We start from the raw sequence: 57,671 nt of genomic DNA, 5'->3' as shown, positions 1-57,671 counted from the left end.
CCGCGCAAAAAATGTTCTCCAGCCTGGACAGTTTTGCCTTGCTGGCCGTGCCGTTCTTCGTTTTGTCCGGGGTGATCATGAATAGCGGGGGAATTGCCGCCCGGCTGGTCAATTTTGCCAAACTGTTTACTGGCAAACTGCCCGGCTCGCTCTCTTACACCAACATCGTCGGCAATATGATGTTTGGTGCAATTTCCGGATCGGCAATTGCCGCCTCAACCTCCATCGGCGGCGTGATGGTGCCGATGAGCGCGCGCGAAGGTTACGATCGCGGCTTTGCGGCCGCGGTGAATATCGCCTCCGCGCCGACGGGAATGTTAATTCCGCCCACCACGGCTTTTATCCTTTATGCGCTGGCAAGCGGGGGAACATCGATTGCCGCTCTGTTCGCCGGCGGTCTGGTTGCGGGTGTGCTGTGGGGCGTTGGCTGTATGCTGGTCACGCTGGTGGTCGCTAAGCGTCGAAATTATCGGGTTTTCTTCACCGTCCAAAAAGGCATGGCGCTAAAAGTTGCCGTTGAGGCCATTCCCAGCCTGCTGCTGATCGTGATTATTGTCGGCGGCATTGTGCAGGGGATTTTCACCGCCATTGAAGCCTCCGCGATTGCCGTGGTGTATACGTTATTGCTGACGATGGTGTTTTACCGCACGCTGAAAATTAAGGATTTGCCTTCGATTTTGCTCCAGACAGTGGTAATGACCGGGGTCATCATGTTCCTGCTGGCAACCTCTTCGGCGATGTCCTTCTCGATGTCGATCACCAATATTCCTGCGGCGCTGAGCGATATGATCCTCGGTATTTCCGCCAATAAACTGGTTATCCTGTTAGTCATTACCGTCTTTTTGTTGATTATCGGCGCATTTATGGATATCGGTCCGGCCATTCTGATTTTTACCCCGATTCTGCTGCCGATCATGGCTAAACTGGGCGTCGATCCGGTGCATTTCGGCATTATCATGATCTATAACCTGGCGATTGGCACTATTACGCCGCCAGTTGGCAGTGGTTTATATGTCGGGGCGAGCGTCGGTAAGGTCAAAGTTGAGGAAGTGATTAAACCGTTGCTGCCTTTTTACGGCGCGATTATCGGCGTTCTGTTATTAATTACCTACATTCCGGAAATCACACTGTTCTTACCCCGTCTACTGGGCATCATGTAAGCGCATAGTTTCCTGCACATCTCGTTGCCGGATGGCGATTCGCGTCTTATCCGGCCAACGCACGATAATAATTATCCGCAGGTCATCACCAGGTAAAAAAAACCGGCTACCTATAAAGTAGCCGGAAAAGGGAATAAATAATAAACAGGGATAATGATTAGAATGTGTAGCCTATACCCACGCGGAAACGGGTTTGTCTTTCATCGCTGTTGCTATTGACGGAAACATTACCTACCTCAACGAATGGCGACCATTGGTCAATAATATAGGCAGTTCTGAAGTTATATTCATAATTATCTTTGCCGCCATCGTAAAGATCATATTTATCGGCTTTCTTATAAATTCCTTCGATTGTCCAGTCAAAATTGTTCCATTTATAACCCGCCCAGACATCCATACGATTGATGGTATCATCATCACGGATATCAGAAGAACGGCGTACATATTCAAAACGATAGCGCGCGCCAACCCACCAGCTTTCATTTAATGTCCACGTCGCGCGGAAGTAAGGCTTATAGGTAGAGTAACCGTTGCCTGTTTCCAGCACAAAACCCGGTTGCCAGGCGACATCACCGGTTTTAAATTGGTAGCTTATCGTATATTCGTTGCCCTGTGTTTCCAGGTCATTAAACGCTTTATTGGTGTCATCCCCGCCTGATTTTGAGATAGCTTCTATCGCAAAACCAACACCATTCGCAAACCGATGAGAAATATACGCACGGTCATAGTTAGCTTTACTATCATCAAGATATTCATGACGAACATCGACATATACTGCATGCGCATTTGTTACAACAAGAGGTAATAGTAAGAAAAGAGATTTTCTCATAACAGAATCCATTTAATTTAAAATTAAAACGTTGTTTTATGTCAGGCCGTTACAACCATAATACGCAATGTGAATGGCGACAATATAGGCAAAGATCTTTAATTTAAAATTGGGATAATGTTCAAAAAGCAAAATAAAATAAATGAAATTTATATTCGCCATATAACATAAAAATCAAAACACCATCAACAAAGCCAATATAGGGATTTCCCTATATTTATATTTCATTGATTCCTAACGTTAATTTCAATATATTTAAATTGTAAATACAAATAAAACAACTAAATAATTACTGTATAACTACCCTTTTATCAAACGGTAAGTCAGACTATTCCCATTATGTGATCTCACGCAGTGTTTTCTTTGCATTGTTGCCAGCTAAGTCGTTTCGTGTCGTTATGATGAAGGTATTTTAGAAAACCAATATTACCCACTGATTTAAATAACATCCAGACGGTCATGATGAGCTCCGACTTTTTTAAAACGTGAAGTTAATCACTTCATTAACGTGCTGATTGCCAGAATACACCCAACGGCGGCAATCGTTATAAGGTTACCAGGCTGCGTAATTTTTAAACTCATGCAAACGGAAGGGGTATCCCGTCCATAAAAAATAATGAGGAACATGTCATGAGTAACGCGATTACGATGGGTATTTTCTGGCATTTGATAGGGGCGGCCAGTGCAGCCTGCTTCTATGCTCCGTTCAAGCAAGTGAAACAGTGGTCATGGGAAACCATGTGGTCAGTGGGCGGCATCGTCTCCTGGCTTATTCTGCCGTGGACAATTAGCGCTCTGTTACTGCCTGATTTCTGGGCCTATTATGGACAGTTTAACCTCTCCACCCTTTTACCGGTTTTTCTGTTCGGCGCCATGTGGGGCATCGGCAATATTAACTACGGTCTGACCATGCGTTATCTCGGGATGTCGATGGGTATCGGCATCGCTATCGGCATTACGCTTATCGTCGGCACGCTGATGACGCCTATCATCAACGGTAACTTCGATGTGTTAATCCATACCGAAGGGGGACGCATGACGCTACTTGGCGTTTTTGTCGCGCTGATCGGCGTCGGGATTGTGACGCGCGCCGGACAGTTAAAAGAACGCAAAATGGGCATTAAAGCGGAGGAGTTCAATCTGAAGAAAGGGCTTCTGCTGGCAGTGATGTGCGGTATTTTCTCGGCGGGGATGTCTTTTGCCATGAACGCCGCGAAACCGATGCATGAAGCTGCTGCCGCGCTTGGCGTTGACCCGCTCTATGTCGCGCTGCCGAGTTACGTGGTGATTATGGGCGGCGGCGCGCTGGTGAACCTCGGTTTCTGTTTTATCCGCCTGGCAAAAGTGCAAAATCTGTCGATAAAAGCCGACTTCTCGCTGGCAAGACCGTTGATTATCAGCAATATTCTGCTGTCCGCGCTTGGCGGTCTGATGTGGTATTTACAGTTCTTTTTTTATGCCTGGGGTCACGCGCGCATTCCCGCGCAATATGACTACATGAGCTGGATGCTGCACATGAGCTTCTATGTGCTGTGCGGGGGGCTTGTCGGTCTGGTGCTAAAAGAGTGGAAAAATGCTGGCCGCCGTCCCGTTGCCGTATTAAGCCTCGGCTGCGTGGTAATTATTATCGCGGCGAATATTGTCGGTTTAGGCATGGCCAGTTAATCGCTTTGATTACTGAGATGACGCCATTGGCTCGGCGTCATCCCGGTTTCCCGCGTGAACACCACTGAAAAATAATTACTATCTTCAAAACCGCACTGCATCGAAATCTCGCTAATCATCAGCGGGCTATGCTGAAGCAGATACTGCGCGTGGCAAATACGGACCTGGCGTAAATATTGATTAATCGTCATCCCGGTTTGGGCGCGAAACTGCTGCCGCAGCACCCGTTCGCTGCATTGTTCCTGCTGGCAAAACGCATCCAGCGCAAAGGGACGCTCAAGGCTATTAGCCAAAGCGGTAATTAATTTATCCAACAGGGTTTCTCTGGAGGTTGCCGGAAGATCGTCGGTCGCGTAGCGATGCCGTTTTAACGTCATCACCAGTTGACCAAACAGCAATTCCGCCATCTCATTCGCCAGCGGATCGCGCCCATTACTCTCATGTTCAAGCTGGTTAATGACCTGCCGCGCCTGATTCATTCCCATACTGCCCAGCCGCCAGTGAGGATGCCACTGCGCTCCCTGAAAGCCGGGAATCATCGCCTGCCAGTTTACATTGAGTTTCAAACGCTCCGGGCAGTAAATGATATTTTGCAGCACCAGATCGTTAACGGAGGTATAGGAGTGTTTGTCTTCAGCACGAATGTAAAACAGATCGCCGCGGGTAATTCTGTATGGGCGCTCATTAAGAACGTGTAGGCCATTGCCCCGCCAGACCATCACCAGTTCACAAAACTCATGCGTATGTTCCGCAAAAACATCCTGTGGATAGCGATCGGCAACCGTAACGGCCTGCTGCTCATCAGTAAAAAAATCTTTTTTCAAAAGGATTAACTGATTTGCCACCGCAGCACCTCATGTTGAATGCTTGCCGGATGGCGCTACGCTTATTCTGTCTACCGCTCGCCGCCGTAGGCCAGGTAAGGCGCAGACGCCATCCGGTATTAAAGGGTATAATTATCAGCATATTGGCGACGAAAACGTTGATAGCGTTCGCGTTACTGGATTATCGCATCGCGTCCCTGACGGATATCCCGCGGCGACCAGTTAAATTCTCGGCGAAACAGAGTCGAAAAGTGGTTACTGTCGCCAAAACCGCAGCGGTACGCGATTTCTGTCACGCTATGATCGCTATGGCGTAATAAATGCCGGGCTTTGATCAAACGCAGGCGATTAAGGTAACGTTGCGGCGTCAGCCCGGTATGCTGTTTAAGCTGACGATGCAGCGTGCGTAGCGACAGCGAAAACTGTTCAGCTACCGCCTCCCAGCAGACCTCCTCCGCAAAATGGTCTTCCAGCCATGCCATCAGTTGGTTGAGTTTGGCGTCGTTATTGGTCGCGCCTTCCATCAGGCTACTGCGGCGTAACAACACCAGTAGTTGCATAAACAAAATTTCGCGATTCGCCACGGCAGGCGCATCCATGCCGTCTCCGGCGCGCTCCATCAGACCGACCAACTGGCGCACCTGCTGCAACACACTCTGATTCACCCGCCAGTGCGAAGGATAGTAACCATCCTGCTCCTGCGGCAGCAATTGATCCAGCCCCGCCAGGAATTGGAAAGCGTCCGGCGAACGCCACAGTACATTCGTCAGGCATAGGTTGTCGGTATGTTCATATAAATGCCGGTCGTGATCGCGAACAAAACACACGGTACCGCCGCTGATGGTATACGGCTGCCCGTTGAATACATGAATGCCCGTACCGTGTTCCACAATCACGATTTCATGAAAATCATGATGATGTTCAGGGAAAGCGGCTTGCGGCAGACGGGGTTCAATCGCCACGGGCGCTTTACCTGATGGAAAAAAATCCACGCTATGCAGTACGGTCATGGTTGCTTCCTCCTGAATTCAACATGTCCGAATAGTAATTAAGGGCTATCGGCCTCACCTTAAATTTTTGACGCTAAAGCGCGCAAACATGGTCTTTTTTTCAAGAAAAGGCGGGAAAAAGCGGGAAATGCGGACGACATCACACCGGCCTATTAGTAGAAACTGTGAACGCTATCACGTTCATCTTTGCCTTGTTGCCAGCGGCTCATTTTCCTGTCAGTAACGAGAAGGTAGGTCTTTGAGGGCTTTTTTAGACTGTGCGCAATGACTCTAAGAAGGACCTGATTATGACTTTTCGCCATTGTGTCGCGGTTGATCTCGGCGCATCCAGCGGGCGCGTGATGCTGGCGCGTTACGACAGCAAACACCGTACCCTGACGCTACGTGAAATTCACCGTTTTGTGAACTGCCTACAAAAAACAGACGGGTTTGACACCTGGGACATCGACAGTCTGGAAAAGGATATCCGTCTTGGTCTGAAGAAAGTCTGCAATGAAGGCATTCTTATCGACAGCATCGGCATCGACACCTGGGGCGTCGATTATGTCCTGCTGGATAAACAAGGTCAGCGTGTCGGCCTGCCGGTCTCCTACCGCGATAACCGTACCACGGGCATCATGTCGCAAGCGCTGGTCCAGATCGGCAAAAGCGAAATCTATCGCCGCAGCGGGATTCAGTTTCTGCCGTTTAACACCATCTATCAGCTACGCGCGCTGACGAAACAACAGCCTGAGTTAACGGCGCAGGTCGCTCATGCGCTGCTGATGCCCGATTATTTCAGCTACCGCCTGACCGGTGAAATGAACTGGGAATACACCAACGCCACGACCACCCAGTTGGTCAATATCAATACCGATGACTGGGACGAGACCCTGCTGGCGTGGACTGGCGCGAAAAAGAGCTGGTTCGGTCGCCCCTCGCACCCTGGCAATGTTATCGGCGACTGGATTTGCCCGCAGGGCAACCGTATTCCGGTGGTAGCCGTCGCCAGCCACGATACCGCCAGCGCCGTTATTGCCTCTCCGCTGGCAAATAAACATAGCGCTTACCTGTCTTCAGGCACCTGGTCGTTGATGGGTTTTGAAAGCAAAATGCCCTACACCACCGACAACGCGCTGGCTGCCAATATCACCAACGAAGGCGGCGCGGAAGGGCGTTATCGGGTACTGAAAAACATTATGGGTTTGTGGCTGCTCCAGCGTGTGCTGAAAGAACGGCGCATTACCGATCTGCCTGCGCTTATCGCCCAAACAGAAGCGCTGCCGGCCTGCCGTTTCCTGATTAACCCGAATGACGATCGCTTTATCAATCCTGACGATATGCGCGCTGAAATCCAGGCCGCCTGTCGCGAGACCGACCAGCCCGTTCCCGTCAGCGATGCCGAACTGGCGCGCTGCATTTTCGACAGTCTGGCGCTGTTGTATGCCGACATTCTGCACGAACTGGCAAATCTGCGCGGCGAAAAATTTACCCAACTGCATATTGTCGGCGGCGGATGCCAAAACGCGCTACTCAACCAGTTGTGCGCCGATGCATGTGGTATTCGCGTGATGGCCGGGCCGGTTGAAGCCTCCACCCTTGGCAATATTGGTATTCAGCTTATGACCCTCGACGAATTAAACAACGTCGATGACTTCCGTCAGGTCGTCAGCGCTAACTACGACCTGACAACCTATATCCCTAATCCTGATAGTGAAATTGCCCGCCACGTTGCGCAGTTTCAACCCAAACGACAGACAAAGGAGCTTTGCGCATGACCACTCAACTGGAACAAGCCTGGGAACTGGCAAAACAACGTTTCGCCGCAGTAGGTATTGATGTCGAGGAGGCGCTGCGCCAGCTCGATCGCCTGCCGGTTTCCATGCACTGCTGGCAGGGCGACGATGTTGCCGGATTCGAGAACCCGGAAGGTTCGTTGACGGGCGGAATTCAGTCAACCGGCAACTATCCGGGCAAAGCGCGTAACGCCACCGAACTGCGCGCCGATCTGGAACAGGCGCTGCGTCTGATCCCAGGACCAAAACGGCTGAACCTGCACGCCATTTATCTTGAGTCGGATACGCCGGTTGCCCGCGACCAGATCAAACCGGAGCATTTTAAAAACTGGGTGGAGTGGGCGAAAGCGAACCGGCTGGGGCTGGATTTCAACCCCACCTGTTTTTCTCATCCACTGAGCGCTGACGGTTTTACCCTCTCTCATCCAGACGCGAAAATTCGCCAGTTCTGGATCGATCACTGCAAGGCCAGCCGCCGCGTCTCGGCATACTTTGGTGAGCAGCTCGGTACGCCGTCGGTGATGAACATCTGGATCCCGGACGGCATGAAAGACATTACCGTCGACCGTTTAGCCCCGCGCCAGCGCCTGCTGGAAGCGCTGGATGAGGTCATTAGCGAGAAATTCGACCCGGCGCACCACATCGACGCCGTCGAAAGCAAACTGTTTGGCATCGGCGCGGAAAGCTACACCGTCGGCTCCAATGAGTTCTACATGGGCTACGCCACCAGCCGTCAGACCGCGCTGTGCCTGGATGCGGGCCACTTCCATCCCACTGAAGTGATTTCCGACAAAATTTCCGCCGCCATGCTCTACGTGCCACGGCTGCTGCTGCACGTCAGCCGCCCGGTACGCTGGGATAGCGACCACGTGGTGCTCCTGGACGATGAAACCCAGGCAATTGCCAGCGAGATCGTCCGTCATAACCTGTTCGACCGTGTGCATATCGGCCTGGATTTCTTCGACGCCTCTATCAACCGTGTCGCCGCGTGGGTTATCGGTACCCGCAACATGAAAAAAGCGCTGCTGCGCGCTCTGCTGGAACCCACAGATCAACTGCGTCAGCTTGAAGCCAGCGGCGATTACACCGCGCGTCTGGCGCTGCTGGAAGAGCAGAAATCTCTGCCGTGGCAGGCCGTCTGGGAAATGTATTGCCAGCGTCACGGCACGCCGGCTGGCAGCCAGTGGCTGGACAGCGTTCGCGTCTATGAAAAAGAGATCCTGAGCAAACGTAGCTGACAGCGACACCTGATCTGTAGGCCGGATAAGACGCCCGCGTCACCATCCGGCAATAAATGAAACACGATTGCCGGATGGCACTGCGCTTATCCGGCCTACGTAAGACCCGAATAACCTTCGGGCAATGAATGGGAACACGAACATGCAAAATATTACCGATTCCTGGTTTGTCCAGGGCATGATTAAAGCCACGTCTGATGCGTGGCTGAAAGGGTGGGACGAACGTAATGGCGGTAACCTGACGCTGCGTCTGGATGAAACCGATATCGCGCCTTTTGCGGCTAATTTCCACGAAAAACCGCGCTATATCGCGCTAAGTCAACCCATGCCGCTGCTGGCGAATACGCCGTTTATCGTTACCGGTTCCGGCAAATTCTTCCGCAACGTGCAGCTCGATCCGGCAGCCAATTTAGGCGTGGTCAAAATCGACAGCGACGGCGCAGGCTACCACATTCTGTGGGGCTTAACCCACGACGCGGTACCCACCTCTGAACTCCCGGCGCATTTCCTCTCCCACTGCGAACGCATCAAAGCCACCCACGGCAAAGACCGCGTCATTATGCATTGCCATGCGACTAACCTGATCGCCCTCACCTACGTACTGGAAAACAACACTGCGCTGATCACCCGCAAACTGTGGGAAGGCAGCACCGAATGTCTGGTGGTATTCCCGGACGGTGTCGGCATTCTGCCGTGGATGGTGCCAGGCACCGATGAAATCGGCCAGGCCACCGCGCAAGAAATGCAGAAACATTCGCTGGTACTGTGGCCGTTCCACGGCGTGTTCGGAAGCGGACCTACGCTGGATGAAACCTTCGGTTTGATAGATACCGCAGAGAAATCCGCTGAGGTATTAGTCAAAATCTATTCGATGGGCGGTATGAAGCAGACCATCACGCGCGAAGAACTGGTCGCACTCGGCAAACGTTTTGGTGTGACACCGCTGGCCAGCGCCGTAGATCTGTACTGATACCTCCCAACTCAACGCCGGATGCGGCTTTGCCTTATCCGGCCTACAGGACGGTGCGCATTTTACCGTAGGCCCGATAAGCGTAGCGCCATCGGGCAACAGGGAATTTTTTTAAGGAGAATAGTGATGAGCTTTATGTTGGCACTGCCAAAAATTAGCCTGCATGGCGCTGGAGCGATTGCCGATATGGTGAACCTCGTGGCGAATAAGCAATGGGGCAAAGCGCTGATCGTTACCGATGGTCAACTGGTAAAGCTGGGCCTGCTGGATAGCCTGTTTAGCGCACTGGATGAACATCAAATGTCTTACCACCTGTTTGATGAGGTGTTCCCAAATCCGACAGAAGAGCTGGTGCAGAAAGGTTTTGCGGCGTATCAGAGCGCAGAATGTGACTACATTATCGCCTTCGGCGGCGGCAGCCCGATCGATACCGCAAAAGCGGTGAAAATTCTGACCGCCAACCCAGGTCCATCTACCGCCTACTCCGGCGTCGGCAAAGTGAAAAACGCCGGCGTACCGCTGGTAGCGATTAATACTACGGCAGGTACCGCGGCCGAGATGACCAGCAACGCGGTGATTATCGACTCTGCCCGTAAGGTCAAAGAGGTGATCATCGACCCGAATATCATCCCGGATATTGCCGTGGATGACGCCAGCGTCATGCTGGAAATCCCGGCTTCTGTGACCGCCGCAACCGGCATGGATGCCCTGACCCATGCGGTGGAAGCCTATGTCTCCGTTGGCGCGCATCCGCTCACCGACGCTAACGCGCTGGAAGCGATTCGCTTAATCAATGTGTGGCTACCGAAAGCGGTTGACGATGGTCATAACCTCGAAGCCCGTGAGCAAATGGCATTCGGCCAGTACCTGGCAGGCATGGCGTTCAACAGCGCCGGTTTGGGGCTGGTTCACGCGCTGGCGCACCAGCCGGGCGCAACTCATAACCTGCCGCACGGCGTCTGCAACGCTATCCTGCTGCCAATTGTCGAGAACTTTAACCGTCCGAACGCCGTCGCGCGTTTTGCCCGCATCGCACAGGCGATGGGCGTGGAGACGCGCGGTATGTCTGACGAAGCCGCAAGTCAGGAAGCGATTAACGCTATCCGTACGCTGAGCAAACGCGTCGGCATTCCAGAAGGTTTCAGCAAGCTGGGCGTCACAAAAGAAGATATCGAAGGCTGGCTGGATAAAGCCCTCGCCGACCCGTGCGCGCCGTGTAACCCGCGCACCGCCAGCCGCGATGAAGTTCGCGAGCTGTACCTGGAGGCGTTATGATCCGCAAAGCCTTTGTGATGCAGGTAAATGCCGACGCGCACGAGGAGTATCAGCGTCGTCATAACCCAATCTGGCCGGAGCTGGAAGCCGTATTAAAATCTCACGGCGCGCATCACTACGCGATTTATCTCGATCAGGAGCGCAATCTGCTGTTCGCCACCGTTGAGATTGAATCCGAGGAGCGCTGGAATGCCGTTGCCAGCACCGACGTTTGCCAGCGTTGGTGGAAACATATGCGTGACGTTATGCCCGCGAATCCGGATAACAGCCCGGTCAGCGCAGAGCTAAAAGAGGTGTTCTATCTGCAGTAAGTCGTGTGCCCGGTGGCGCAAGCTTACCGGGCCTACGGTTTTATTTTTTGTCGGCCGGATAAGGCGGTTACGCCGCCATCCGGCAATTTCAATTCTGCTCCGCTACCAGGATAGCCTGAGTATCCGGTTCCAGCGCTTTAAAGATATGCGCCTGGTCGCCGGGATAACAAATGTAATCGCCCTCCGCCAGCTCTTCCGGCGCCTCGGTTAAGCCGACGAGGGCTTTTCCCTGCGTAACAATAATATGTTCCACCGACCCCGGCGGATGCGGGTGAGAGATCCGGTCGGCCCCCGGCTGCGTCAACAGCAGATAGATATCACGCCGCGCGCCGGGCGGACACGCCGCCAGTAATATCGCCTGATAATGCGCCTGCTCCGCCACGACTTTGGTGCCCTCTCCGCGGCGAATCACCTGCGTTTTTTGTACCTGCGGCTCCAGCAGCCTGGCAAAGGGAATGTCGAGCGCGACGCATAGCGACCATAACGTCTCCAGACTGGGGTTGCCGTTCCCTGCTTCCAGTTGTGAAAGCGTAGATTTAGCGATGCCTGCGCGCCGCGCAATCTCCGCCAGCGACAGTCCGGTTCGCTGGCGTTCGCGTACCAGACTTCTGGCAATGACGCTAATAGGTTGTGTCATAAAGCATCCAACGTTCACTATAACGAACGAAATGTTCGTCTTGTAAAGCAAATCTGTTCCGTTCATTATAATGAAAATTCGTTCGATATGACTAAAGAAGATGAAACACTATTTTTCCTGTCTCAAGGGAGACACGATAAAAGCGATATTTTTAGTGTGCCTGGCCGTGGGCGTCGTCGGCATGTCCTATGGCTCACTGGCGATGGCCTACGGTTTCCCTCTGTGGGTGCCGTTTGTCCTCTCTATTTTTGTGCTGGCGGGCGCGTCCGAATTTATGTTTATCGGCATTGTTGCCAGCGGCGGCAATCCGTTAGCGGCGGCGGCGGCAGGACTGCTGGTGAATGCGCGCCACGTGCCGTTTGGCGTAACGGTGCGCGATTTGGTTGGCACCCGCGCCGCCAGCTTTTTCGGCTGCCATATTATGAATGATGAGAGCGTGGTGTTCGGCCTGTCGCAAAAAACACCCGAACAACGTAAAGCCGCCTACTGGCTATGCGGTCTGGGCGTCGCCCTATTCTGGCCGATTGGCACACTGATTGGCGCAGGTGTCGGCAAACTGCTCCCGGCCCCAGAAACCATCGGTCTGGATGCCGTATTTCCGGCAATCTTACTGGCGCTGGTGATCCCGGCGTTTAAAAACCGCACCACATTGATTCGTGGTTGCAGCGGCGCCGCGCTGTCGCTTGCCGCCGTTCCCTTTGTGGCTGCCGGATTGCCGGTGTTGCTTTCGCTGCTTGGCCTACTGGCGAGGAAAAAATAATGGGCAATATGACGCTATTTATTATCGGTATTGCTCTTTTGTCTGCGGGAACCTATTTGATGCGCCTCGGCGGCGCGAAACTTGGCAGCCGTCTGGCGCTGTCTGAGCGTTCACAGGCGCTGCTCTCGGATGCGGCAACGGTGCTGCTATTCTCCGTCGCGCTGGCGACCACCTTTTACGAAGGCGAACATTTTGCCGGAATGGCGCGCGTTCTTGGGGTTGGCTTCGCCGTATTTTTAGCCTGGCGTAAAATGCCGCTTATTGTGGTGATTATCGCCGCTGCGGTAGTGACCGCGTTATTACGAATGGCGGGTATTAATTAACGTCTTACAGAACAGTTGAACGTGACACCCTATAAGTGATGAAGGCTGGGCCGCCCTATGCTGAAGTGGCTCAGAATTTTCGCATCAGGCGGGATAAATGCTTTCCATATAAATGCCGATCCTCAATTACACTACCAGTACCTTCCAGCGTGACGTCAACATCTTATGATAGCTTCAGATTACTGGTTTTTCTAATAGCTCTCTTTAGTTAATGTTTACGTCAGCTATTTTTACGGATATTGCCTGATGAAGAATACATAAACGAAAAAAGCGCCTGATCGGCGCTTTTTATTGGCGTTATAGCGTAATTTTATAGGCACTTGCGCCAGCCTGCACACAGATAATGTGCCGTCACTCAACGCAGGCGGTTATAATCATCCACCATCTCGTTATAACTTCTCAACGACGCCGGATAAGAATCCGCAACCATCCATCCTGTTGCAGGGTCCTGCACCCGTTTCTTTTCAAAATCAGAATACTCAACATTGTCTCTGATGCGACGAATATATTTTTTAGCTTGTAGCTGATAATCAGCCGCAGAGCTGATGAATGAAGAATTACGGCCATCAGTATTCACTTCTTTCAATTGCGCAATCATTGTTTCCAGTTCCGCGACTTTTTTCATCATCGCTTCGGCATCAAAGGTATCGGCAGAAATAACCTTGTTGATCTGCTTTGCCGAGATCATGACAGCCAGAGAATAATAGTTAAATGTTTTACCTTCCGCTTCTTCTATTCTCTTCAACTGTGTCAATTGCCGTTTGTCATTTATTTCCTGAATAGCCTCATGATATTTTTCCGAGACGGGTTTAAAATCCTCAATATTCTTCAGTAATGTCTGATGCAGCGCCTTACCTTTAGCAAAGGCATCATCTTTATAGTTTTCCTGGGTATAATATTTTTCCATTTCGTTAATGGTATTACCCAGCGCGGCGGCGCTATCAATATAGCTAACGGCAACGCCATCAATAGGCTCAAGCAATGGCGTTAAGGCGGCCACCTGTTTCATCTCTTTCTGGCAATTCGTTATGTAAGACTCCGTAATACCATAAATGCCATAAACCAGGCTCTCTTTCCCTGTCGGACCTTTTTTAAAGTCTTTCACCCAATCCGCGTAACGCGCCAGACTGTGCTGAACGGGCAATTGAAGTTTATTAAAACAATCGATATAGACATCCATTTTTTCACTATAAACTTCTTCAGCGTCAACCTCCGGCTGAGCTGGCGTTTCTGGCTTCGCCGCCGGGGGCTGAGTTGCCGTTTCTGGCTTCGCTGCTGAGGGCTGCGCTGGACTTTCGTCAGATTGCGTTTCCGGCGTCTGAGAAGGCGCTGGCGTCGCAGGCTGACTGCTGGCGGCCGGCGTCGCCTCGGTTTTAACATTATTGTCATCACATCCTGTTGCGCCCAGGGTCATTAGCGCAATGATTATCGCTGAGGATAATAAATTCCTTTTCATTTAATTGCCTTTTGTATATTTACGTTGGGGTTCTCTTATTTTAACGAAAATATGGCCTCGCCACTATACGTCATTCCGTTATTAAGAGAGGCTGTAAAATCCAGAAAATATATATTTCATACACCATCATTCTACATAAAATATATATTAAATTAATAATATATATTTTACGCAAATGTAGAGGGTACTATTTTAGTCTGCGATTAACCGCTGCGGATGGGTATAAATCGTCGCCCGACCCGGCTTACAGAACCCCACCAGCGTAAGATTACACCGTTCAGCGACGTCAACCGCGAGCGTGGTGGCAGCAGAAACCGCAAACAAAATTTCTACACCGCACATCGCCGACTTCTGCACCATTTCGTAACTCGCACGACTGGAAACCAGCGCCGCGCCTTGCCGCCATTCCTCACCCTCCGTGGCGCGGCGACCGAGCAGTTTATCCAGCGCAACGTGGCGTCCGACATCTTCATGGCCCCCCGCCAGTTCACCCGACGGCATGACCCACGCCGCAGCGTGCGTACACCCCGTCAGCTTACCCGTCGGTTGAAAATCATTCAGATGTTTTAACGCGCGATCAAGGTTACCGAGATTAAACGTTTGGCTAAACGGCAGCGGTTGCACCGGCTTACCGATGTCATTGAGCTGTTCCACGCCACATACGCCGCAACCGGTGCGTCCGGCCAGCGCGCGACGACGCGCTTTCAGCCCCATAAATCGACGGCTGGAAAGATCAATCTGCACTTCAAGTCCGTTACAGGACGGCACAACGTCCATGCCATAGATTTCACGCGGGCTGTCAATGATCCCTTCCGATAGAGAAAACCCCATTGCAAAATGCGTCAGATCTTTTGGAGAGGCCATCATAACGACATGCGAAATACCGTTATACACCAGTGCCACAGGCACTTCCTCGGCAACATCATCAAGTTGGGGGGACTGCAAATCCTCGCGTTTCCAGAGAGCCAACTGGCGTGAGGTTGTGAAATCAGTCACATTTAGGACTTCTTCAGACAGTATATTGTTCACTTTCTTTTAACCATATAAGAACACACACACCAACATTATGGTATTCTGTTACAACTCCTCCCGGATGGAGGAAAATTTATCCAATTCTGAACCTTTGCGGGCCCGTCCGCAAAGAAAAATAACAACCACTCCCTGAGCGTTTCGGATAGAGAAATGTGAAAGAGAAGTGACAATGTCGAAACAAGGAGCAAACCATGCAGGTCAGCAGAAGGCAGTTCTTTAAGATCTGCGCTGGCGGTATGGCAGGCACCACGGCGGCGGCACTGGGCTTCGCGCCCGGCGTAGCGCTAGCGGAAACACGGCAATATAAACTGCTGCGCACCCGCGAAACCCGTAACACCTGCACCTACTGTTCCGTTGGCTGCGGGCTGTTGATGTACAGCCTCGGCGACGGTGCGAAAAACGCCAAAGCATCTATTTTCCATATCGAAGGGGACCCGGATCATCCGGTAAGCCGTGGCGCGCTGTGCCCGAAAGGGGCCGGTCTGGTGGACTTTATCCACTCTGAAAGCCGCCTGAAATTCCCGCAATACCGTGCGCCGGGTTCAGATAAGTGGCAACAAATCAGTTGGGAAGAAGCGTTTGACCGCATCGCTAAACTGATGAAGGAAGATCGCGACGCCAACTATCAGGCGCAGAACGCCGAAGGCGTTACCGTTAACCGCTGGCTCACCACCGGGATGCTGTGCGCTTCCGCATCCAGTAACGAGACGGGTTATTTAACGCAAAAATTCTCCCGCGCGCTGGGTATGCTCGCGGTCGACAACCAGGCGCGTGTCTGACACGGACCAACGGTAGCAAGTCTTGCTCCAACATTTGGTCGCGGTGCGATGACCAACCACTGGGTCGACATCAAGAACGCCAACCTCGTCGTGGTGATGGGCGGTAACGCCGCAGAAGCTCACCCGGTCGGGTTCCGCTGGGCGATGGAAGCCAAAATTCACAACGGCGCGAAGCTGATTGTGATCGATCCGCGCTTCACGCGTACCGCGTCGGTGGCCGATTTCTATGCGCCAATACGCTCTGGTACTGACATTGCCTTCTTGTCAGGCGTGATGCTGTATCTGCTGACCAACGAAAAATACAACCGTGAATACACCGAGGCCTATACCAATGCCAGCCTGATCGTGCGTGAAGATTTTGGCTTCGATGATGGTCTGTTCACCGGCTACGACGCAGACAAGCGGCAGTACGATAAAACCAGTTGGCACTATGAGCTGGACGAAAACGGTTTTGCCAAACGCGATACGACACTGCAACACCCGCGCTGTGTCTGGAATCTGTTGAAACAGCATGTCTCACGCTACACGCCGGACGTGGTAGAAAATATCTGCGGTACGCCGAAAGCGGACTTCCTGAAAGTGTGCGAGTACATTGCAGAAACCAGCGCAAAAGATAAAACCGCGTCGTTCCTGTACGCGCTGGGCTGGACGCAGCATTCCATCGGCGCGCAGAACATCCGTACTATGGCGATGATCCAGCTTCTGCTCGGTAACATGGGGATGGCGGGCGGCGGCGTTAACGCCCTGCGCGGTCACTCCAATATTCAGGGACTGACCGACTTAGGACTGCTGTCGCAAAGTCTGCCGGGCTACCTGACGCTGCCGAGCGAAAAACAGACCGACCTGCAAACCTATCTGGCTGCCAATACGCCGAAGCCATTGTTGAAGGATCAGGTCAACTACTGGGGTAACTATCCGAAATTCTTCGTCTCAATGATGAAGGCCTTCTTTGGTGATAAAGCGACAGCGGAAAATAGCTGGGGCTTCGACTGGCTACCGAAGTGGGACAAAGGCTACGACGTGTTGCAGTACTTCGAGATGATGAAACAGGGCAAGGTCAACGGCTATATCTGCCAGGGCTTTAACCCGGTGGCCTCATTCCCGAACAAAAACAAAGTGGTCGCGTCGCTTTCCAAACTGAAGTACCTGGTGACTATCGATCCGCTCAACACCGAAACGTCCACCTTCTGGCAAAACCACGGTGAGTCGAACGACGTTGATCCCGCGAAAATCCAGACCGAAGTGTTCCGTCTGCCTTCCACCTGTTTTGCCGAGGAAAATGGTTCCATCGTTAACTCCGGTCGCTGGTTACAGTGGCACTGGAAGGGCGCGGACGCCCCGGGAATTGCCATGACCGACGGCGAAATCCTCGCCGGTATCTTCTTACGCCTGCGTAAGATGTACTCTGAACAGGGCGGCGCCAACCCGGAACAGGTTTTGAATATGACCTGGAACTACACCAAACCATACGAACCCGCCTCTGAAGAAGTGGCGATGGAAAGTAACGGTAAAGCGCTGGCCGATCTTATCGACCCGGCAACCGGCGCGGTGGTGGTGAAGAAAGGTCAACAGCTCAGTTCGTTCGCGCAACTGCGCGATGACGGTACGACGTCCAGCGGCTGCTGGATTTTCGCCGGTAGCTGGACGCCGGAAGGCAACATGATGGCGCGTCGTGATAACGCCGACCCGTCTGGTCTCGGCAACACGCTGGGCTGGGCATGGGCATGGCCGCTTAACCGCCGTATTCTGTATAACCGCGCCTCCGCCGATCCGCAGGGTAATCCCTGGGACCCGAAACGTCAGCTACTGAAATGGGAAGGTGGAAAATGGGCCGGATGGGATATTCCGGACTACAGCGCCGCCGCGCCCGGCAGCGACGTCGGACCGTTTATCATGCAGCCGGAAGGGATGGGTCGCCTGTTTGCTATCGATAAGATGGCGGAAGGGCCGTTCCCGGAACACTACGAGCCGTTTGAAACGCCGCTGGGCACTAACCCGCTGCACCCGAACGTTATCTCTAACCCTGCCGCCCGTATCTTTAAAGACGATGCCGACGCGCTGGGTAAAGCGGATAAGTTCCCGTATGTCGGAACCACTTACCGTCTGACCGAGCACTTCCACTACTGGACCAAGCACGCGTTGCTTAACGCTATCGCCCAGCCGGAACAGTTTGTGGAAATTGGCGAGAAGCTGGCGAATAAGCTCGGCATCGCGCATGGCGATACCGTGAAGGTCTCCTCGAACCGCGGCTATATCAAAGCCAAAGCGGTGGTGACCAAGCGTATTCGCACGCTGAAAGCGGACGGCAAGGATATCGATACCATCGGTATTCCTATTCACTGGGGCTACGAAGGCGTGGCGAAAAAAGGTTTTATAGCCAATACGTTAACGCCTTTCGTCGGCGATGCGAACACGCAAACGCCGGAGTTTAAATCCTTCCTTGTGAACGTGGAAAAGGTGTAACGGAGACGACCTATGGCTTATCAATCGCAAGACATCATTCGTCGTTCCGCCACTAACGGTTTCACCCCCGCGCCCCAGGCGCGGGACCACCAGGAAGAGGTGGCGAAACTCATCGACGTCACCACCTGTATCGGCTGTAAAGCGTGTCAGGTGGCGTGCTCCGAGTGGAACGACATCCGTGATGAAGTGGGCAATAACGTCGGGGTGTATGACAACCCGGCGGACTTAACCGCGAAATCCTGGACGGTGATGCGCTTCTCGGAAGTGGAACAGAACGACAAACTGGAGTGGCTGATCCGTAAGGATGGCTGTATGCACTGCGCCGATCCAGGCTGCCTGAAAGCCTGTCCGGCGGAAGGGGCGATCATTCAGTACGCTAACGGTATTGTCGACTTCCAGTCCGAGCAGTGTATCGGCTGCGGCTACTGTATCGCTGGCTGCCCGTTCAACGTGCCGCGCCTCAACCCGGAAGACAACCGCGTCTATAAATGTACGCTGTGCGTTGACCGTGTGGTGGTCGGCCAGGAGCCGGCCTGCGTGAAGACCTGTCCAACCGGCGCCATTCATTTTGGCTCGAAAGAGGATATGAAAACGCTGGCGGGCGAGCGGGTGGCGGAACTAAAAACCCGTGGTTATGACAATGCGGGTCTGTACGATCCGGCGGGCGTAGGCGGTACGCATGTCATGTACGTGCTGCATCATGCCGACAAGCCGAATCTGTATCACGGTCTGCCGGAAAACCCGGAAATCAGCGAAACCGTTAAGTTCTGGAAAGGCGTCTGGAAACCGCTCGCCGCGTTCGGTTTTGCCGCGACCTTTGCCGCCAGCGTCTTCCACTATGTCGGCGTCGGTCCGAACCGCGCGGAAGAGGAAGATGACAACCTGCATGAAGAGAAAGACGAGGTGCGCAAATGAAACGACGTGACACCATCGTGCGCTATACGGCGCCGGAACGCATCAACCACTGGATCGTCGCCTTCTGCTTCGTGCTGGCGGCGGTGAGTGGGCTGGGCTTTTTATTCCCATCCTTCAACTGGTTGATGCATATCCTGGGCACCCCACAACTGGCGCGAATTCTGCACCCGTTTGTGGGCGTGGTTATGTTTGCCTCGTTCATCATCATGTTTTTCCGTTATTGGCACCACAATCTAATCAATCGGGATGATATCTTTTGGGCGAAGAATATTCGTAAGATCGTCGTCAACGAGGAAGTGGGTGACACCGGGCGTTATAACTTCGGTCAGAAATGCGTATTCTGGGCGGCGATTATCTTCCTGGTGCTGCTGCTGGTGAGCGGGGTAATTATCTGGCGTCCGTACTTTGCGCCTGCTTTCTCAATCCCGGTGATCCGATTCGCGTTAATGTTGCATTCTTTTGCCGCAGTAGCGTTAATTGTGGTTATCATGGTGCATATCTACGCCGCCCTTTGGGTGAAAGGCACCATTACCGCGATGGTGGAAGGCTGGGTAACCCGGTCGTGGGCGAAGAAACATCACCCGCGCTGGTACCGAGAAGTCCGCAAGACAACGGAAAAAGAAACTGAATGAGTATTCGCATAATCCCGCAAGATGAGCTGGGGTCGAGCGAGAAACGTACGGCGGATATGATTCCGCCGTTATTGTTCCCCCGACTCAAAAACGTCTACAACCGCCGCGCCGAACGTCTGCGCGAGCTGGCTGAAAATAACCCGCTGGGCGATTACCTGCGCTTTGCCGCGCTTATCGCGCACGCGCAGGAAGTGGTACTGTACGACCATCCGCTGGAGATGGATCTGACCGCACGTATTAAAGAAGCGAACGACCAGGGCAAGCCGCCGCTGGATATCCACGTGCTGCCGCGTGATAAGCACTGGCAAAAACTGCTGCATTCGTTAATTGCCGAGCTAAAACCCGAGATGAGCGGCCCGGCGCTGGCAGTGATCGAGAACCTGGAGAAAGCCTCAGAGCAGGAGCTGGAGCAGATGGCCAGCGCGCTGTTTGCCTCGGATTTTGCCTCCGTCAGCAGCGATAAAGCCCCGTTTATCTGGGCCGCGCTCTCCCTTTACTGGGCGCAAATGGCCAGCTTGATTCCAGGCAAAGCCCGCGCGGAATACGGTGAAGCGCGCCAGTATTGCCCGGTGTGCGGTTCGATGCCGGTCTCCAGCATGGTGCAGATCGGCACCACGCAGGGGCTGCGTTATCTGCACTGTAACCTGTGCGAAACCGAATGGCATGTCGTGCGCGTAAAATGCAGTAACTGCGAACAGAGCCGCGACTTACACTACTGGTCGCTGGAAAATGAGCAGGCTGCGGTGAAAGCCGAAAGCTGCGGCGATTGCGGGACTTACCTGAAGATTCTGTATCAGGAAAAGGACCCGAAAGTAGAAGCAGTGGCCGACGACCTCGCCTCGCTGGTGCTGGACGCACGCATGGAACAGGAGGGCTTCGCCCGCAGTTCCATCAACCCGTTCCTGTTCCCGGGGGAAGGGGAATAAGTTCTCTGGTATACCGGCTAGCAATCTACGTTAGCCGGATCATTGCTCAATAACGCAATGCTTGTATAACGTTTCTCGGGTCGTTGGCAATGGCGCGAAGTAATGCTTTGGCTGGCCCTGTCGGTGAGCGTCTTCCTTGCTCCCAGTTGCGCAGCGTATCCACGTTGACCGAAATCAGTTCTGCAAACTTAGATTGCGACAACCCAGATGCCTGCCGTATTTCTTTAATCTTCATTGCATCAATATGAAAGGTACGAGAAGGCTTACGGGTCCCTTCAATGATTTCATTCATTTGAGACATACTTTGAGTTAATCGCTCAAATAACACTTTATCCATCTACCACCTCTCATTCAGCATACGAAGCACCGCTTTTTCCTGCGGCGTGAGATCATCTTTAATGCCTTTTTGATAAATCAGAAGCAAGCGAATCTCATACCGTTGACTACGGTGAAAATAGATAATTCGCACGCCACTACGCTTTCCTTTGCCTCGCGCTCCCCAGCGCATTTTTCTCAGGCCGCCCGTTTCCTGAATGACATCACCACAATCTGGATGCTGAGCCATAAAAACCTGAAGCTTATGGTATTCATCATCATCGAGCAGTTTTTTAACATCTTCAGTAAAGAGTTCCGTTTCTATAAATTGCATATTCCATACGCCATTGGCTTATAGTAGTGAAAATAATCTATACGTCAATGGCGTATAGCATCATCGTTTCACAGTACAAAAATTAAAAACCCAGCGCCAACCGCATTCCATTTTTTGCGAACCTCTATCCAGAATCATTATCCCCTCATTTCACCACTTTCCATCCCCAACAAATCAGGTTATAAACTGTACATACATACAGCTTAAGGAGCCTTATATGCCACTGGAAAAAGGAATTGCCGAACTGGTCGCCGGGTTTATCGCTGCGGGCCGCCCCTCTTCACGAGAGCAGAATATTGATGATCGGAGGGCGGGTTATATTGCCAGCACGTCGCTGGCGGGTGAGAAAGAAATTCGGGTGAGTTCGGAAGATATCGTGCTGGAAGGGATGACATTTCGCGTCGTTTCGCCGCCAAACGCATCCGGTTCTCTACCCTGTATCCTCTACTATCACGGCGGCTGTTTTGTTAGCGGCGGCTTTCTGACTCATGACCCCCAGCTACGGCAACTGGCCTGGAAAAGCGGCTGTAGAGTGATTGCCATTCAGTATCGCCTTGCGCCAGAACACACCTTCCCTGCGGCTCATGACGACGCTGAACGCGGGGCCAATATCGTCCATCAATACGCGGAGCAGTTAGGCATCGATCGTGAACGTATCACGCTTGCTGGCGACAGCGCAGGCGGGCACTTGGCATTGGTCAGCGCGCTACGCCTGAAATCCACCGCCCACTGGTCTCCGGCGAAGCTGCTGTTGATCTACCCGATGCTTGACGCTACTGCCAGTTTCCCCAGCTATGCCAGCAACGGGCAAGACTACATCATCACCCGCGATACGCTGTTATCGGGTTTCGAAATGTATCTCCAGGATACCGACCTCCGCCACCCGGAAGCCAGTCCGATATGGCGTGAAGATTTTGCCGGTTTACCGCCGGTGCATATCCTCACCGCAGAGTTCGACCCACTGCGTGATGAAGGCGAAGCGCTATATCACCGTCTGAACGACCAGGGCGTGGCGTGTACTTGCCAGCGCTATCTCGGCGTTATCCACGGTTTTTTCCAATTGGGCGGCGTGAGCAAGACGGCACGAAGCGCCATGCGAGATGTGGCCTGGCGTGTTGTAAGTCCATCAACAGGCAAAATGACCTAAAATTCAATTTTGTTTTCAACTTGAAAACTGGATAACGTTGCGCTAAATTGTTTTCAGGTTGAAAACTTTGTAATGGAACTACATTGTGCATGTTATCAGCCGAAAACCGTTCAATGAAGCGATGCTCATGTATCCAAACCATGAGCTTGCCCTCACTGAGTTGCTGAATGTTCTTGAGAAAAAAACATTCACTCAGCCTGAAGAGATGAAGCGGTATATTCCTTCACTGGATAATTTTAAGTACAGAGATAAATGGTGGGTGATTGATGTTTCTGGTAACAGCCTGAGACTCATTTCCTACATAGATTTCAGGTTACATAAGATATTTGTGAAACATATCGTTTCCCATGCCGAATATGACAAACTGACCGCATATTATCGGGGTAATAAAGAATGAGAACTCATCGTCAGATGGATGCAACCAGCGCAAAAAAGATCGTTGATACCTTCAGCGATGCGGTAAAAAGCGTCCCACTGATGGGGGAAGACCGAAATGACAATGAGTATCGCAGGGCACTAGCGCTAGTGGAGTTTCTGGTCGACCACGACGATCTTGAAAACCCACTATTTGAATTGCTCTGTGCCCGAATCAGTGAATACGAAAAACATGCGCCGGAATTCAAAGCACTCAACCAACACCTGGAGAAAACGCCCCCTGGCGTTTCAGTATTGCGAACGCTCATGGATCAATACGGTCTCAAAGCAGCAGATCTTGCCAACGAACTTGGTTCTAAATCGAACGTCAGCAACATCTTAAATGGCCGCAGAGCACTAACGGTTAATCATATTAAAGCGCTTACACAACGCTTTAAACTACCAGCGGATGCCTTCATCGAGTAGTTGGATATGTCCAGCTACTCCTCCTCGTTGCCGCCCTCTTCATACGGGCCGAACGGTTTCGCAGGTAGTACGATATAAATGCCTTCGAAAATTGCCCCAGCGGTCTCGCCGCCCAACAGTTCAACCTGCAGCTGGACACGCGCTTTTTTACCCCGCGCCAGCCTGTCCAAATCACCGCTTAGCGACCCCAAATCAGCCACGGCGTTTGGCTTTCCGCTAATGGGTTTACTGTAGCGAATATGAGCGTCAGCAAGAATAATCGTCCCGCCCAGGTGGCGTTCACGGAGCATCAGCCAGATAAGTCCCCATCCGGTCAGCGTCGCCAGGGAGAACAGGCTGCCGGCAAACACCGTGTGATGCGGATTTTGATTACCGGTTTCCGGCATCGTGGTAATAAATTTTTGCCCGGTGTACTGCTGAATGCGCACCCCCATCTTTTCACTCAATGGAATGTGCTCATACCAGGCCTGCTGAAGCTGCCCGCACCAGTCGCCGCGATGCAGGATATCATCCAGCGATGCTACCGGTTTAATCATCAGAAAATGGCGGATTGGCGTGGTTGTGGGCGTAGTAATCTCCCCCTGATTGACAAACCCGAGTTTGGCAAAGAACTCAACCGCATCTTCGCGCGCGCTGCAGGTGACGCGCTTAACGCCTTCCTGGCGGGCGACAGACTCCAGAGTCATCGCCATTAATGTCCCCAGCCCTTTATCCTGTACCGAGGGATGTACAGCCATAAAACGGATAGACGCCTCGTTATCTGCATTGATATACAGGCGGCCCACTGCAACTAAGTTTCCTTCTTCGTCCACCACCATTTGATGGTGCGCCAACGCATCCCAGCCATCCCGTTCCGACCCTTTCGGCTGGTGCAGCGGTTTACGCAGCATCTCCCAGCGAAACTGGTAGTAACGTTCTAATTCTTCTTCTGTTTGCGGAACTCGAAGGTGATACATAGCCGTACTCTCTCTTGTTATCCGCGGCCACGCCGGAAGCTGACTCATACCTGGAGCCAGAATGTCACGGGACCGTCATTAACCAGCTCAACCTGCATATCGGCAGCGAAGCGTCCGGTTTGCGTGTTTATCGCCTGCTGGCGGCAGCGTTCGACAAAATATTCATAAAGCGCCTGCGCGCGATCCGGCGCAGCCCCGCCGGAAAAGCTTGGTCGCATACCGCGCTCGGTATCTGCCGCCAGCGTAAACTGCGACACCACCAGCACGCTGCCGCCAGCCTGTTGTACATTCAGATTCATCTTGCCGTCAGCATCGCTGAAGATACGGTATCCCAGCACGCGCTCGCACAGACGATTCGCTTTTTGTTCGTCATCTTCTTTTTCGACACCCAATAACACCAAAAGTCCTGGGCCGATTTCACCCGTCACCTCATCCTCCACGGTGACGCTGGCACGGGTTACGCGTTGAATTAATGCAATCATGGTTGGTCAGCTTCTTCTTGTTCTGCGGCTTGTTTGAGTTTTCGGTATTCCCCGAGAGTGACAGTTATTTCTGCGCCAAGCAAGACTATACACCAGGTCCAGTATACCCAGACAAACAGGATAGGGATCACTGCCAGTACGCCATAAATGAGCTGATATGACGGGAACATGGTGATATAAAGCGCGAAACCTTTCTTTCCGGCCTCGAACAGCAACGCTGCGACAAACGCGCCGACAAGGGCGTCACGGTTCGGTACGCGAGTTGTTGGGACAATACTGTAAAGTAACCAGAATGAGATCCACGAGAGCAGCAGCGGAAGGATGCGCAATACATTGTCGATGACCGTATTCAGATCGCTGGCCCAGCGTAAAGAAAGCAGGTAGGAGCTGATCGCCAGGCTGGCGCCAGCGAGAAGCGGGCCGAGCGTGAGGATCATCCAGTACACCGCAAAAGAGTACACTTTTGGCCGTGTGCGTTTGCTGCGCCAGATAGTGTTTAAGGCGCTATCAATGGCGTACATCAACAGCAATGCCGTCACAATCAGTCCACAGGCGCCCACCGCCGTCATTTTGTTGGAGTTAGCGACAAACTGCTCAATATAGCGCTGAATCACGTCTCCGGTGGCTGGCATAAAGTTAGCAAAAATAAAATGGCGTAACTGAATGCTGACATCAGAAAACATCGGAAAAGCAGCGAAAAGGGCAAAAACGACGGCAATAAGCGGTACTAAGGAGAGTAATGAGACATAGGCGAGATTTCCCGCCAGAGTCGTCATATTATCCTCATCGATACGCTGCCATAATAGCTTGAGCCAGGCCCGAACAGGGCGCGTATGGCGTCCAGCTTTTTGGTGAACGGTTTTTAGCATAACAGCTTCGCGAAGTAGTCAGGGATGGTGGCTTTATCCTTCACCAGAATGCTGGTGATCCCCAACTGGTTGGCCCCTTCTATATTATCGGCATTGTCGTCGAAAAAGACCGCATCGGCAGCGGAAAAACCTTCTTTCTGCAGGACGTGCTGATAAATACGCGCTTCCGGCTTACGCATTCCCAAATCCTGCGATAAATAGATATGGTCGGCGGCAGCGCGCACCTCCGGGTATTCCTCCGGCCAGAAGTGGGTATGCAGTCGGTTAGTATTGGATAGCACCACCACGCGATGCCCCTGCTCGCGCAGTTTATGCATGATAGCAATCACTTCGGGCCGTAATCCGACAAATACCGCCTGCCAGCCGTGCGCAAATTGTTCATAACTGAGCGATAACGCCATTTCATGACAGAAAGCTTCAGCAAACGCTTCGTCCGTTATCTCACCGCGTTCATGTTGGTGAAAAGTCTCGCCCATCGTAAATTTTTGCTTCAGCGAAGCCAGCGGTACTCGACTCAGATCGCTCCACACACCTAATACGCGGTTAAAGTCGATGTCGACAATCACATTACCTAAATCAAAGATGTAGAGCATGTCATTCTCCTTGCTAACCGGGGATGAATAACTGTAGCGGGAAAGGAGAAGTTTGACTATGTATCCCTTTATAAATCAATTAACAAAAAGACAATAGAAACGCAGACGATGTTCAATATCGCCTGCATCACAGCGCCGTTTTATTGGCCGGATAAAGCGCTGACGCGACCCTCCGGCGCAAGGGCGCTTGTCACGCTGAAACGGCGTCGTCCAGCGAAGGACTCACCTGAACCACTTCGATTTGCTGGGATTGAAGTAAATTCTGTAATGCCGGACCGGGATACTCGTCCGTAAACAGAGCGGTAATCTGTGACACATTGCCGATCTCAACCGCCGCAGAAGCATGGTATTTCGTATGATCGGCGGCCAGCAAAATATGTCGCGAGTGAGCCATCATGGTTTTCACTACGCTGGCTTCGTTGACATCAAACTCCAGTAACGCGCCATCGCTCTCTATCGCGCCTACGCTGGTGACGAGATAGTCAGCCCGGAACCCCGCCACAAACGCCGCCGCGGATAGCCCGATAATGCCGCTATTATGCGGGCGCAGCGTGCCGCCAGGCACCATCACTTCAAAACGAGGGTTATTATAAAGAATGTGCGCGACGCGCAGGCTATTGGTGATAATGCGCAGATGATTATGGTTGAGCAGCGCGCGCGCCACCTGCTCAACCGTCGTTCCAATCGTGATAAATATCGTGGAGCCATCCGGAATATAGTCAGCCACGGCTTCCGCAATGGCTTTTTTCTCTTGCGTCCAGGAGACCTCTCGCTGCTCAAAGGCGGTATTGACCACACTGGACGCTCTGCCGGCGCCGCCGTGATGACGCGTAATCAGCCCCTGCTCGCTTAATTTACGAATATCGCGGCGAACCGTCTGGGTAGAGACCTCCAACAAACTGGCTAACTCATCGATATTCATATAGCCGCGCTCATCAATAAGCATTAACAGCCGATCGTGTCGCGGATTACCGGTCAGTTCGGTAAGACTCATGAGCATTCCTCTAAAAGCTTCCTACTGCTCATATTATACAAAAAGTGACAAGAAAGATCGGGTTTGCTCACAATCAGGGATACCCGCCCGGCCACCTGGGCGCGTACACTTCAGCGCGGCAACGCCGCTGGCGAATCTGACAGCCTCTTCGATGGCGTATCCGCTTGCCAGGCCAAATGCCAGTGCGCCATGAAAAACATCGCCCGCGCCGGTAGTATCCACCACCTCCACGGTAAAACCCGGTTGGTGGCGTACCGCCGCTTTTTCCAACCAGTTGCAGCCTTCACTGCCTCGCGTGACATAGACATGTCCATTTGTGAGCATTTGTGCTTTTTTTAGCGCATCAATGGCTTCGCTCATCCCCGTCAGGCGTGCCAGCCCTGGCTCGGAGAAGGCGGCGTGGTCGCTTAACGCCACCAGCTCGCTAATATCCTGCGGCGTAATATCGCCATCAAGAACAGTCATGACGCCAGCCTGACGCGCCAGCGTAAACGCCTGTTTTGCGCCGTCATGCCAGCGCACATCCGCCAACACCACATCCCACTGCGAAAAATCGATGTCGTTAAGCCAGCCGGCGTCAGGCAATAAATCCGGGCTGGGATAATTAACGATAATCCGCTCTCCTTTGGCATCCACCATAATCGCTGACTGCGACGACATGGCCTGCGTGTAGCGGCGGGTATAGCGGGTATTTACCCCCAGGGATTCCAGTTCCGCCAGCAGGCTGTTTCCGGTGTCGTCATCGCCCACACGGCCAATAAAGTCCACCTGCGCGCCCAATTTCGCCGCAGCCACGGCAGCGGTCGCCGCAGGCCCGCCGCCCACTTCCGTATAGCGCTTCGCCACATATTTACCCCCTTCTGTCGGTAATCCTTCCACGTAATAGATGCGATCCATCACGGTAATACCTACACAAGCAATACGAACCATGGTCATTCCTCAAGCATTTTCGATGTGCTCATTTTAATTTCACGAAATGTTTAAAAAGTGACGGCTGTCAATTTTTTGACTATAAATTACAAATACGATCACAAACAGACAGAAAAATGCTCATTAATGACAAAAAATGACACCACCGTGTTCAGGAGAACGATATGGCAGTTATAGCATTTATCGGGTTGGGACAGATGGGCTCTCCTATGACGAGCAATCTGCTAAAGCAGGGCCATCAACTCAGCGTCTTCGATGTTAATCCCGACGCCGTACAGCGTCTGGTAGACAAAGGCGCGCAACCTGCAAGCAGCCCGGCTCAGGCAACCATCGGCGCTGAATTTGTTATCACCATGCTCCCGAACGGCGATCTGGTTCGTTCCGTTTTGTTTGGCGAGCAAGGCGTTTGTGAAACTCTTTCCCGTGAAGCGCTGGTCATTGATATGTCCACTATTCATCCGTTGCAAACCGATAAGCTGATTGCCGACATGCAGAGCAAAGGGTTCAGCATGATGGATGTGCCGGTAGGCCGGACATCCGACAACGCGATTACCGGCACATTGTTGCTGCTGGCAGGCGGTACGGCGGAGCAAGTAGAACGCGCTACCCCTGTTCTGATGGCGATGGGTAATGAGCTGGTCAACACCGGCGGCCCGGGAATGGGTATTCGCGTAAAACTGATCAACAACTACATGAGTATTGCGCTAAATGCGCTCTCCGCCGAAGCCGCCGTGCTGTGTGAAGCGCTGAGGCTTTCCTTCGACGTGGCTTTAAAAGTGATGAGCGGCACTGCCGCAGGCAAAGGGCATTTCACCACCACCTGGCCGAATAAAGTGATGAAAGGGGATCTGTCTCCCGCCTTCATGATCGATCTGGCGCACAAAGATCTTGGCATCGCGTTGGATGTCGCCAATCAACTGCACGTACCGATGCCGCTCGGTGCCGCCTCCCGGGAAGTTTATAACCTGGCGCGGGCCGCAGGCCGCGGTCGGGAAGACTGGAGCGCCATCCTGGAACAGGTGCGCATCAGCGCCGGGCTGACCGCCAACGTAAAAAAGTAACGACTGTATAAAGGAAAATTGAATGAACAACTACACCATCAAAGACATTACGCGAGCGTCCGGCGGGTTTGCCATGCTGGCTGTCGATCAGCGCGAGGCGATGCGTTTAATGTTTGCTGCTGCTGGTGCGAAAACACCCGTTGCCGATAGCGTGCTGACGGATTTCAAAGTGAATGCGGCGAAAATTCTTTCCCCGTATGCCTCTGCCGTTCTGCTGGATCAGCAGTTCTGTTATCGCCAGGCCGTAGAACAAAACGCGGTCGCTAAAAGCTGCGCCATGATCGTCGCGGCAGATGATTTCATCCCGGGCAACGGTATTCCCGTTGATAACGTGATCATTGATAAAAAAATTAATGCGCAAGCGGTAAAACGGGATGGCGCGAAAGCCTTAAAACTGTTGGTGCTGTGGCGCAGCGACGAAGACGCGCAGCAGCGTCTGGATATGGTCAAAGAATTCAATGAATTATGCCACTCCAATGGTTTGCTGAGCATTATCGAACCGGTTGTACGTCCGCCGCGCTGCGGCGACAAGTTCGATCGCGAGCAGGCGATTATCGATGCGGCCAAAGAGCTGGGCGACAGCGGCGCCGATCTTTACAAAGTTGAAATGCCGCTCTACGGCAAAGGCGCGCGTTCCGATCTTCTTACCGCCTCACAACGCCTGAATGGGCATATCAATATGCCGTGGGTCATCCTCTCTTCCGGTGTGGACGAAAAACTGTTCCCTCGCGCGGTCAGGGTCGCCATGGAAGCTGGCGCATCCGGGTTCCTGGCGGGACGCGCGGTCTGGTCATCAGTGATTGGTTTACCGGATACCGAGCTGATGCTACGTGATGTTTCCGCGCCTAAATTGCAACGTTTAGGTGACATTGTCGATGAAATGATGGCTTGTCGCCGCTAATACGAGGATGAAAGAATGAAATGGTTTAACACATTGAGCCACAACCGCTGGCTGGAGCAGGAAACCGACCGCATCTTTAATTTCGGTAAAAACGCCGTGGTGCCGACAGGCTTCGGCTGGCTGGGAAATAAAGGGCAAATTAAAGAAGAGATGGGCACCCATCTTTGGATCACGGCGCGTATGTTGCACGTTTATTCCGTGGCGGCGTCGATGGGCCGACCAGGCGCTTATGATCTGGTCGATCACGGTATCAAAGCCATGAACGGCGCGCTGCGCGATAAAAAATACGGCGGCTGGTATGCCTGCGTTAACGATCAGGGCGTGGTGGATGCCTCTAAGCAGGGTTATCAACACTTCTTCGCCCTGCTGGGCGCGGCCAGCGCCGTCACGACCGGTCATCCTGAAGCCAGGAAATTGCTGGATTACACCATAGAAGTGATTGAGAAATACTTCTGGAGTGAAGAAGAGCAGATGTGCCTGGAGTCCTGGGACGAAGCCTTTAGCAAAACCGAAGATTACCGTGGCGGTAACGCCAATATGCACGCCGTCGAAGCGTTCCTGATTGTTTATGACGTTACCCATGACAAAAAATGGCTGGATCGCGCTATCAGAATCGCATCAGTCATTATTCATGATGTAGCCAGAAATAATCATTACCGTGTTAATGAACATTTCGATTCACAGTGGAATCCTATCCGCGACTATAACAAAGAAAATCCAGCACACCGTTTCCGTGCATTTGGCGGTACTCCAGGTCATTGGATCGAATGGGGTCGTTTAATGCTGCATATCCACGCAGCACTGGAAGCCAGATGCGAACAACCCCCTGCATGGCTGCTGGAAGACGCGAAAGGTTTGTTCCACGCTACGGTACGTGATGCCTGGGCTCCGGATGGAGCAGACGGCATTGTGTATACCGTTGATTGGGAAGGGAAACCCGTTGTACGTGAACGTGTACGCTGGCCAATTGTAGAAGCGATGGGGACAGCCTATGCCCTCTATACCGTAACAGGGGATCGTCAATACGAAACCTGGTATCAAACATGGTGGGATTACTGCATTAAATACCTGATGGACTATGAAAATGGTTCCTGGTGGCAAGAATTGGATGCTGACAACAAGGTGACCACTAAAGTCTGGGACGGTAAGCAGGATATATATCATCTTCTGCACTGTCTGGTAATTCCACGCATCCCGCTCGCTCCAGGGCTGGCACCAGCCGTAGCAGCAGGTTTGTTAGATATCAATGCGAAATAAATAAGCCTGGTAACGACGGCATATCAGCAAATGAACGTTGCATATGCCGTTGTTTAGTAAGGGTATCTAATATTAAGGTGATATGTATGCATAGTGGTGGGAATACGATATTACTCGCTGCAGGTGATTACCGGGCGCAAATAGTTTCAGTGGGTGCCGGTCTTGCCGAATTAACCTGGCAGGGCAAGCATCTGGTTATACCTCATAAACCAGAAGAGATGCCTCTTGCTCATCTGGGTAAGGTATTAATCCCTTGGCCAAATCGTATTGCCAATGGTATCTATCAGCATGATGGGCATGAGTATCAGTTGCCGATTAATGAACATGGCTCTAACGCCGCTATTCACGGCTTGCTTGCATGGAGAGACTGGCAAGTTGATGAATTAACAGCCACAAAAGCCTCGTTCTCCATATTTTTACCGCCAAGCTATGGCTACCCATTCGCATTGATTTCGCAGGTTATTTACTCACTGGACGCAACAACAGGGCTGTCCGTTGAAATAATTAGCCAAAATATCGGCGATAAACCAGCACCTTATGGCGTCGGTGTTCACCCCTACTTAACCTGTGACTTAGCACCTGTTGATGATTATACGCTGCAACTTCCTGCAAAAGAGGTTTTTGCTTTCGATACACAGTCTAACTCATCAACGTTACTACGCGTCGATGAGCTGAATCTGGACTATTCCATCCAACAAAAAATTGGTGATAAACGGATTGATCATACTTTCAAAACTTACAGCGAGCGATGGGAGGCGAAAATTATTAACCATCAACAGGAACTGGCTGTTAGTTTATGTTCCGATCAACCGTGGCTTCAGGTCTATAGTGGCGAAAAGTTGAATCGCCGGGGATTAGCTATCGAACCGATGAGTTGTCCGCCGAATGCCTTTAATTCTGGGATCGACTTACTATTACTTAAACCAAAACAACAGCATATATTGTTTTTTAATATTTGTGGTGAATGCATATAGTTCATGTATTTATTTGTGCAGGATACCTATTACCCTGACTTAAAACAGTCAAAGTAATATTTTAGAATTTGATAATGAAGGAATTATAATGGATTTCTTTAATTTATTTACACCTGATGGCGTGATGTTGGAACCTGGTGTTATATACACCGTTATCGCCTTAATGTTTCTTTATACATTCGTAGGAATATGTGCTGGCTTTGGTGGTGGATTGACTACCATGCCGCTCATAACCCTAATGCTACCTGTAAAAATGGCAACACCACTTTCTGTTATTGTCGGAACAGCGACCGCCATTTATGCCACATGGTTATCTCGTAAAGAAACGGACTGGCGATCGGCTGCCGTTCTTATCGGCTTCTCTTTTCTTGGCATTCCGGTAGGTTTATATGCACTTTCCTATCTACCTGATCACATAATGAAAATAGGATTGGGTGGTTTTCTTATTCTCTACTCATTCTACAGTATGTTTATTCCCCGTCTACCCATCTATGACAGACGTTGGATTGCTGCACCGTTAGGGGCGATAGCTGGGGCGCTAGGAGCGGCCTTTTCCACAAATGGACCGCCAGTTGTGATGTATGGAATGCTACGTAACCTTGGCCCAGCCGCTTTTCGCGGTACGCTGAATGCATTCTTTACGGCAAACAACATTGCAGTTGTCGGCGGCCTGGCAACCAGTGGAATATTAACAATTTCAACATTTAAACTGGTTATTTTCTGTATCCCTACCATGATACTCGGTTCCTTAGTCGGGCAATATGTTCATAAGCGTATTTCGGTAAAAGTATTCCGCGTTTTAGTATTTTTATTATTAATTGCTTCGGGTGCAATGTTAATAAAAGGTGCATTAGGTGTTTCAGCGGCTACTGCGCTTCTACCACCATTTGTACTGTTGGCAATATTACAAATACTTTTAGGCAAAAAAATTGCTGAGATTCGTAAAGTGGATGCCAGCAAATAATAAGTGCTTGCTTTGTTCAGGCGCTACTTCAAGAGTAGCGCATAACTATTTAAGGCTAATGAATAATAACGAATCATAAACAATCAGTATGCTCGCGTTCCTCAATTTCATGGAGAATATTTTATGAGCACGCAAAGTAAGCATTTATCCTCTGTCCTGATAGAAAAGAACATTGAGGGCTTTACGCTGACGTACCACCAGCGCCTGATTTTACGTCACAGCGCCGAAAATCCCTGTCTGTGGATTGGCGCGGGCGTTGCCGACATTGACATGTTTCGCGGCAACTTTAGCATCAAAGACAAACTTAACGAGAAGATTGCATTAACGGAGGCCACGGTCAGCGAGCTACCCGACGGCTGGCTGGTACAATTCAGCTGTGGCGCAACAATTAGCGCCACCCTTCGCATCTCCACCGATGAGGCGGGACGCCTGACGTTGGATCTGCAAAACGACGACCTGCACCATAACCGTATCTGGTTACGCCTCGCAGCTAATCCAGATGACCATATCTACGGCTGCGGCGAACAGTTCTCTTATTTCGATTTGCGCGGCAAGCCGTTCCCGCTGTGGACCAGCGAACAGGGCGTTGGCCGTAATAAAACCAGCTATGTCACCTGGCAGGCAGACTGTAAAGAGAACGCCGGCGGCGACTATTACTGGACCTTCTTCCCGCAACCGACCTTTGTCAGCACGCAGAAGTATTACTGCCACGTCGATAATAGCTGCTATATGAATTTCGACTTCAGCGCGCCGGAGTATCACGAACTGGCGCTGTGGGAAGATAAAACTACGCTGCGTTTTGAGTGTGCCGACACCTACATCGCCCTGCTGGAAAAACTGACTGCGCTGTTAGGCCGCCAGCCGGAGCTGCCGGACTGGGTTTATGACGGCGTCACGCTAGGCATTCAGGGCGGTACGGAAGTTTGCCAGCAAAAACTGGATACCATGCGCAACGCAGGCGTAAAAGTGAACGGTATTTGGGCGCAGGACTGGTCCGGTATCCGCATGACCTCTTTCGGCAAGCGCGTGATGTGGAACTGGAAGTGGAATAGCGACAACTATCCACAGCTGGATAGCCGGATCAAACAGTGGAAAGAAGAAGGCGTCCAGTTCCTCTCTTATATCAACCCATACGTCGCCAGTGATAAAGACCTCTGCGCCGAGGCAGCGAAACACGGCTATCTGGCGAAAGACGCCACGGGCGGCGACTATCTGGTCGAGTTTGGCGAATTCTATGGCGGCGTGGTCGATCTGACCAATCCTGAAGCTTACGACTGGTTCAAAGACGTCATCAAAAAGAACATGATCGCGCTCGGCTGCAGCGGCTGGATGGCGGATTTCGGCGAATATCTGCCGACCGACACGTATCTGCACAACGGCGTCAGCGCCGAGATCATGCATAACGCCTGGCCTGCGCTGTGGGCGAAATGTAACTACGAAGCGCTACAGGAGACCGGCAAACTCGGCGAGATCCTGTTCTTTATGCGTGCGGGTTACACCGGCAGTCAGAAATATTCCACCATGATGTGGGCAGGTGACCAGAACGTTGACTGGAGCCTTGATGATGGTCTGGCCTCTGTAGTGCCTGCGGCATTGTCGCTGGCGATGACCGGCCATGGTCTGCATCACAGCGATATCGGCGGCTACACCACCCTGTTTGACATGAAACGCAGCAAAGAGTTGCTGCTGCGCTGGTGCGATTTCAGCGCCTTTACGCCGATGATGCGCACCCATGAAGGCAACCGCCCCGGCGATAACTGGCAGTTCGACGGCGACGCGGAAACTATTGCCCACTTTGCCCGCATGACCACCGTCTTTACCACGCTGAAACCGTATCTCAAGCAGGCGGTGGCGCAAAACGCGGCTACCGGTCTGCCGGTCATGCGTCCGCTATTCCTGCACTACGAGAACGATGCCGCAACCTACACCCTGAAATATCAATATCTGCTCGGTCAGGATCTGCTGGTCGCGCCGGTTCACGAGCAGGGGCGTTGCGACTGGACGCTGTACCTGCCGGAAGATCACTGGGTGAATATCTGGACCGGCGAAGCTCACCACGGCGGTGAAATTACCGTGGATGCGCCCATTGGCAAACCGCCGGTCTTCTATCGCGCGAAGAGCGAGTGGGCTTCACTTTTTGCTTCTTTACGGAATATCTAATACGACTCGCCCGCAGGGAAACCTGCGGGCAGATGGAGAAAAATAATGAGTCAGACCTCTGCTGATCCGGCAACGCTACGCCTGCCGCTTAAAGAAAAAATAGCTTATGGCATAGGCGATCTGGGTTCCAATATTCTGCTGGATATTGGCACACTCTATTTGTTGAAATTCTACACAGATGTCCTCGGTCTTCCGGGAACCTATGGTGGGATTATTTTCTTAATCGCTAAATTCTTTACCGCATTTGCCGATATGGGCACTGGTATTGTGCTCGACTCGCGGCGAAAAATAGGACCGAAAGGTAAATTTCTCCCGTTCGTTCTGTATGGCTCATTCCCAGTAGCACTGCTGGCTACAGCCAACTTTATAGGAACACCGTTAGAAATTACGGGCAAAACGGTCGTCGCAACGCTGCTGTTTATGCTGTATGGATTATGCTACAGCCTAATGAACTGCTCTTATGGCGCGATGGTGCCAGCTATAACCAAAAATCCAAATGAACGTGCCTCGCTGGCAGCCTGGCGCCAGGGCGGATCCACCTTAGGCCTTCTCATTGGCACCGTTGCTTTTGTACCAGTAATGAATTTGATTGAAGGCAATCAACAATTGCAATATGGCGTAACCGCTGCTCTTTTCTCGTTATGCGGGCTGCTATTTATGTGGCTTTGCTATGCGGGTGTCAAAGAGCGTTATGTCGAGGTCAAACAGGCTGATTCCGCACAAAAAGCAGGAATTTTGCAATCCTTTCGCGCCATCGCCGGTAACCGCCCGTTGTTTATTCTGTGCGTCGCCAACCTTTGCACCCTTGCGGCATTTAATGTCAAACTGGCGATTCAGGTCTACTACACCCAGTACGTGCTGAACGATCCGATTCTGTTGTCCTATATGGGATTCTTCAGTATGGGTTGTATCTTCATCGGCGTATTTTTAATGCCTACCGCTGTACGCCGTTTTGGTAAGAAAAAAGTCTATATCGGCGGACTGCTAATTTGGGCCGTGGGTGATTTGCTTAACTACAGCTTCGGCGACAGTTCGGTGAGCTTCGTGGCCTTCTCCTGTCTGGCATTCTTTGGTTCAGCATTCGTCAACAGCCTGAACTGGGCGCTAGTCTCGGACACAGTGGAATATGGTGAATGGCGTACAGGTGTTCGTTCCGAAGGGACGGTCTATACCGGGCTCACCTTCTTTCGCAAAATGTCCCAAGCGTTGGCTGGATTTTTTCCCGGATGGATGCTTACTCAAATTGGCTACATACCCAACGTGGTGCAATCAACCAGCACTGTTGAAGGATTACGTCAGTTGATCTTCATATATCCTTGTGCCCTCGCAGTGTTGGCCATGATTACAATGGGCTGTTTTTACAACCTCAACGAGAAAATGTACATACGTATCGTTGAGGAAATAGAAGCACGTAAACGTACTGCTTAACAATAATAATGACTGATGCCCTTCGGGGCGTTGTAAGGAGTGGTTATGCCTGACCATGATCCGCTAACGCTAAAACTAAGCTTGAGAGAAAAACTCGCTTACGGTGCGGGTGATATTGGCTCTAATCTAATGCTAAGCATTGGCACATTATATTTGCTCAAGTTTTACACAGATGAGCTAGGAATGCCTGCATATTATGGCGGGGTTATTTTCCTCATAGCAAAATTCTTTACTGCATTTACAGATATGCTAACCGGATTTCTTCTCGATTCTCAAAAAAACATTGGAATCAGAGGGAAATTTAGACCTTTCATTCTGTATGCAGCAGTACCATCAGCAATTATTGCGACAGTTCAGTTTATTGCTACAACATTTAGTCTGCCGATAAAGACCGCTATTGCTACCGGTCTATTTATGTTATTCGGACTGTTTTACAGTCTAATGAACTGTTCATATGGCGCTATGATCCCAGCAATAACAAAAAATCCAAATGAACGCGCACAACTGGCAGCTTTTCGGCAGGGAGGGGCAACAATAGGATTATTAATCTGTACGGTTGCTTTTATTCCACTTCAATCTTTATTCTCTACAACTACCATTGGTTATGGTTATGCAGCCTTAACTTTCTCTATCTTTGGTTTCATTTTTATTATGCTATGTTATAAAGGAACCAAAGAACATTACATTGAGCCCCCATCGCCGGGACATAAGGCAAGCATCATCAAATCATTTTGTGCAATTTTTCACAACCCACCACTATTAGTTCTATGCATTGCAAATTTGTGTACACTAGCAGCATTTAATATCAAGCTCGCTATTCAAGTTTATTATACCCAATATGTACTAAATGACATTAACCTATTATCCTGGATGGGTTTTTTTAGTATGGGCTGTGTAATTATTGGTGTTTTGTTAGTTCCCTGGACCGTAAAATGCTTTGGCAAGAAACGCGTGTATTTAGCAGGTATGCTTTTATGGGCCGCGGGCGATGTTTTAAATTATTTTTGGGGTTATAACTCCTTTTATTTTGTCATTTTCTCTTGTATCGCCTTCTTCGGTACCGCTTTCGTCAACAGCCTGAACTGGGCACTGGTTCCGGATACGGTTGACTACGGTGAATGGAAAACGGGTATTCGCGCTGAAGGCTCGGTGTACACGGGTTATACCTTTTCCCGCAAAATTTCCGCTGCGCTTGCTGGCTTTTTGCCAGGTATTATGCTGACGCAAATCGGTTATATCCCCAACATAGCTCAAAGTGACACCACGTTGCTTGGTTTGCGTCAGCTCATTTTTTTATGGCCTTGCGGTCTTGCCATTATCGCAGCACTAACGATGGGCTTTTTTTATAAGCTCAATGAACAACGTTTCGCTTTTATTATCGAGGAAATTGCCCAACGAAAGAAAACAGGTAATAAAATTGTCGCGACTAATAATAAACAAAGTATTTCTACTGTAAATAATTAAACGACGCTTGCCGCTTTATCCATCCCGATGGATGGCGGCTTCCCTATATTTGAAAAATGGATTTATTATGAAATCTCTGAATACTCTAGTGATATTAACTTCAATAATATCCACCTCTGTTTTTGCTGGCGCTTATGTAGAAAACCGTGAGGCCTATAACCTGGCGTCTGACCAAATGGAGTTTATGCTGCGCGTCGGCTATAACTCCGATATGGGTGCCGGAATTATGTTGACCAATACCTATACGCTACAGCGTGATGATGAATTAAAGCACGGTTATAATGAGATTGAGGGCTGGTATCCGTTATTTAAACCTACAGATAAATTAACCATCCAGCCTGGTGGGTTAATAAACGACAAAAGCATTGGTTCCGGCGGCGCCGTCTATCTGGATGTTAACTATAAATTTACCCCGTGGTTTAATCTTACGGTACGTAACCGATATAATCACAATAATTATAGTTCAACCGATTTGAATGGCGAACTGGATAATAATGACAGCTATGAAATCGGTAACTATTGGAATTTTATCATTACCGATAAATTTTCTTATACCTTTGAACCACACTATTTTTATAACGTTAATGATTTTAATAGTAGTAATGGTACGAAGCATCATTGGGAAATCACTAATACCTTCCGTTATCGTATCAATGAACACTGGTTGCCCTATTTTGAATTACGCTGGTTAGATCGTAACGTGGGCCCCTACCATAGAGAGCAAAACCAGATTCGTATCGGGGCGAAGTATTTCTTCTGATATTATCGCCTCTATTTTCCGAATCTGCATCACAGCGGGTAGTTGTTCTGCCCGCTCATTCATCCTGAATCAGACTCCCGATATCCCGCCCCTAAGCGCCATGATAATATTCGTAAAGCGTTTTACCATATTCATGCTTATAGAGAAGGGAAACAAATGAATAAGCGATTTAATATTGATTGGGACAATGAATTAACCCAGGAACAGCTCATTAATTTGATGTTAACCGATGAAGATCTGCCAAAGCTTCGCTCGCTGACCATTGTCATTGGTCGGCATAATACGCCAGCGATTGCTGATTTTTTGGCAACCTTATCCCTTTATCAATGTGAATAAAAAAACCCCGCCGAGTTTTCATTTCGGCAGGGTTTTTATCCGTAAGAGCGTTAATTACTCTTCTTTCTGACCACGGTTCGCACGGCGGCGATCGTTTTCCGTCAGGTGACGTTTACGGATACGGATAGAGGTAGGGGTGACTTCTACCAGTTCGTCGTCATCAATGAACTCCAGCGCTTGCTCAAGGCTCATTTTAATTGGCGGAACCAGAATCACCGCTTCATCCGTACCGGACGCACGCATGTTGGTCAGTTTCTTACCGGTCAGGCAGTTTACCGTCAGGTCGTTGGAGCGACTGTGAATACCAATAATCTGGCCTTCGTAAACTTCCGCGCCGTGACCCAGGAACAGCTTACCGCGATCCTGCAAACCGAACAGCGCAAACGCCACCGCTTTACCCTGACCGTTGGAGATCAGTACGCCGTTCTGACGCTGGCCCACTTCACCCGGACGAATATCGTCGTAATGGCTGAAGGTGGAGTACAGCAGACCCGTACCGGAAGTCATGGTCATAAATTCTGAACGGAAACCAATCAGCCCACGGCTTGGGATCACGTAGTCGAGACGTACGCGGCCTTTACCGTCCGGATTCATGTTTTTCAGGTCGCCTTTACGCTCGCCCAGCGCCTGCATGACAGACCCCTGGTGCTGCTCTTCGACGTCCAGCGTCACGTTTTCGTACGGCTCTTGTTTACGACCGTCGATTTCACGGAAGATAACTTTCGGACGGGAAACCGCCAGTTCGAAACCTTCACGACGCATATTTTCAATCAGCACGGACAGGTGCAGTTCGCCACGACCGGATACACGGAACGCATCCGCATCTTCGGTTTCTTCAACGCGCAGCGCCACGTTATGCACCAGCTCTTTGTTCAGACGGTCAAGAATCTGACGAGAAGTCACAAACTTACCTTCTTTACCGCAGAACGGCGAGGTGTTAACGCAGAAGAACATAGACACGGTCGGCTCATCAACGGACAGCGCCGGCAGCGCTTCAACGTTCTGCGGGTCGCAGATGGTGTCGGAAATGTTCAGCTCGCCCAGACCGGTGATCGCAATGATATCGCCCGCTTCGGCGATATCGCTGTCGATACGCTCCAGACCCAGATGCGTCAGCACTTTACCTACTTTCGCGTTACGGGTTTTCCCTTCACTATCGATGATAGTGACCTGCTGGTTCGGCTTCACTTTGCCGCGTTTGATACGGCCGATGCCGATAACGCCAACGTAGTTGTTGTAGTCCAGCTGGGAGATCTGCATCTGCAACGGACCATCGAGGTCAACGTCCGGCGCCGGAACATGATCAATGATCGCCTGATACAGCGGGGTCATGTCTTCCGCCATATCTTCGTGGTCCAGACCCGCGATACCGTTCAGCGCCGAAGCGTAGATGATCGGGAAGTCCAGCTGTTCGTCGGTCGCGTCGAGGTTAACAAACAGGTCGAATACCTGGTCAACAACCCAGTCAGGGCGCGCGCCAGGACGGTCAACCTTGTTGATAACCACAATAGGTTTCAGGCCATGAGCAAAGGCTTTTTTGGTCACGAAGCGCGTTTGCGGCATCGGGCCGTCAAATGCGTCAACCACCAGCAGCACAGAGTCAACCATGGACATGACGCGCTCTACTTCACCACCGAAGTCAGCGTGCCCGGGAGTATCAACGATGTTGATACGGTAATCATTCCATTTAATAGCGGTGTTTTTAGCGAGGATAGTAATACCACGCTCTTTCTCCAAATCGTTGGAGTCCATCACTCGCTCTTGAGTTTCGGCACGCGCGTCGAACGTACCGGATTGCTGGAGCAGCTTATCAACCAGGGTAGTTTTACCATGGTCAACGTGCGCGATGATGGCGATGTTACGCAAATTTTCGATCACAACTTTGCCTCAGGCATTAGAAATAGCGCGTTATTGTACACGGATTAATCGCACTACAAAACAGGATCACAAACATCCTCCGCAAACAAGTATTGCAGAGTCTCTTTGTGATCGCTTTCACGGAGCGTTAAAAGGGTGGCTTGCGTTCTATTGCACCAATGTGGTGCTTAATGTTCACATTGAAGCACTATTTTGGTGCAACATAGTCACCGTGGTGCAGCCCTTTTGCACGATGGTGCGCATGATAACGCCTTTTGGGGGCAATGTGAAAGTTGGCACAGATTTCGCTTTATATTTTTACGGCGACACGGCCAGCAGAATTGAAGATCTCGTTACCACGACGACCGACCATGACCAATCCGGGAGAGTACAAGTATGTCCGCTGAACACGTTTTGACGATGCTGAACGAGCACGAAGTGAAGTTTGTCGATCTGCGCTTCACCGATACCAAAGGCAAAGAACAGCACGTCACGATTCCTGCTCATCAGGTAAATGCCGAATTCTTTGAAGAAGGCAAAATGTTTGACGGCTCCTCTATCGGCGGCTGGAAAGGCATTAACGAATCCGACATGGTGCTGATGCCCGATGCGTCCACTGCGGTTATCGACCCGTTCTTCGCCGACTCCACCCTGATTATCCGTTGCGACATCCTGGAGCCCGGCACTCTGCAAGGTTATGACCGTGACCCACGTTCCATCGCAAAACGTGCGGAAGACTACCTGCGCGCGACCGGTATCGCCGATACCGTCCTGTTTGGGCCGGAACCTGAATTCTTCCTGTTCGACGACATCCGCTTCGGCGCATCTATCTCCGGCTCACATGTGGCGATTGACGATATTGAAGGCGCCTGGAACTCCTCTACCAAGTACGAAGGCGGCAACAAAGGCCATCGTCCGGGCGTGAAAGGCGGTTATTTCCCGGTTCCGCCAGTTGACTCCGCGCAGGATATCCGTTCTGAAATGTGTCTGGTCATGGAGCAGATGGGCCTGGTCGTTGAAGCGCACCACCACGAAGTAGCGACCGCAGGTCAGAACGAAGTGGCGACCCGCTTTAACACCATGACCAAAAAAGCCGACGAAATTCAGATTTACAAATATGTCGTGCATAACGTGGCTCACCGCTTCGGTAAGACCGCGACCTTTATGCCAAAACCGATGTTCGGCGATAACGGTTCCGGTATGCACTGCCACATGTCGCTGGCGAAGAACGGTACCAACCTGTTCTCTGGCGACAAATATGCCGGTCTGTCTGAGCAGGCGCTGTACTACATCGGCGGCGTCATCAAACACGCCAAAGCCATCAACGCCCTGGCGAACCCGACCACCAACTCCTACAAGCGTCTGGTCCCGGGTTACGAAGCGCCGGTGATGCTGGCCTACTCCGCCCGTAACCGTTCCGCCTCCATCCGTATTCCGGTGGTGGCGTCTCCGAAAGCGCGCCGTATCGAAGTTCGCTTCCCGGACCCGGCGGCTAACCCATATCTGTGCTTTGCCGCCCTGCTGATGGCCGGTCTGGACGGGATTAAGAATAAGATTCACCCGGGCGAAGCCATGGACAAAAACCTGTATGACCTGCCGCCGGAAGAAGCGAAAGAGATCCCACAGGTAGCGGGTTCTCTGGAAGAAGCGCTGAACGCGCTGGACCTGGACCGCGAGTTCCTGAAAGCAGGCGGCGTGTTCACGGATGAAGCGATCGATGCGTATATTGCGCTGCGTCGCGAAGAAGATGACCGCGTGCGTATGACCCCGCACCCGGTAGAGTTTGAGCTGTACTACAGCGTTTAATCGTATATTAAAAATCCGACGAATTTCGCGTTGCTGCAAGGCGGCAACTGAGCACATCCCCAGGAGCATAGATAGCGATGAGACTGGGGTAAGCGAAGGCAGCCAACGCAGCAGCAGCGTGAAAGGCGTCAGGAGTTTTTGAGTTGCCGTGGAAACTTTCAGCCCATCCCAGGATGGGCTTTTTTCTCCACCAACAATCTGATCTCACGCGCTTTTTAGTGGTAAAAAGCTATAATGCACTAAAATGGTGCAACCTTTTCCAGGAGACTGCTGAATGGCAAGCGGCATACAGCCCGATGCTGGGCAGATCCTCAATTCGTTAATCAACAGCGTGCTGGTGGTCGACGACGCGCTGGCAATCCATTACGCCAACCCTGCCGCGCAGCAGTTGCTCGCGCAAAGCTCACGCAAACTGTTCGGGACGCCGTTACCTGAACTGTTGAGCTATTTTTCGTTAAACATTGACCTGATGCGCGAAAGTTTAGCGGCAGGGCAAGGCTTTACCGATAACGAAGTGACGCTGGTGATTGATAGTCGCTCGCATATTCTCTCTTTGACCGCCCAACGTCTGCCCGACGATTTTATACTGCTCGAAATGGCGCCGATGGATAACCAGCGTCGTCTGAGTCAGGAGCAGTTGCAGCACGCGCAGCAAATCGCCGCCCGCGATCTGGTGCGCGGTCTGGCGCACGAAATCAAAAATCCGCTCGGCGGCCTGCGCGGCGCGGCGCAGCTACTCAGCAAGGCGCTGCCCGACCCGGCGCTAACGGAATATACCAAAGTCATCATTGAACAGGCCGACAGGCTACGCAACCTTGTCGATCGTTTGCTGGGGCCGCAGCACCCGGGAATGCACATTACCGAGAGCATACATAAAGTCGCGGAGCGCGTGGTGGCGCTGGTGTCGATGGAACTGCCGGATAATGTCCGGCTTATCCGCGATTACGACCCCAGTCTGCCAGAACTGCCGCATGACCCGGAACAAATTGAGCAAGTACTGCTGAATATTGTCCGCAATGCCTTGCAGGCGCTGGGGCCGGAAGGCGGCGAAATTACGCTGCGTACCCGTACCGCCTTCCAGTTAACGCTGCATGGCGAACGCTATCGCCTGGCGGCGCGTATAGACGTTGAAGACAATGGGCCGGGCATTCCTCCCCATTTACAGGATACGCTGTTCTACCCGATGGTCAGCGGTCGCGAAGGCGGCACCGGGCTTGGGTTATCTATCGCCCGCAATCTTATCGATCAACACGCCGGCAAAATTGAATTTACCAGTTGGCCGGGGCATACCGAGTTTTCGGTTTACCTGCCGATTCGGAAATAGAGGTGTTTATGCAACGAGGAATAGTCTGGGTCGTCGATGATGATAGTTCCATCCGTTGGGTGCTTGAACGTGCTCTCGCCGGGGCAGGGTTGACCTGTACCACCTTTGAGAATGGTAATGAAGTACTGGCTGCGCTGGCCAGTAAAACGCCGGACGTCTTGCTGTCGGATATCCGAATGCCGGGAATGGACGGGCTGGCGCTATTAAAGCAGATTAAACAGCGTCACCCGATGCTTCCGGTCATCATTATGACCGCGCATTCCGATTTAGATGCCGCCGTGAGCGCCTATCAGCAGGGGGCGTTTGATTATCTGCCTAAACCGTTTGATATTGATGAAGCCGTCGCTCTGGTCGAGCGCGCGATTAGCCACTATCAGGAGCAGCAGCAACCGCGTAATATCGAGGTTAACGGCCCGACAACAGACATGATAGGCGAAGCGCCCGCCATGCAGGATGTGTTTCGCATTATTGGTCGGCTGTCGCGTTCTTCGATTAGCGTGTTGATTAACGGCGAATCAGGAACTGGTAAAGAACTGGTCGCCCATGCGCTTCACCGCCATAGCCCACGCGCCAAAGCGCCGTTTATCGCGCTCAATATGGCGGCCATCCCGAAAGATTTGATTGAATCCGAACTGTTTGGCCATGAGAAAGGCGCTTTTACCGGGGCGAATACCATCCGGCAGGGCCGTTTCGAGCAGGCTGACGGCGGCACGCTGTTTCTGGACGAAATTGGCGATATGCCGCTGGATGTCCAGACTCGTCTGTTACGCGTGCTGGCTGACGGACAGTTCTACCGCGTGGGCGGGTACGCGCCGGTAAAAGTGGATGTGCGCATTATCGCCGCCACCCACCAGAACCTCGAACGACGCGTTCAGGAAGGGAAATTCCGCGAAGACCTGTTCCACCGCCTGAACGTGATTCGTATCCATCTTCCGCCGTTGCGCGAGCGCCGTGAGGATATTCCGCGCCTGGCGCACCATTTTTTGCAGGTCGCCGCCCGTGAATTAGGCGTGGAAGCCAAATTATTACATCCGGAAACCGAAACGGCGTTAACGCGCCTGGCATGGCCTGGTAACGTGCGTCAGTTAGAAAATACCTGCCGCTGGCTCACCGTCATGGCCGCCGGACAGGAGGTATTGATCCAGGATTTACCTGGCGACCTGTTTGAAGCCTCGGCGCCGGATAGCCCGTCCCACCTGCCACCGGATAGCTGGGCTACATTACTGGCACAATGGGCGGACCGCGCCTTGCGATCCGGTCATCAAAACCTGCTTTCTGAAGCGCAGCCAGAACTGGAGAGAACGCTACTGACCACGGCGTTACGCCATACGCAGGGTCATAAACAGGAAGCCGCCAGGCTGCTCGGTTGGGGGCGAAACACCCTAACGCGGAAGTTGAAAGAGCTGGGAATGGAGTAAACATTACCCGCGAGTGTAAAGATTAATAATTGAGCGCAAAACGCTGCTATTTTGCGCTTTACTGTTCCGATGAGTTCAGTATGATCATGCCCGGCAAACGGGGGGATTCATTATGTTAGAATCTATTATTAATCTGGTATCGAGTGGAGCGGTCGACAGCCACACGCCACAAACTGCGCTAGCCGCCGTATTGTGTGCCGCGCTGGTGGGACTGTTCAGCTGACAATGTGCCGGATGGCGCTAATGCTTATCCGGCCTACAGGTTGTCGCAACGTGTAGGCCCGGTAAGCGCAGCGCCACCGGGCAACCCGGCTAAATGACGCGCGAGAACTGCTGCATCCGCGCTTTCTGGCGCAGATACGCGTCAAAGCACATGCAGATATTGCGGATCAGCAAACGACCTTTCGCCGTCACCTGAATTCCCTTCTCGCTAATATCCACCAGCCCATCTTTTGCCAGCGGCGACAGTAACTGCAAATCTTCGGCAAAATACTCAGCGAAATGCAAACCCCACTGTTGTTCGACAGCGTTAAAATCCAGGCGGAAGTTACAAATCAGCGCTTTGATAACATCGCGACGAATGCAATCATCACGGGTCAGCGTAATACCACGCCATAGCGCATTGCCCCGCTCATCCACTTGCTGGTAATAACGCTTCAGCTCTTTCTGGTTCTGCATGTAGCCATCGCCAATCATGCTGATAGCAGAAACCCCCATCCCCAGCAGATCGGTATCGCCCTGGGTCGTATAGCCCTGAAAATTACGGTGCAGCACGCCTTCGCGCTGCGCGACGGCCAGTTCGTCGTCCGGACGGGCAAAATGGTCCATCCCGATAAACTGATAACCGGCCTGAGTAAGCGATACGATCGTCTCCTGCAAAATATCCAGTTTCTGCTGCGCGCTGGGTAAATCGGCATCTTTAATTTTACGCTGGGCGGCAAAAAGCGTTGGCAGATGCGCATAGTTAAAGACGCTCAAACGATCGGGGTTCAGTTCCGTCACACGCTTCAGCGTGAAAGCGAAGCTTTCCGGCGTCTGTTTCGGTAGACCGTAGATCAAATCGATATTGGTCGAGGTAAAGCCGATATCGCGGGCGTGATTAAGCAACGCAAAGATGAATTCTTCATCCTGCTCGCGGTTAACCAAGCGCTGCACCTCTTTATTAAAGTCCTGCACCCCCATACTCAGGCGGTTAAAACCTTCCGCACGTAAATGATCGAGCACATCCAGCCCAATTTCACGGGGATCGACTTCGATCGAGATTTCCGCGTCGGTATTAAAGTGGAAATTTTCACGCAACAGCGTCATTAAGCGGCTGATTTGCGCTTTATTCAGGTAAGTAGGCGTACCGCCGCCCCAGTGAAGCTGGCTGACATGACGGTCTGCAAACAGCGGCGCGCGATGACGAATTTCCTGCTCAAGCGCGTCAAGGTACTGGTCAGCTTTATGCTGTTGGCGGGTGACAATCTTGTTGCAGCCGCAGAAATAACACAACTTGTGACAAAACGGGATATGCACATACAGCGAGAGCGGACGTTCAGGATAACGCGCTACAGCCTGCAAGAATGCGGCGTCCTCGAAGTCTTCAGAAAACTCCAGCGCGGTTGGGTACGAGGTATATCGTGGCCCGGAATAGTTATATTTCTGGATCAGGGCCAGATCCCAGTCTATTTGCTGTTCAGACATGCTCACTCCTTCCGATGGCGTCTCTGGCGGGTACGGCGTACCGGCTTCACGCCATAACGGGCGGCAAGCCGGCTGCGCAGCCATTTCTGTCGCCGCGACAATCGCTGTAGTTTAACGAATAACCACACCAGATAACATATAACCGGAAGGGTTATAAGCAGGACGGGCAAGCCCACGGTGTAAACCCGTTAGTTGCCGCCTCTTAGCAGGCGCATCATATCTTCCTGCTTCTCGTCCTCTTCGTCGTCTTCTTCGTCGTCATCGTAAGACAGACCAAGCTTCTGCATCAGTTCATCAATACGATCCAGTTTGGCATCTACCCAGGCTTGATCTTCCGCACTCAGGGTTTCGCCCGCTTCCAAACGTTCTAACAGCGCATCCAGGCGCTCATCCGTTTCCAGTAAATCCAACTCCGCCTGCGGTGAAAGCATAGGTTTCTCACTTTTCGGTTTATGCTGTTGGGTCACTTTTTCAGTCACGCCCAATGGAACAGGTGTTTTACTGCCAATGCGTGGATCTTTTTGTTGATTCTGATTGCCGCCGCCCGAAACGGAATTGCCGCCCGCCGCGCGACTTCCCGGCGCATGACCGCGATGTTTTTTCAGGCGTTTACGGTCGCGCGCCTCCTGGTTTAACTCTTCACGCGTTTTACGACGCTGTTTGCCAAAGGCTTTACTGCGCGGTGCAGAGGTTGGTTTTTTCATGATGTCAGATCTTTAAGCCGTTTTATTCAGTATAGAATTGAGGCGGAATCTAGCAGAAAGCAAGCAAAGAAAAAAGGCGACAGAGTAATCTGCCGCCTTTTTTCTTGACTCACGACCCTTAACGGGTTCCACCATCCCTGTTGGCTATCAACACGCCCTGTTTTTCCCTTAGCCTGGAACATTCCATGTTGTTTCCATTTCCTTTTACTAACGTCTCCGGACGTTTGTCTTCCTGACAATCCTGTGTCTTCGCCTCCTGGCGCTCCTGACCCTCATCCTGAGTCGTTGATCCTGTTAGCGTCCTCGCTATGTGCATTACTTTACTCTTTTGGGGTAAACTCACAAGATACCGACACGGCAAATCCCTTTTTTTCAGACAATTACCTTTCTATAAATTCATGATTTAACTATATTAACTGGCTTTGAGCCTGACAACGACTCTGTCATGTCGCATAAGTGCAATGGACAATGTCTCACAAAGCGTATGGCTTTTACTTACAGCACCGCCGCGCCGAAAAATCCGTCTTTTGCTGGCGTTCAGGTATAATCGCCACAATGCTTTGACTGACGGAGACGACCGCTTTGACTAACCTGAATTATCAACAGACGCATTTTGTGATGAGTGCGCCTGATATTCGCCATTTACCTTCCGATTGCGGAATTGAAGTGGCTTTTGCTGGCCGTTCCAATGCAGGCAAATCCAGCGCCCTGAACACGTTGACCAACCAAAAAAGCCTTGCGCGCACCTCTAAAACGCCGGGCCGTACCCAATTGATTAACCTGTTTGAAGTCGTAGATGGCAAACGGTTGGTCGACCTGCCGGGCTATGGCTACGCGGAAGTCCCGGAAGAGATGAAACGCAAGTGGCAACGCGCGCTGGGGGAATATCTGGAGAAACGTCAAAGCCTACAGGGCTTAGTCGTTTTAATGGATATCCGCCATCCGTTGAAAGACCTCGACCAGCAGATGATCCAGTGGGCTGTAGAGAGCAATATCCAGGTTCTGGTTCTGCTGACCAAAGCGGACAAACTGGCCAGCGGCGCGCGCAAGGCGCAGTTGAATATGGTACGTGAAGCCGTGCTGGCTTTTAATGGCGATGTGCAGGTAGAAGCGTTTTCCTCGCTGAAAAAGCAGGGCGTGGATAAGTTACGTCAGAAGCTGGATAGCTGGTTTAGCGAACTGGCACCGGTCGAAGAGATTCAGGACGGGGAATAATCATCCGCTATGCCGGATGGCGCCGCTGCGCGTCTTATCCGGCCTACGGTGCGAGCGAAACTTTTCTTACGCCCAATAAAAAACGCCCCAGTCATAACTGACTGGGGCGGCTAAAATATTCAGCCAAATCCGATTACGTGAAGTAAAAGGTCTGAAAGATAGAACATCTTACCTCTGTACCCTACGTGAATAACTTTACTCTTTTTTGAGCAACACAGAAAGACCTTTTCGTAATTTTTTTTCATTCTTTACATAGGGAATTCTAATACCCATCACAAAACCCCCGTGCTTATGTTGCTTAATTACGAAAAAAGCGCGTTATTCCTTAAATGCTTAGTGCGCTTGATCCCAATTTTCTCCGCTACCGACTTCCACCAGCAACGGCACATCAATACGCGTGCAGTTTTCCATCAACTGATGGATACGTTTTGATACCGCATCTAAGTCGTCTTTATGCACCTCGAACACTAATTCATCGTGTACCTGCATAATCATCCGCACGCGCGGCTGCTCGGCCTGTAGCCAGGCATCGACGGCAATCATGGCGCGCTTGATGATATCGGCAGCCGTTCCTTGCATGGGAGCATTGATCGCCGCGCGTTCCGCCCCCGCGCGCCGCGCCGCGTTGCTGGATTTAATATCCGGCAGGTAAAGGCGGCGTCCCTCCAGCGTTTCCACATAACCTTGTTCTTTTGCCTGAGCGCGTGTGCGCTCCATATATTCCAGCACGCCAGGGTAGCGTTCGAAGTAGAGATCCATATACTTCTGCGCCTCTTTACGCGGAATATTAAGCTGGCGAGAAAGACCGAAGGCGCTCATCCCGTAAATCAGGCCAAAGTTAATGGCTTTCGCACTTCGGCGCTGTTCCCCGGTCACGCTATCCAGCGGCAAGCCAAAGACTTCCGCCGCCGTTGCGCGGTGAATATCCTTCCCTTCGGCGAACGCCGTAAGCAGTCCTTTATCACGGGAAAGATGCGCCATAATACGCAGCTCAATCTGTGAATAGTCCGCAGATACGATGAGATAATCCTCAGGCGCAATAAATGCCTGACGAATGCGGCGGCCTTCCTCATTGCGCACCGGAATATTTTGCAGGTTCGGATCGGTGGACGATAAACGTCCCGTCGCCGTTACCGCCTGATGATAGGAGGTGTGGACGCGCCCGGTTTTCGGGTTAATCATCAGCGGCAGCTTATCGGTATAGGTGGATTTTAGCTTCGCCAGACCACGATACTCCAGAATCACTTTCGGCAGCGGATAGTCCAGCGCTAGCTCCTCCAGCACCTCTTCCGACGTTGACGGCGCGCCGCCAGGCGTTTTCTTCAGCGGCTTAATACCCTGCTTTTCAAACAGGATGGTCTGCAACTGCTTCGTTGAGGACAGGTTGAACGCCTCGCCCGCAATGTCATGCGCTTTCTTTTCCAGTTCCGCCAGACGTAGTGTGATTTCTTCCGAATGTTTGTGCAGGACGGCAGGATCGATTTTTACGCCATTGCGCTCAACGCGTGACAGCACCGGCACCAGCGGCATTTCGATGTTTTCGAAAACATTCAGCGGGCCTTTGTGCTGCTGGAGCTCTGGCCACATTTTGAGATGCAACTGTAACGTGACATCCGCATCTTCTGCCGCATAGCGCCCCGCTTCCTCCAGTGCGATCTGGTTAAAGGTGAGCTGGTTTTTACCTTTACCGGCAATGTCTTCAAAGGTGATAGTTTTGTGCTTCAGCCAACGATCGGACAAGCTGTCCATATCATGGCGTCCGGCGACGCTGTTCAGAATGTAAGACTCAAGCATGGTATCGAAGGCGATACCGCGCAGCTCAATACCGTAATTTTGCAAGACGCCGCGATCGTACTTGAGGTTTTGCCCCACTTTGCGCACTTTTTCATCTTCCAGCAGCGGCTTCAGCAGTTCCAGAGCACGCTGGCGGGAAATTTGATCCGGAGCGTCCAGATAATCATGCGCGACAGGTACATACGCGGCAACGCCAGGTTCGATGGCAAACGAGAGGCCCACCAGGTTGGCGGCGATATTATCCAGGCTGTCGGTCTCCGTGTCGAAAGCAAAAACTGGCGCTTTTTTCAGCTTTTCAATCCAGCTTTCCAGCGTAACGTCGTCCAGAATAGTGACATAATTTTCATAAGAGAGCGCCGCTGCCGGTTCGCTGGGCGATTCATCAATAACGACCGTTTCCTGCGGTTTGGCCGCCGGTTTCGCGCCCTTTGCCTGTAGCCATTTGCCGGACTCAACGTCCGCCGTCCAGCGCTTAAACTCATATTTTTTAAACAGGCCCAGCAGTTCATCCGCAATCGGCTGCTGTACTTCAAGCTGTTCGCAGGTCAGCTCCAGTTCAACATCCGTTTTAATGGTGGCGAGTTTATAAGACAGGTACGCTACGTCTTTATTCTGCGCTAATTTAGCGGCCATCGTTTTGGCGCCGCGGAAAGTGAGACCGGCAATTTTTTCCGGCTCGGCGTACAGCGTATCCAGGCCGCCCAATCCCTGAAGCAAAGCTTGCGCCGTCTTCTCACCCACGCCAGGTACGCCTGGAATATTATCCGAGGAGTCCCCCATCAGCGCCAGAAAGTCGATAATCAGCTCAGGCGGCACGCCGTACTTATTAACGACTTCATCCGGGCCGAGGATGGTGTTAGTCATGGTGTTGATCAGCGTAATATTCGGCGTCACCAACTGTGCCATATCTTTATCGCCGGTGCTGATTAATACCGGACGCCCCACCTTCTCCGCCTCTCGCGCCAGTGTACCGATAACGTCATCCGCTTCTACGCCAGAGACCGCCAGCAGAGGTAACCCCATGGCTTTAACCATGGCATGTAACGGCTCTATTTGCGCACGCAGATCATCCGGCATCGGAGGGCGATGCGATTTGTAATGTTCAAAGAGCTCATCACGGAAGGTTTTTCCTTTGGCGTCAAACACCACCGCAGCATGCGTCGGCTGATACTGCATGATCAGGCTGCGCAACATGTTGAGGACACCATACATTGCGCCCGTAGGTTCTCCCGCGCTGTTGGTTAACGGCGGAAACGCATGATAGGCGCGATAGAGATAGGATGAGCCATCTACGAGAATAAGTGGGTTTTCTGGGATCTGAACCATAATGTCCGTGCCTGTTTAACAGATTATGGTTAAAGGATGCCACATACAGGAGGAAAACTTGAGTTTTTCGCCGCATTTGCGGAAAAGTTTTGTCGATCTTCAGGATCGCTCGCAAAAAAACCTGTGGATAACTTTGTGTGTAAATTCTTACCATTACTTTAAAATCAGCGCGATAGCCTTCTCCTCTTAATAATTACCCATTATTTTCAATGAGTTGTTAACATCACGTTTTTCTGATTATCTGATTCATGCCGTTATCATAATGTGGATAGTTGTTACGAGTGTTTCTATTTCACTCAGCGCCATCATTAGCATCGTTTTCTGATAGAATCAGCCTCTTGCGCCCTTTTCGCGCACCGTTTATGGCTAACTTTTGAATAATTTATTATGACGAGAATACTCGCGGCTATCACGCTCCCATTGAGTATCGTATTGACCATCCTGGTCACTATTGTTTGCTCAGTACCGATCATCGTTGCCGGTATGGTAAAGCTCCTTTTGCCTGTTCCCGGTATCTGGCGCAAGGTCTCCATTTTCTGCAATTTCATGATGTATTGCTGGTGTGCTGGTCTTGCAGCGCTGTTACGCCTTAATCCGCACTTGCAATGGGATGTAGAAGGGTTAGAAGGGCTGAGCAAGAAAAATTGGTATTTACTGATTTGTAATCATCGCAGCTGGGCCGATATCGTTGTGCTTTGCGTTCTGTTCCGCAAGCATATCCCAATGAATAAGTACTTTCTTAAACAGCAATTGGCCTGGGTGCCGTTCATCGGCCTGGCGTGCTGGGCATTAGATATGCCGTTTATGAAGCGCTACTCCCGTAGCTACCTGCTCCGACACCCCGATCGACGCGGCAAAGATGTTGAAACAACTCGTCGCTCTTGCGAAAAGTTTCGTCGGTATCCCACCACTATCGTTAACTTTGTTGAAGGCTCGCGATTTACGCATGAGAAACGTCAGCAAACGCATTCACCTTATCAACATCTGTTGCCGCCAAAAGCAGCCGGTATTGCAATGGCGATTAATGTTTTAGGCTCACAGTTCGATAAGCTGCTTAATATTACGTTGTGTTACCCAAACAACGATCGTCACCCCTTCTACGATATGCTAAGCGGTAGGCTGACGCGTATTATTGTTCGGGTGCAACTGGAACCCATAAATGAAGAACTGCACGGCGATTACGTGAACGACAAAACATTCAAACGCCGTTTTCAACGTTGGCTTAATACGCTGTGGGATAAGAAAGATATACAGATAGAAGAGATTAAAACATCTTATAAAAACGCCGGTCAGTGACCGGCGTTCTTTTTATTTTTTATCAACCAAATATTTAACGGTATCAGCATACTGCTGAACAAAAACATCCATGCTGCTGGTATCCATGCCTTGTGGGTTAATCTGGTATTTGCCATTGACGAACATCGCCGGAACGCCCTGCAGTTGCAGGTCAGCCGCGGCTTTCTCCTGTTGCGCAACCAGTGATTTCACCACGAAGCTGTTCCATGCCGCATCGTAATCTTCGCCTTTGACGCCCGCATCAACGAACACTTTACGGATATCCGCGGCAGATTGTACTGTCTGGGTTTTCTGTACGGCTTCAAACAGCGGGACCGTGACTTTATCTTCTACACCCAACGCCATCGCCACCGCCCATGCCTGGGTGAGCTCCTTGCCCAACGGCCCCAGGAACTCAACGTGGTACTTGGTCATTTTGGTGCCTTCCGGCAGCTTTTTCTTCACATTGTCAGACACATGAAGCACTTCTTCAAACTGATAACAATGTGGGCAGTAGAAGGAGAAAAACTCCAGTACCTGGGGTTCGCCAGCGACCGGTTTATCCAGCGTGATATACTGTTTACCGTCGCTGATCTGTGCTGCCGAGGCGCTAAAAGCTAAAACCATACCAGCCAGCGCCAGCCAAATCTTTTTCATGATCAACTCTCTCCGATTAATACATTGGCGTTAATTGTAAAGGGGGTTCGTGCAAAATTTTAGTCTGCTCAATAAAAGTCGTTGTCTGTCGCTGCCAGTAATCTTCCCCTGTTAACCAGGGAAAGTTTTTTGGAAACGCAGGATCGCCCCAACGACGAATCAACCAGGCAAGATAATAAACTAAACGCATGGCGCGTAAAGGTTCAATGAGACCAATTTCAGCCGTATCGAACTCACTAACTTCTTCATAAGCTTCAATAATGGTTTCAAGCTGCATTCGCTGTTCGGCTTTGTCGCCGTTCAGCAGCATCCATAAATCCTGTATCGCCGGGCCGTTACGGGCATCATCTAAATCGACAAACAGCGGTCCATCACGCCATAGAATGTTGCCGGCATGACAATCGCCGTGCAATCGCAGCGTGGCGAAATCGGGGCGCCAGCATTCGGTAACTGCAGACAGTAGAGTATCAGTGGCTTTCAGGAAAGCCGCTTTTTGCCCGGAGGGAATCAGTGCGGCATCTTCGAATACCTGGCGAGGTTCAAAAAGATACTCTGCAAGCCCAATGTCAGGCCGGAAAGTGAAAGGACGTTTTCGCCCCGTCTGATGCAATCGACCAAGATAACGCCCTACCGCCTCCATCTGATCAATATTGTCTGCTTCAAACTGACGACCGCCTACGCTGGGGAAAATGGCATAATGATAGCCCTGATGCGCTAACAGCGTCTGGCCATTAAACGCGAGCGGAGCAGCAACCGGAACCTCATCCTTCACCAGTTCAAGCGCGAATTGGTGTTCTTCCCGAATTTGATCAACAGACCAGCGTTCAGGACGATAAAACTTAACGACAAAACGTCGACGGTCTTCATCCTGAAACTGATAGACGCGGTTTTCATAACTGTTTAGTGGAGTCAGCCCGGAATCCACCCTGATCCCCTGTTCAAACAGCGCATCCATGATGGTTTCCGGGTGTAGCGTCTGGAAAGTAAAAGCGTTGTCGTTCATCCCATCATCCGGAAAATACTACGAATGATTCAGGATATCATTTCGTGACGATTTCGGTGGCGCCGCTTACAAGGTTTTACTCTTTAATAACGCCGCGGGCGCGTAAAAGCGCCGTTTTAAAGTCCTCTTCATAGTCTTTTTGAATCCCTGGAATGGCGGCGTCTTTGGCGGAATCGCGCATTTTCAGATGGTAGATCAGGATATCATCAGTTAAATCTTCCAGTTTGCCGTCAAAACCTGACTCTTTCGCCAGTTTCTGCAAAAATTGCGTCAGATTAAGATCAGGCTCTTTCTGCCAGGCTGGCTGGAGGAGTTCAATGACTTCATTCAGGCGTTTACATTTCATAGCTGTGCTCCTTATTCTTGATACAGACACGGTAGCAGGGTCAATCCCACAATAAAAGAGGCGATATCGGTGAATCTGGATGAAGTAATAACCGGCGTGGTGCTGGCAGGCGGTAAAGCCCGGCGGATGGGAGGTGCGGATAAAGGTCTGCTTGAACTGGACGGGAAACCGCTCTGGCGACACGTTGCCGACGCGCTCGCGCCACAACTTGCTACGGTCGTCATTAGTGCTAATCGCCATCTGGATATCTACCAGGCCAGCGGCCTGAAAGTCATTCCGGATTCAATCGCTGACTTTCCCGGTCCGCTGGCGGGTATGCTTTCCGTTTTTCAGCAGGTAGCAGGCGACTGGTTTCTGTTTTGTCCCTGTGACAATCCCTGTATCCCCCACAACCTGGTCGATCGTTTAGCAGCGCAGCGTCATGGCGCACCCGTGGTTTGGGTTTATGATGGAGAACGCGATCATCCAACGATCGCGTTGATTAATCGTGCCGTTGAGCCCCAGTTGACAGCTTATTTGCAAGCAGGCGAACGGCGAGTAATGATTTTTATGCGCCAGGTAGGAGGACACGCCGTTGATTTCAGCGATTGTAAGGAGGCATTTGTGAACGTCAACACGCCGGAGGAACTCGCGCAATGGCAAAAGAGACCATGATACCGCTACTCGCCATTGCCGCGTGGAGCGGCACGGGAAAAACAACACTGCTGAAAAAACTGATCCCAGCACTTTGTGCGCACGGTATTCGGCCAGGGCTGATTAAGCATACCCATCATGATATGGATGTCGATAAGCCGGGTAAAGATAGCTACGAGCTGCGTAAAGCCGGGGCGGCACAGACGCTGGTTGCCAGTCAGCAGCGCTGGGCGTTAATGACGGAAACGCCGGAGCAAGAAGAGTTGGATCTGGCATGGCTGGTGAGCCGGATGGATGCATCAAAACTGGATCTGGTGCTGGTAGAAGGGTTTAAACACGAAGCAGTTGCGAAGATCTTACTTTTTCGTCAGGGATGTGGGAACAGCGAGGAAGAATTAATTCTTGATGAGCATGTTATTGCGGTTGCCAGTGATATTCCACTTGCCGTAGCGGTACCCGTTTTGGATCTTAATGATGTATCGCAGATTTCTGCCTTCATTTTGCGGTGGTTAGAGAAAGCACGCACCTTGTAGGCCGGATAAGGCGAAGCTGCCATCCGGCGGTGCAGATTGCCTGATGGCGCTGTGCTTATCAGGCCTGCATTTTTACAGTTACCACACACGCAAAGAAGCCCGTCCTGACGGACGGGCTTCTTCACTTGTCTGATGCCTGGCAGTTTATGGCGGGCGTCCTGCCCGCCACCCTCCGGGCCGTTGCTGCGCAACGTTCAAATCCGCTCCCGGCGGATTTGTCCTCCTCAGGAGAGTGCTCAACGACGGCTATTTTAAAGGATAGAGGATAATCACGTTGGGTGCGTTTGAACTCAGTCATCATCACGTTCTCCGGATTTAAGTCTGGAACGTGTCAACGCTATTCAGGACG

At 51.5% G+C, this 57,671-nt stretch carries 56 protein-coding genes and 2 pseudogenes (1 of these 58 running past the window's edge); 35 read left to right on the top strand and 23 right to left on the bottom strand.

Features of this window, described 5'->3' with window-relative positions; all coding sequences use genetic code 11:
• Window positions 1–1,160: the 3' portion of a TRAP transporter large permease gene (locus NA624_RS20955; RefSeq protein ID WP_000566800.1), read on the top strand. 148 nt of this gene lie to the left of the window's left edge; the window shows 1,160 of its 1,308 coding nt (coding positions 149–1,308); the start codon falls outside the window, past its left edge; the stop codon is at window positions 1,158–1,160.
• A 157-nt stretch (window positions 1,161–1,317) separates the two neighbouring features.
• Here NA624_RS20955 and NA624_RS20950 read toward each other — a convergent pair whose 3' ends face one another.
• Window positions 1,318–2,001, bottom strand: a complete 684-nt coding sequence (locus tag NA624_RS20950; protein ID WP_000378721.1) for an oligogalacturonate-specific porin KdgM family protein — start codon at window positions 1,999–2,001, stop codon at window positions 1,318–1,320.
• 618 nt (window positions 2,002–2,619) lie between these two features.
• On the opposite strand from NA624_RS20950, the gene rhaT reads away from it, so the two are divergent.
• A complete protein-coding gene (rhaT, locus tag NA624_RS20945) occupies window positions 2,620–3,654 on the top strand; it encodes an L-rhamnose/proton symporter RhaT (protein ID WP_000063541.1) in 1,035 nt (344 codons plus the stop codon).
• Here rhaT and rhaR read toward each other — a convergent pair.
• Both rhaR and rhaS read right to left on the bottom strand, forming a co-directional pair.
• Window positions 3,651–4,499: an HTH-type transcriptional activator RhaR gene (rhaR, locus tag NA624_RS20940; protein ID WP_000013292.1), complete on the bottom strand. Its 849-nt coding sequence runs from the start codon at window positions 4,497–4,499 to the stop codon at window positions 3,651–3,653. The two genes, rhaT and rhaR, sit on opposite strands and share 4 nt — an antisense overlap.
• Window positions 4,500–4,651: 152 nt before the next feature.
• Window positions 4,652–5,488 carry an HTH-type transcriptional activator RhaS gene (rhaS, locus tag NA624_RS20935; protein ID WP_000217112.1) on the bottom strand — a complete coding sequence of 279 codons (837 nt, stop codon included), beginning with the start codon at window positions 5,486–5,488 and terminating at the stop codon, window positions 4,652–4,654.
• A 287-nt stretch (window positions 5,489–5,775) separates the two neighbouring features.
• Here rhaS and rhaB point away from each other — a divergent pair, with 287 nt between their 5' ends.
• The 5 genes from rhaB to rhaM all read left to right on the top strand — a co-directional run bounded on the left by rhaB (window position 5,776) and on the right by rhaM (window position 11,057).
• Window positions 5,776–7,245 (top strand): rhamnulokinase, encoded by a 1,470-nt coding sequence (gene rhaB / locus NA624_RS20930; protein ID WP_000143975.1) that lies wholly within the window; start codon window positions 5,776–5,778, stop codon window positions 7,243–7,245.
• Complete coding sequence (gene rhaA, locus NA624_RS20925; RefSeq protein WP_000211474.1) at window positions 7,242–8,501, top strand: L-rhamnose isomerase; 1,260 nt, start codon at window positions 7,242–7,244, stop codon at window positions 8,499–8,501. The genes rhaB and rhaA overlap by 4 nt, the downstream gene beginning before the upstream one ends.
• Window positions 8,502–8,643: 142 nt before the next feature.
• Window positions 8,644–9,471 (top strand): rhamnulose-1-phosphate aldolase, encoded by an 828-nt coding sequence (gene rhaD / locus NA624_RS20920; protein WP_001179697.1) that lies wholly within the window; start codon window positions 8,644–8,646, stop codon window positions 9,469–9,471.
• 126 nt (window positions 9,472–9,597) lie between these two features.
• Window positions 9,598–10,746 (top strand): lactaldehyde reductase, encoded by a 1,149-nt coding sequence (gene fucO / locus NA624_RS20915; RefSeq protein WP_000009253.1) that lies wholly within the window; start codon window positions 9,598–9,600, stop codon window positions 10,744–10,746.
• Window positions 10,743–11,057 carry an L-rhamnose mutarotase gene (rhaM, locus tag NA624_RS20910; RefSeq protein ID WP_000619478.1) on the top strand — a complete coding sequence of 105 codons (315 nt, stop codon included), beginning with the start codon at window positions 10,743–10,745 and terminating at the stop codon, window positions 11,055–11,057. The genes fucO and rhaM overlap by 4 nt, the downstream gene beginning before the upstream one ends.
• A gap of 88 nt (window positions 11,058–11,145) precedes the next feature.
• On the opposite strand, the gene NA624_RS20905 is transcribed toward rhaM, so the two are convergent.
• Window positions 11,146–11,694, bottom strand: a complete 549-nt coding sequence (locus NA624_RS20905; protein WP_001517951.1) for a helix-turn-helix domain-containing protein — start codon at window positions 11,692–11,694, stop codon at window positions 11,146–11,148.
• A 100-nt stretch (window positions 11,695–11,794) separates the two neighbouring features.
• Between NA624_RS20905 and NA624_RS20900 the strand changes: the two genes are divergently transcribed.
• Together NA624_RS20900 and NA624_RS20895 are read left to right on the top strand one after the other, a co-directional pair.
• Window positions 11,795–12,454 carry an AzlC family ABC transporter permease gene (locus tag NA624_RS20900; protein WP_000683586.1) on the top strand — a complete coding sequence of 220 codons (660 nt, stop codon included), beginning with the start codon at window positions 11,795–11,797 and terminating at the stop codon, window positions 12,452–12,454.
• The gene (locus NA624_RS20895) at window positions 12,454–12,777 is read left to right on the top strand and encodes an AzlD domain-containing protein (RefSeq protein ID WP_000527677.1); all 324 of its coding nucleotides are present in this window, start codon (window positions 12,454–12,456) and stop codon (window positions 12,775–12,777) included. Before NA624_RS20900 ends, NA624_RS20895 begins: the two co-directional genes overlap by 1 nt.
• A gap of 355 nt (window positions 12,778–13,132) precedes the next feature.
• Here the strand turns inward: NA624_RS20895 and NA624_RS20890 are convergent, their stop codons facing one another.
• The gene (locus tag NA624_RS20890; protein WP_000828037.1) at window positions 13,133–14,233 is read right to left on the bottom strand and encodes a YiiG family protein; all 1,101 of its coding nucleotides are present in this window, start codon (window positions 14,231–14,233) and stop codon (window positions 13,133–13,135) included.
• A 192-nt stretch (window positions 14,234–14,425) separates the two neighbouring features.
• On the bottom strand, window positions 14,426–15,262 hold the full coding sequence (gene fdhD, locus NA624_RS20885) for a formate dehydrogenase accessory sulfurtransferase FdhD (RefSeq protein WP_001059735.1): 837 nt from the start codon (window positions 15,260–15,262) through the stop codon (window positions 14,426–14,428).
• Between the two features lie 194 nt (window positions 15,263–15,456).
• Between fdhD and fdnG the strand changes: the two genes are divergently transcribed.
• The 4 genes from fdnG to fdhE are packed head-to-tail and all read left to right on the top strand — an operon-like array spanning window position 15,457 to window position 20,980.
• Window positions 15,457–18,507: a formate dehydrogenase-N subunit alpha gene (fdnG, locus tag NA624_RS20880; protein ID WP_077248424.1), complete on the top strand. Its 3,051-nt coding sequence runs from the start codon at window positions 15,457–15,459 to the stop codon at window positions 18,505–18,507.
• A gap of 12 nt (window positions 18,508–18,519) precedes the next feature.
• Complete coding sequence (gene fdxH / locus NA624_RS20875; protein WP_000331364.1) at window positions 18,520–19,422, top strand: formate dehydrogenase subunit beta; 903 nt, start codon at window positions 18,520–18,522, stop codon at window positions 19,420–19,422.
• Window positions 19,419–20,054: a formate dehydrogenase cytochrome b556 subunit gene (gene fdoI / locus NA624_RS20870; protein ID WP_000829025.1), complete on the top strand. Its 636-nt coding sequence runs from the start codon at window positions 19,419–19,421 to the stop codon at window positions 20,052–20,054. The genes fdxH and fdoI overlap by 4 nt, the downstream gene beginning before the upstream one ends.
• Complete coding sequence (gene fdhE / locus NA624_RS20865; protein ID WP_000027730.1) at window positions 20,051–20,980, top strand: formate dehydrogenase accessory protein FdhE; 930 nt, start codon at window positions 20,051–20,053, stop codon at window positions 20,978–20,980. The genes fdoI and fdhE overlap by 4 nt, the downstream gene beginning before the upstream one ends.
• 46 nt (window positions 20,981–21,026) lie before the next feature.
• Here the strand turns inward: fdhE and NA624_RS20860 are convergent, their stop codons facing one another.
• Both NA624_RS20860 and NA624_RS20855 read right to left on the bottom strand, forming a co-directional pair.
• On the bottom strand, window positions 21,027–21,317 hold the full coding sequence (locus NA624_RS20860; protein ID WP_000362052.1) for a helix-turn-helix domain-containing protein: 291 nt from the start codon (window positions 21,315–21,317) through the stop codon (window positions 21,027–21,029).
• A complete protein-coding gene (locus NA624_RS20855; RefSeq protein ID WP_001159630.1) occupies window positions 21,318–21,629 on the bottom strand; it encodes a cytotoxic translational repressor of toxin-antitoxin stability system in 312 nt (103 codons plus the stop codon).
• 217 nt (window positions 21,630–21,846) lie between these two features.
• Here NA624_RS20855 and NA624_RS20850 point away from each other — a divergent pair, with 217 nt between their 5' ends.
• The 3 genes from NA624_RS20850 (at window position 21,847) to NA624_RS20840 (ending at window position 23,616) form a co-directional block, all read left to right on the top strand.
• Window positions 21,847–22,776 (top strand): alpha/beta hydrolase, encoded by a 930-nt coding sequence (locus NA624_RS20850; RefSeq protein ID WP_001127695.1) that lies wholly within the window; start codon window positions 21,847–21,849, stop codon window positions 22,774–22,776.
• Between the two features lie 85 nt (window positions 22,777–22,861).
• Window positions 22,862–23,173 (top strand): type II toxin-antitoxin system HigB family toxin, encoded by a 312-nt coding sequence (locus tag NA624_RS20845; protein WP_000558166.1) that lies wholly within the window; start codon window positions 22,862–22,864, stop codon window positions 23,171–23,173.
• On the top strand, window positions 23,170–23,616 hold the full coding sequence (locus NA624_RS20840; RefSeq protein ID WP_001259009.1) for a helix-turn-helix domain-containing protein: 447 nt from the start codon (window positions 23,170–23,172) through the stop codon (window positions 23,614–23,616). Before NA624_RS20845 ends, NA624_RS20840 begins: the two co-directional genes overlap by 4 nt.
• Before the next feature lie 14 nt (window positions 23,617–23,630).
• Here NA624_RS20840 and fabY read toward each other — a convergent pair whose 3' ends face one another.
• The 6 genes from fabY to NA624_RS20810 all read right to left on the bottom strand — a co-directional run bounded on the left by fabY (window position 23,631) and on the right by NA624_RS20810 (window position 28,440).
• Window positions 23,631–24,572: a fatty acid biosynthesis protein FabY gene (gene fabY / locus NA624_RS20835; protein ID WP_001518251.1), complete on the bottom strand. Its 942-nt coding sequence runs from the start codon at window positions 24,570–24,572 to the stop codon at window positions 23,631–23,633.
• A 44-nt stretch (window positions 24,573–24,616) separates the two neighbouring features.
• Complete coding sequence (gene dtd / locus NA624_RS20830) at window positions 24,617–25,054, bottom strand: D-aminoacyl-tRNA deacylase (protein ID WP_000560969.1); 438 nt, start codon at window positions 25,052–25,054, stop codon at window positions 24,617–24,619.
• A complete protein-coding gene (locus NA624_RS20825; protein ID WP_000921423.1) occupies window positions 25,051–25,923 on the bottom strand; it encodes a virulence factor BrkB family protein in 873 nt (290 codons plus the stop codon). The genes dtd and NA624_RS20825 overlap by 4 nt, the downstream gene beginning before the upstream one ends.
• Entirely contained in the window at window positions 25,917–26,516 is a 600-nt protein-coding gene (yihX, locus tag NA624_RS20820; RefSeq protein WP_000965695.1) for a glucose-1-phosphatase, read from the bottom strand. Before yihX ends, NA624_RS20825 begins: the two co-directional genes overlap by 7 nt.
• A gap of 190 nt (window positions 26,517–26,706) precedes the next feature.
• Window positions 26,707–27,510, bottom strand: coding sequence for a DeoR/GlpR family DNA-binding transcription regulator (locus NA624_RS20815; protein ID WP_000059691.1), 804 nt, complete (start codon window positions 27,508–27,510; stop codon window positions 26,707–26,709).
• 33 nt (window positions 27,511–27,543) lie between these two features.
• Complete coding sequence (locus NA624_RS20810) at window positions 27,544–28,440, bottom strand: sugar kinase (protein WP_001528888.1); 897 nt, start codon at window positions 28,438–28,440, stop codon at window positions 27,544–27,546.
• A 164-nt stretch (window positions 28,441–28,604) separates the two neighbouring features.
• Here NA624_RS20810 and yihU point away from each other — a divergent pair, with 164 nt between their 5' ends.
• The 11 genes and pseudogenes from yihU to NA624_RS20755 all read left to right on the top strand — a co-directional run.
• Window positions 28,605–29,501, top strand: a complete 897-nt coding sequence (gene yihU / locus NA624_RS20805) for a sulfolactaldehyde 3-reductase (protein WP_000268257.1) — start codon at window positions 28,605–28,607, stop codon at window positions 29,499–29,501.
• Between the two features lie 22 nt (window positions 29,502–29,523).
• The gene (yihT, locus tag NA624_RS20800; protein WP_001067409.1) at window positions 29,524–30,402 is read left to right on the top strand and encodes a sulfofructosephosphate aldolase; all 879 of its coding nucleotides are present in this window, start codon (window positions 29,524–29,526) and stop codon (window positions 30,400–30,402) included.
• A gap of 15 nt (window positions 30,403–30,417) precedes the next feature.
• The gene (gene yihS / locus NA624_RS20795; RefSeq protein ID WP_000870940.1) at window positions 30,418–31,659 is read left to right on the top strand and encodes a sulfoquinovose isomerase; all 1,242 of its coding nucleotides are present in this window, start codon (window positions 30,418–30,420) and stop codon (window positions 31,657–31,659) included.
• 71 nt (window positions 31,660–31,730) lie between these two features.
• A complete protein-coding gene (locus NA624_RS20790; protein ID WP_024131638.1) occupies window positions 31,731–32,633 on the top strand; it encodes an aldose-1-epimerase in 903 nt (300 codons plus the stop codon).
• 88 nt (window positions 32,634–32,721) lie between these two features.
• A complete protein-coding gene (locus NA624_RS20785; RefSeq protein WP_000345334.1) occupies window positions 32,722–33,597 on the top strand; it encodes a sulfite exporter TauE/SafE family protein in 876 nt (291 codons plus the stop codon).
• A 123-nt stretch (window positions 33,598–33,720) separates the two neighbouring features.
• Window positions 33,721–35,757, top strand: a complete 2,037-nt coding sequence (locus NA624_RS20780; RefSeq protein ID WP_000107275.1) for an alpha-glucosidase — start codon at window positions 33,721–33,723, stop codon at window positions 35,755–35,757.
• A 45-nt stretch (window positions 35,758–35,802) separates the two neighbouring features.
• Window positions 35,803–37,185 (top strand): MFS transporter, encoded by a 1,383-nt coding sequence (locus NA624_RS20775; RefSeq protein WP_439040290.1) that lies wholly within the window; start codon window positions 35,803–35,805, stop codon window positions 37,183–37,185.
• A 45-nt stretch (window positions 37,186–37,230) separates the two neighbouring features.
• Window positions 37,231–38,649, top strand: a complete 1,419-nt coding sequence (locus NA624_RS20770; protein WP_001112783.1) for an MFS transporter — start codon at window positions 37,231–37,233, stop codon at window positions 38,647–38,649.
• Between the two features lie 67 nt (window positions 38,650–38,716).
• On the top strand, window positions 38,717–39,409 hold the full coding sequence (gene ompL, locus NA624_RS20765; protein ID WP_000838821.1) for a porin OmpL: 693 nt from the start codon (window positions 38,717–38,719) through the stop codon (window positions 39,407–39,409).
• A gap of 156 nt (window positions 39,410–39,565) precedes the next feature.
• Window positions 39,566–39,673: pseudogene (locus NA624_RS20760) on the top strand (STM4015 family protein); the annotation flags it as partial.
• A pseudogene (locus NA624_RS20755) lies at window positions 39,674–39,745 on the top strand (hypothetical protein); the annotation flags it as partial.
• 54 nt (window positions 39,746–39,799) lie between these two features.
• Here the strand turns inward: NA624_RS20755 and typA are convergent.
• Window positions 39,800–41,623: a ribosome-dependent GTPase TypA gene (gene typA, locus NA624_RS20750; RefSeq protein ID WP_000572060.1), complete on the bottom strand. Its 1,824-nt coding sequence runs from the start codon at window positions 41,621–41,623 to the stop codon at window positions 39,800–39,802.
• Window positions 41,624–41,998: 375 nt separating this feature from the next.
• On the opposite strand from typA, the gene glnA reads away from it, so the two are divergent.
• From glnA to NA624_RS20730, 4 genes are all read left to right on the top strand, one after another.
• Complete coding sequence (gene glnA, locus NA624_RS20745; RefSeq protein ID WP_001271699.1) at window positions 41,999–43,408, top strand: glutamate--ammonia ligase; 1,410 nt, start codon at window positions 41,999–42,001, stop codon at window positions 43,406–43,408.
• Window positions 43,409–43,682: 274 nt separating this feature from the next.
• Window positions 43,683–44,732 (top strand): nitrogen regulation protein NR(II), encoded by a 1,050-nt coding sequence (gene glnL / locus NA624_RS20740; protein ID WP_000146194.1) that lies wholly within the window; start codon window positions 43,683–43,685, stop codon window positions 44,730–44,732.
• 8 nt (window positions 44,733–44,740) lie between these two features.
• A complete protein-coding gene (gene glnG / locus NA624_RS20735) occupies window positions 44,741–46,150 on the top strand; it encodes a nitrogen regulation protein NR(I) (RefSeq protein WP_001188781.1) in 1,410 nt (469 codons plus the stop codon).
• A 112-nt stretch (window positions 46,151–46,262) separates the two neighbouring features.
• Complete coding sequence (locus NA624_RS20730) at window positions 46,263–46,373, top strand: YshB family small membrane protein (RefSeq protein ID WP_001578131.1); 111 nt, start codon at window positions 46,263–46,265, stop codon at window positions 46,371–46,373.
• An 89-nt stretch (window positions 46,374–46,462) separates the two neighbouring features.
• Here NA624_RS20730 and hemN read toward each other — a convergent pair whose 3' ends face one another.
• The 3 genes from hemN to NA624_RS20715 form a co-directional block, all read right to left on the bottom strand.
• Entirely contained in the window at window positions 46,463–47,836 is a 1,374-nt protein-coding gene (gene hemN / locus NA624_RS20725) for an oxygen-independent coproporphyrinogen III oxidase (protein ID WP_000003523.1), read from the bottom strand.
• Window positions 47,837–48,024: 188 nt separating this feature from the next.
• Complete coding sequence (gene yihI, locus NA624_RS20720) at window positions 48,025–48,540, bottom strand: Der GTPase-activating protein YihI (RefSeq protein WP_000743297.1); 516 nt, start codon at window positions 48,538–48,540, stop codon at window positions 48,025–48,027.
• Window positions 48,541–48,658: 118 nt separating this feature from the next.
• A complete protein-coding gene (locus tag NA624_RS20715; RefSeq protein ID WP_001541209.1) occupies window positions 48,659–48,883 on the bottom strand; it encodes a hypothetical protein in 225 nt (74 codons plus the stop codon).
• Between the two features lie 239 nt (window positions 48,884–49,122).
• On the opposite strand from NA624_RS20715, the gene yihA reads away from it, so the two are divergent.
• The gene (yihA, locus tag NA624_RS20710) at window positions 49,123–49,755 is read left to right on the top strand and encodes a ribosome biogenesis GTP-binding protein YihA/YsxC (protein WP_000183327.1); all 633 of its coding nucleotides are present in this window, start codon (window positions 49,123–49,125) and stop codon (window positions 49,753–49,755) included.
• 119 nt (window positions 49,756–49,874) lie between these two features.
• Here yihA and NA624_RS20705 read toward each other — a convergent pair whose 3' ends face one another.
• On the bottom strand, window positions 49,875–49,922 hold the full coding sequence (locus tag NA624_RS20705) for a spot 42 RNA, inhibition of DNA synthesis (protein WP_071892919.1): 48 nt from the start codon (window positions 49,920–49,922) through the stop codon (window positions 49,875–49,877).
• A 166-nt stretch (window positions 49,923–50,088) separates the two neighbouring features.
• Window positions 50,089–52,875 carry a DNA polymerase I gene (polA, locus tag NA624_RS20700; RefSeq protein ID WP_000249961.1) on the bottom strand — a complete coding sequence of 929 codons (2,787 nt, stop codon included), beginning with the start codon at window positions 52,873–52,875 and terminating at the stop codon, window positions 50,089–50,091.
• Window positions 52,876–53,262: 387 nt separating this feature from the next.
• Between polA and NA624_RS20695 the strand changes: the two genes are divergently transcribed.
• Window positions 53,263–54,171 carry an acyltransferase gene (locus NA624_RS20695; protein ID WP_000196900.1) on the top strand — a complete coding sequence of 303 codons (909 nt, stop codon included), beginning with the start codon at window positions 53,263–53,265 and terminating at the stop codon, window positions 54,169–54,171.
• 12 nt (window positions 54,172–54,183) lie between these two features.
• Here NA624_RS20695 and dsbA read toward each other — a convergent pair whose 3' ends face one another.
• The 3 genes from dsbA to NA624_RS20680 form a co-directional block, all read right to left on the bottom strand.
• Window positions 54,184–54,807, bottom strand: coding sequence for a thiol:disulfide interchange protein DsbA (dsbA, locus tag NA624_RS20690; protein ID WP_000725364.1), 624 nt, complete (start codon window positions 54,805–54,807; stop codon window positions 54,184–54,186).
• 16 nt (window positions 54,808–54,823) lie between these two features.
• Window positions 54,824–55,810, bottom strand: a complete 987-nt coding sequence (locus NA624_RS20685) for a serine/threonine protein kinase (RefSeq protein ID WP_000999260.1) — start codon at window positions 55,808–55,810, stop codon at window positions 54,824–54,826.
• 76 nt (window positions 55,811–55,886) lie between these two features.
• On the bottom strand, window positions 55,887–56,156 hold the full coding sequence (locus NA624_RS20680) for a YihD family protein (RefSeq protein WP_000649858.1): 270 nt from the start codon (window positions 56,154–56,156) through the stop codon (window positions 55,887–55,889).
• A 69-nt stretch (window positions 56,157–56,225) separates the two neighbouring features.
• Here NA624_RS20680 and mobA point away from each other — a divergent pair, with 69 nt between their 5' ends.
• Together mobA and mobB are read left to right on the top strand one after the other, a co-directional pair.
• Window positions 56,226–56,810, top strand: a complete 585-nt coding sequence (gene mobA / locus NA624_RS20675) for a molybdenum cofactor guanylyltransferase MobA (RefSeq protein WP_001046880.1) — start codon at window positions 56,226–56,228, stop codon at window positions 56,808–56,810.
• A complete protein-coding gene (gene mobB / locus NA624_RS20670; protein ID WP_023892294.1) occupies window positions 56,807–57,322 on the top strand; it encodes a molybdopterin-guanine dinucleotide biosynthesis protein MobB in 516 nt (171 codons plus the stop codon). Before mobA ends, mobB begins: the two co-directional genes overlap by 4 nt.
• Window positions 57,323–57,671: the final 349 nt, after the last annotated feature.

It is taken from the genome of Salmonella sp. NW38, assembly GCF_051807745.1.
Taxonomy (GTDB): Bacteria; Pseudomonadota; Gammaproteobacteria; order Enterobacterales; family Enterobacteriaceae; genus Salmonella; species Salmonella enterica.
Note: the sequence above shows the minus strand (reverse complement) of the source record. Positions and strands in the feature narration are given on the sequence as shown.

Coding starts and splice junctions, on each gene's coding strand:
- NA624_RS20815 (WP_000059691.1), bottom strand. CDS start 27,510: ATGAGTCTTACCGAACTGACCGGTAATCCGCGACACGATCGGCTGTTA.
- NA624_RS20730 (WP_001578131.1), top strand. CDS start 46,263: ATGTTAGAATCTATTATTAATCTGGTATCGAGTGGAGCGGTCGACAGC.
- yihS (WP_000870940.1), top strand. CDS start 30,418: ATGAAATGGTTTAACACATTGAGCCACAACCGCTGGCTGGAGCAGGAA.
- rhaD (WP_001179697.1), top strand. CDS start 8,644: ATGCAAAATATTACCGATTCCTGGTTTGTCCAGGGCATGATTAAAGCC.
- hemN (WP_000003523.1), bottom strand. CDS start 47,836: ATGTCTGAACAGCAAATAGACTGGGATCTGGCCCTGATCCAGAAATAT.
- glnA (WP_001271699.1), top strand. CDS start 41,999: ATGTCCGCTGAACACGTTTTGACGATGCTGAACGAGCACGAAGTGAAG.
- NA624_RS20840 (WP_001259009.1), top strand. CDS start 23,170: ATGAGAACTCATCGTCAGATGGATGCAACCAGCGCAAAAAAGATCGTT.
- rhaA (WP_000211474.1), top strand. CDS start 7,242: ATGACCACTCAACTGGAACAAGCCTGGGAACTGGCAAAACAACGTTTC.
- NA624_RS20695 (WP_000196900.1), top strand. CDS start 53,263: ATGACGAGAATACTCGCGGCTATCACGCTCCCATTGAGTATCGTATTG.
- yihI (WP_000743297.1), bottom strand. CDS start 48,540: ATGAAAAAACCAACCTCTGCACCGCGCAGTAAAGCCTTTGGCAAACAG.
- yihT (WP_001067409.1), top strand. CDS start 29,524: ATGAACAACTACACCATCAAAGACATTACGCGAGCGTCCGGCGGGTTT.
- polA (WP_000249961.1), bottom strand. CDS start 52,875: ATGGTTCAGATCCCAGAAAACCCACTTATTCTCGTAGATGGCTCATCC.
- NA624_RS20810 (WP_001528888.1), bottom strand. CDS start 28,440: ATGGTTCGTATTGCTTGTGTAGGTATTACCGTGATGGATCGCATCTAT.
- NA624_RS20900 (WP_000683586.1), top strand. CDS start 11,795: ATGAAACACTATTTTTCCTGTCTCAAGGGAGACACGATAAAAGCGATA.
- NA624_RS20850 (WP_001127695.1), top strand. CDS start 21,847: ATGCCACTGGAAAAAGGAATTGCCGAACTGGTCGCCGGGTTTATCGCT.
- NA624_RS20685 (WP_000999260.1), bottom strand. CDS start 55,810: ATGAACGACAACGCTTTTACTTTCCAGACGCTACACCCGGAAACCATC.
- NA624_RS20950 (WP_000378721.1), bottom strand. CDS start 2,001: ATGGATTCTGTTATGAGAAAATCTCTTTTCTTACTATTACCTCTTGTT.
- glnL (WP_000146194.1), top strand. CDS start 43,683: ATGGCAAGCGGCATACAGCCCGATGCTGGGCAGATCCTCAATTCGTTA.
- rhaT (WP_000063541.1), top strand. CDS start 2,620: ATGAGTAACGCGATTACGATGGGTATTTTCTGGCATTTGATAGGGGCG.
- dsbA (WP_000725364.1), bottom strand. CDS start 54,807: ATGAAAAAGATTTGGCTGGCGCTGGCTGGTATGGTTTTAGCTTTTAGC.
- rhaS (WP_000217112.1), bottom strand. CDS start 5,488: ATGACCGTACTGCATAGCGTGGATTTTTTTCCATCAGGTAAAGCGCCC.
- NA624_RS20860 (WP_000362052.1), bottom strand. CDS start 21,317: ATGGATAAAGTGTTATTTGAGCGATTAACTCAAAGTATGTCTCAAATG.
- yihU (WP_000268257.1), top strand. CDS start 28,605: ATGGCAGTTATAGCATTTATCGGGTTGGGACAGATGGGCTCTCCTATG.
- ompL (WP_000838821.1), top strand. CDS start 38,717: ATGAAATCTCTGAATACTCTAGTGATATTAACTTCAATAATATCCACC.
- rhaM (WP_000619478.1), top strand. CDS start 10,743: ATGATCCGCAAAGCCTTTGTGATGCAGGTAAATGCCGACGCGCACGAG.
- rhaB (WP_000143975.1), top strand. CDS start 5,776: ATGACTTTTCGCCATTGTGTCGCGGTTGATCTCGGCGCATCCAGCGGG.
- yihX (WP_000965695.1), bottom strand. CDS start 26,516: ATGCTCTACATCTTTGATTTAGGTAATGTGATTGTCGACATCGACTTT.
- mobB (WP_023892294.1), top strand. CDS start 56,807: ATGATACCGCTACTCGCCATTGCCGCGTGGAGCGGCACGGGAAAAACA.
- NA624_RS20780 (WP_000107275.1), top strand. CDS start 33,721: ATGAGCACGCAAAGTAAGCATTTATCCTCTGTCCTGATAGAAAAGAAC.
- fucO (WP_000009253.1), top strand. CDS start 9,598: ATGAGCTTTATGTTGGCACTGCCAAAAATTAGCCTGCATGGCGCTGGA.
- fdhE (WP_000027730.1), top strand. CDS start 20,051: ATGAGTATTCGCATAATCCCGCAAGATGAGCTGGGGTCGAGCGAGAAA.
- NA624_RS20905 (WP_001517951.1), bottom strand. CDS start 11,694: ATGACACAACCTATTAGCGTCATTGCCAGAAGTCTGGTACGCGAACGC.
- NA624_RS20895 (WP_000527677.1), top strand. CDS start 12,454: ATGGGCAATATGACGCTATTTATTATCGGTATTGCTCTTTTGTCTGCG.
- dtd (WP_000560969.1), bottom strand. CDS start 25,054: ATGATTGCATTAATTCAACGCGTAACCCGTGCCAGCGTCACCGTGGAG.
- NA624_RS20825 (WP_000921423.1), bottom strand. CDS start 25,923: ATGCTAAAAACCGTTCACCAAAAAGCTGGACGCCATACGCGCCCTGTT.
- fdoI (WP_000829025.1), top strand. CDS start 19,419: ATGAAACGACGTGACACCATCGTGCGCTATACGGCGCCGGAACGCATC.
- fabY (WP_001518251.1), bottom strand. CDS start 24,572: ATGTATCACCTTCGAGTTCCGCAAACAGAAGAAGAATTAGAACGTTAC.
- glnG (WP_001188781.1), top strand. CDS start 44,741: ATGCAACGAGGAATAGTCTGGGTCGTCGATGATGATAGTTCCATCCGT.
- NA624_RS20890 (WP_000828037.1), bottom strand. CDS start 14,233: ATGAAAAGGAATTTATTATCCTCAGCGATAATCATTGCGCTAATGACC.
- NA624_RS20855 (WP_001159630.1), bottom strand. CDS start 21,629: ATGCAATTTATAGAAACGGAACTCTTTACTGAAGATGTTAAAAAACTG.
- fdxH (WP_000331364.1), top strand. CDS start 18,520: ATGGCTTATCAATCGCAAGACATCATTCGTCGTTCCGCCACTAACGGT.
- NA624_RS20775 (WP_439040290.1), top strand. CDS start 35,803: ATGAGTCAGACCTCTGCTGATCCGGCAACGCTACGCCTGCCGCTTAAA.
- NA624_RS20680 (WP_000649858.1), bottom strand. CDS start 56,156: ATGAAATGTAAACGCCTGAATGAAGTCATTGAACTCCTCCAGCCAGCC.
- NA624_RS20785 (WP_000345334.1), top strand. CDS start 32,722: ATGGATTTCTTTAATTTATTTACACCTGATGGCGTGATGTTGGAACCT.
- NA624_RS20770 (WP_001112783.1), top strand. CDS start 37,231: ATGCCTGACCATGATCCGCTAACGCTAAAACTAAGCTTGAGAGAAAAA.